The organism is Massilia sp. YIM B02763 (assembly GCF_030412015.1).
Lineage (GTDB): Bacteria > Pseudomonadota > Gammaproteobacteria > Burkholderiales > Burkholderiaceae_D > Telluria.
In genome coordinates this window covers 400,757-458,427 of record NZ_JASNRD010000001.1, presented here as the reverse complement: position 1 = coordinate 458,427, position 57,671 = coordinate 400,757, and the positions used below count along the sequence as shown (strand labels likewise).

Here is a 57,671-nt window from a genome sequence, read left to right as displayed (position 1 = left end):
AGCTGCCATGACCAAGCCTCTCATCGCATGCGCCGTGCTGGCAGCGTTGCTGTCCGCCTGCGCGAACCGGCCGCAGGCGCCGGCCTGGCAACAGGACGCCCGCGGCGCGCTGGACGGGTTCACGGACGACTGGCTGCGCGGCGACACCGGCGCGGCGGAAGCGGAGTTCGCGCGCGCCCGGCGCGAGACGGCGGGCACCGGCCGCTTCGACCTGGTGGCCCAGGCCGAGCTGGTGCGCTGCGGCGTGCAGGCCGCCTCCCTCGTCTACGAGTGCCCCGGCTTCGCGGCCCTCGCGGCCGATGCGACGCCGGCCCAGCGTGCCTATGCCGCCTACCTGGACGGGCGCTGGCAGGGGCTGGATGCCGCGCTGCTGCCCGAGCAGCACCGCGCCGTCGTGGCGAGCGGCCGGATCGGCGCCACCGCCGATCCGCTCGCCCGCCTGGTGGCGGCGGGGGCGCTGCTGAAGGCCGGCCGCATCGTGCCTGACGATATCGGCAGCGCCGTCGAGACGGCGTCCGGACAGGGCTGGCGCCGGCCGCTGCTGGCCTGGCTCGGCGTGCAGGAACGGCGTGCGCTTGCCGCCGGCGACGCGGGGGCCGCCGGGCGCATCCGGCGCCGCATTGCCCTGGTGACGGATGGTGGCCAGGCGGCGCCCTGAAACGCTTGTTTCGAAGAGGAAATTCGTCGTCAAATCGCCGACGCGGCGGGAACCGGTACCCGGGGCCGGTCGTCAAATTCCTTGATTGTTCCTGGCACCCCGAAGGATTGTAAAATTTATCTCGGAACCGCCGGGCGAAGGCATCCATTTTCGTCGGCGTTCGTTTAGACTCGCGCATTCCGAACCGCCTTACAGGAGCGATGCACGACATGCCCGACACCCCTGCCGCCGACTCTCCCGCTGCCGTACCGCACCTGTCCTTTCCCGTCGTCGGCATCGGCGCGTCCGCCGGCGGCCTGTCCGCGTTGCTGCGCCTGTTCGAGAACATGCCTGCGGCCAGCGGCATGGCGTTCGTCGTCATCCTGCACCTTTCACCCAAGCACGAAAGCAATGCGGACAGCATCCTGCAACGGGTTACCCGCATGCCGGTGCTGCAGGTCGTGGACCGGGTCAAGATCGAACCCGACCATGTCTATGTGATCGCGCCCAGCATGCAGCTGGCGATGACTGACGGTTCGCTCGTGGTCACGGACATGCAGCGTCCGCGCGGCCAGCACATCGCCATCGACGCCTTCTTCCGCACGCTGGCGGAATCGCAGTTCGAGCGCGCGATCGCGCTGGTGCTGTCCGGAACGGGCGCCGACGGCGCCGTCGGCATCGGCCGCGTCAAGGAGAAGGGCGGGGTGATCGTCGTGCAGCATCCGGGAGATGCCGAGCACGATGGCATGCCGCTGGCGGCGATCGCCACGGGCCAGGTCGATTTCATCCTGCCCGTGGCGGAGATGGCGCAGAAGCTGCTGGACCTGTGGCAAAACGCCAGTACCATCGAGTTGCCGCCGATGGGCGTCGAGGCGCTCGACCATGCGCACCCCGTCGATATCGACGACAGCGCGAACGGCGAGCAGGCGCTGCAGCGTATCCTGGGTCTGCTGCGGGTGCATACGGGGCACGACTTCCGCCAGTACAAGCGGGCGACCGTGCTGCGCCGGCTGGAGCGGCGCATGCAGGTGCGCGCGATGCATTCGCTGCCGGACTACGTGCGCCTGCTGGAGGCGGACGCGAGCGAGTACAAGCTGCTGCTGAACGACCTGCTGATCGGCGTGACCAACTTCTTCCGCGACCGCGAGGCATTCGAGGTGATCGAGCGCGAGGTGCTGCCGGGGCTGTTCCGCGACCGCAAGCCCACCGACGAGGTGCGCGCCTGGAGCGCCGGCTGCGCCACCGGCGAGGAAGCGTACTCGATGGCGATGCTGCTGGCCGACCAGGCCGCGTTGATGCCCAGTCCGCCCAACTACCAGGTGTTCGCTTCCGACATCGACGAAGGCGCGATCGCGATCGCGCGCGCCGGCCTGTACCCGACCTCGATCGTCACCGACATCACGCCGGCCCGCCTGCGCCAGCACTTTACCCGCGAGGACGGGCGCTACCACATCCGCAAGGCGCTGCGCGACCGTATCCTGTTCGCCGTGCACAACCTGCTGCGCGACCCGCCGTTCTCGCGCATCGACATCATCAGCTGCCGCAACCTGCTGATCTACCTGAACCGCGACATCCAGCAGCGCGTGCTCGAGACCTTCCACTTCGCGCTGCGTCCTGGCGGCTACCTGTTCCTGGGCTCCTCCGAGTCGGCCGACTCCGTGGACGAGCTGTTCGTCCCGGTCGACAAGAAGAACCGCATCTACCGGGCAAGGGCCGCGGTGCGTGCTTTCGTCCAGCACCGCAGCAGCCAGGGTGCGCCGGCGGACCTGAACCTGCCCGAGCCACGCCACCCGGTCAGCAGCGGACGGCGCCAGGCGTCGCTGGCGGACGTGCACCAGCGCGCGTTGGCGCAGTTCGCGCCGCCCAGCGTGGTCGTCGATACCGAGCACAATATCGTCCACATGTCCGAGCGCGCCGCCCAGTTCATGCGCCTGGTCGGCGGCGAGCCGTCGCGCGACATCCTGGCGCTGGTCTTGCCCGAACTGCGCATCGACCTGCGCAGCGCGCTGTACCAGGTGCAGAACTCGGGCGTGAGCGTGGAGGGGCGGCACGTGTCGATGGCGCGTGGCGGCCGGCCCTGCATCGTCAGCATGACGGTGCGCCCGTTCCGCGACGAGGAAGCGGCGCAGGACTTCCTGCTGGTGACGTTCACCGAGACGGAGCGCAGCGTGGACCAGCCGACCGACGATGGCCGCGGGCCGGGCGACGACGTGGTGCTGTCCCAGCTCGAGGCGGAACTGCAGCGCAAGAAGCAGCAGCTGCAGGAGACGATCGAGCACGCCGAGGTGTCCAACGAAGAGCTGCGCGCCGCCAACGAGGAGCTGCAGGCGATCAACGAGGAGCTGCGCTCGGCCACCGAGGAGCTGGAAACCAGCAAGGAAGAGCTGCAGTCGGTGAACGAGGAACTCATCACCGTCAACTACGAGCTGAAGCTGAAGGTCGAGGAAACGGGCAAGGCGAACGACGACCTGAACAACCTGATCGCCTCGACCGACATCGCCACGATCTTCGTGGACAGCGCCATGCGCATCAAGCGCTTCACGCCGCGCGCCGCCGACATCTTCTCGATCATCCCGTCGGACGCGGGACGCTCGCTGCTGGACCTGACCCACCGGCTCGACTACAAGGAGCTGGCCGACGACGTGGCGCTGACCTTCAACTCGCTGCGCATGGTCGAGCGCGAGGTACGCAGCCACGAGGGCCGCTACTACATCGTGCGCCTGCTGCCCTACCGCACCATCGAAGACCGCATCGAGGGCGCCGTGATGACCTTCTTCGACATCACGGGCCGCCGCGAGGCCGAGGAGCAGCTGCGCGCGGGCGAGGCGCGCATGCGCCTGGTGGCGGAGAGCACGAAGGACTACGCGATCATCACGATGGACGCGGCGGGCTGCGTGACGAGCTGGAACCGCGGCGCCGCGCGCATGTTCGGCTGGCGCGAGGACGAGGTGCTGGGGATGAACCTCGGCTTCCTGTTCCTGCCGGAGGAGCGCGAGCGCGGCCTGCCGGCCGAGGAAATGCAGCGCGCGCGCCGCGACGGGCGGGCGATCAACGAGCGCTGGCATGTGCGCAAGGACGGCAGCCAGCTGTTCTGCAGCGGCGAGATCACCCAGATCCAGAACGGCGAATACGGCGGCTACGCGATGATCGCGCGCGACGACACCGAGCGGGTGCGCCATGACAACGAACGCGAACGGACGCTGTCCAGCGAGCAGCGCGGCCGCAACGATGCCGAGAACGCGTCGGCGCTGAAGGACGAGTTCCTGGCCGTCATGGCGCACGAGCTGCGCCATCCGCTGAACCTCATCCACATCAACGTCGAGCTGCTGTCGCGCCTGCCGGAGACCCGCCATTCTCCCGTCGTGGCCCGGTCGGCCGGCGTCATCCGCAATGCCGTGCTGAGCCAGGCCAAGCTGATCGACGACTTGCTGGACATGTCGCGCGTCCATACCGGCAAGCTCACCATGTCGATGGCGCGCATCGAGCTGGCGCCGCTGGTGCAGGGCGCCGTCGATGCCATGCGCGCCGACCCCGCCGCCGCGCGGCTGGCGCTCTCCCTCCAGGACGATCCTCCTTGCCTGCGCGTGATGGCCGACAGCGTGCGCATCGAGCAGGTGGTGATGAATTTGCTGAGCAACGCCGTCAAGTTCACGCCTCCGGGCGGTGCGGTCGCAGTGGCGCTGGCACGCGAGGACGGCAACGCGCGCATCGACGTCGTCGACACGGGGCAGGGCATCTCGGCGGGGTTCCTGCCCCAGGTATTCGACATGTTCGCCCAGCCCGGCTCGGTGACGACGCGCTCCAAGGGCGGCCTCGGCATCGGCCTGGCGCTGGTGCGCGAGATCGTCGCGCTGCACGGCGGCCGCGTCGAAGCCTTCTCGGAAGGCGTGGGCAAGGGCGCGCGCTTCACCGTCTGGCTGCCGCTGCTGGGCGAGGGGGGCGACCAGCCGCAAGCCGACGGCGGCCACGGCGCGCAGGACATCGCCGGCGTGCGCATCCTGCTGGTCGACGATGTCGAGGACGTCGTGTCGACCTGCCAGGCGCTGCTCGAGATGCATGGCGCCGTCGTGATCGGGGCGACCAGCGGCCAGCAGGCGCTGGAGATCCTGGCGCAGCAGGATGTCGACCTGCTGGTCTCGGATATCTCGATGCCCGGCATGGACGGCTATGCGCTGCTGAAGGCCGCGCGTCAGCTGCCGCGCCACGCGCGGCTGCCGGCGATCGCCGTGACGGGCATGGCGCGCGAGCGCGACATCGCCCAGGCGCGCGGGTCCGGCTTCGATGCCCACGTGGGCAAGCCGATGTCGGTCGAGCGCCTGACGGAGATCATCCGCGACCTGCTGCCGGAGCGGCGCCAGGCCTGAAGCGCTGGCCGTAGGGCAGGGGGCGGCGCCGGGCACGGCTGCTAGCATGGTTTGCTTGCGCCGCATCCGGCGGCGCCGACACTGCCAGGAGCCCTCCATGAATACCTACAACATCAAGAACATCACCCTGCTGGCTGCCGCCGCGCTGCCGCTCCTGTTCGGCGCCGGCCTGCCGGCCGCCGCCCACGCCGCCGACCAGGGCGGCGCCGCCAAGCCCACCGTCGTGCTGGTGCACGGCGCCTTCGCCGACTCGTCGAGCTGGGACGGCGTCACCGCCAAGCTGCAGGCCGACGGCTACCGCGTGATCGGCGCGGCCAATCCGCTGCGCAGCGTGAGGGGCGACGCCGAGTTCGTGGCCTCCGTGCTCAAGAGCGTGGCCGGCCCCGTCGTGCTGGTGGGGCACTCCTACGGCGGCTCCGTCATTACCGCCGCGGCCAACGGCCAGGCCAACGTCAAGGCGCTCGTCTACGTGTCGGCGTTCGCCCCGGACAAGGGCGAGAGCGCACTCGACCTGAGCAACAAGTTCCCGGGCAGCACGCTGGGGCCGGCGCTGGCCAAGCCGGTGCCGCTGGCGGGCGGAGGCGCGGACCTGTACATCGACCAGCAGAAATTCCCGGCCCAGTTCGCCGCCGACGTGCCCCACGCCAAGGCCGTGCTGATGGCCGCCGGCCAGCGCCCCGTGACCGATGCGGCGCTGAAGGAGGCATCGGGCGAGCCGGCGTGGAAGAAGATTCCGTCGTGGTCGATCTACGGCAAGCAGGACAAGAACATCCCGCCGGCGGCGATGGCCTTCATGGCCGAGCGCGCGAAGTCGCGCCACACCGTCACCGTCGACGGCGCCTCGCACGTGGTGATGGTGTCCCACCCGGCCGAGGTGGCGAAGCTGATCGAGGAAGCGGCGACGGCCAAGTAAGCATCAGGACGTGCGCCGGCCTTTCGCGCGATCCAGCAGCGCATCGATGGGAATGCCGGCATCGCGCGCGATCTCGGCGATGCGCGCCTGGGCGCCTTGCAGTTCCTGGCGCCGGCGCGCCTTGATGGCCTGCTCGACGTCGAACAGCAGGCCTTTCAGTTCGCCGAGGGTGTAATCGGAGAGGTCGATTGCCGCCATGGTGGTCCTTGTTGGTATCGGTGTCGGTATCGGGTCGATGACGGTGAGCTTACATCGTCGTGCCGGGCGAGGGCGGCCGCGTGGACGCCGTGCGCAATGCCGGCGGCAGGCGGTTGTGGATGTGGGTGGCGGCTCTTGCTGCCTGGCCCGTCGCGACGGCGATCTGGTTCAGGCCCACGGTGACGTCGCCGATCGCGTACAGGCCCGGCACCGAGGTGGCGCCGTGGACGTCGACCACGATTTCCTCGCACTGCGCCGTCTCCGCGCCCAGCTTCGCCGCCAGGCCGGAGCGGGCGTTTTCTCCCAGCATCGGGTAGAACACGTCGGCGCCGTGCTCCTGCCCGTCTTCCGTGTGCAGCACGGGCTTCATCGACGCGTCCAGCGTCACCGACAGCAGCGGCGAATCGACCAGGCGCACGCCGGCGGCCGCCAGGCGGCGGCGGTCGTCGTCCGTCAGCGCCGTGGGCGACATGCGCTCGAACAGCGTGACCTCGGCGCTGAATGTGCGCATGAACAGCGCATGGCCGACCGGATTCACTTCCGAGGTCGCCACGGCGATGTGCTTGTCCATCACGTCGAAGCCGTCGCACACGGGACACAGCCGGACGGAGCCGAAGGCGATCGCCTCGCGCCACATTTCGATGGGCAGTCCCGCGTCGGCCACGCCGGTGGCCAGCAGCACCGTGTGGGCGCGGATCTCGCGGCGCGCGTCGTCCGGGGCGCCCTCGGGCAGGCAGTCGGCGACGAACACGCCATCCTCGATGCGCAGGCCGAGGATCTCGCCGTGCGTCACCGTGCCGCCGTAGCGTTCCAGCTGGGCCGTGAGATTGCCCAGGAGCGTGGTGCCGGGCACGCCCTCGGGAAAGCCGGGGTAGTTGTGCGAGACCGGGATCAGGCGCAGGCGGCTGTTGCCCTTGTCGACGAGGGCGACGTCGCGGGTGAAGCGGCGCAGGTAGATCGCGGCGGTCAGGCCGCCGGGGCCGCCACCGACGACCAGCGTGTCGTGGACATGTGATTGGGGGGCATGTGGGTGCGTGGACATGCACCGATTATCCGCAGGCCGGATAAGGCCGGGCTATCGGCGCGCGTGCCGCGGCCGGGTCGGAGCGGGCTTACAGCGGCGCCGCCGGCACGGATCAGTGGTTGTGCGTCTCGGGCTGCAGCGTCACGTGGTCGATGCCATGCCTTTCGCGCAGCATGGCCTTGGCAGCTTCCAGCACCTCGGGCCAGGCGGCCAGGTCGGCCACCTGCACGTGGCCGATCAGGGCCGGCTCGCCCGGCGACATGTCCCAGACGTGCAGGTCGTGCACGGAAGACACGCCCGGCACGGCGGCCAGGTCGGTGCCGACCTGCACGTAGTCGATGTGGTGCGGCACGCCTTCCATCAGGAAGTGGTAGGACTCGCGCAGGATGCCCACGGTCGAGCGCAGGATCAGCAGCGAGACGAAGATCGACAGGATCGGGTCGATGCGCACCCAGCCCGTGAAGTGGATGATGGCGCCGGCGGCGATCGCGGCGGCCGAGCCGAGCAGGTCGCCCAGCACGTTGACGAGGGCGGCGCGGGTATTGATGCTCTGCTCGTCGCGCGACAGGACCCAGGCGACGAGGATATTGATGCAGCCGCCGATCGCCGCGACGACGAACACGACGCCGCCCTGCACGTGCTCGGGATGCACGAGGCGCTGCGCCGCCTCGTAGACGATCCAGGCGACCAGCAGGAGCATCGCCAGGCTGTTGACGAAGGCGGCCAGCGCCTCGGCGCGCACGAAGCCGAACGAATGGCGCGCCGACGGCGGCCGCTTGGCGATCAGCTGGGCCAGCAGCGCCAGGCCCAGGGCGGCCGCGTCGGTGACCATGTGGCCGGCGTCCGAGATCAGCGCCAGCGAATTCGACATGACGCCGGTAACGGCTTCGATCAGCGCGAACAGCAGCGTCAGGCCGAGCGCCAGCCCCATCGCCTTCTGGCTGCGGCCTTCGATGGTATGGCCGTGGCGGGCGTCGCCGTCGAGGTGGGCGTGCAGGTGGGCGGAGGCGGACTGGTCGGACATGGAAAACAATCGAAATGCGGAGCGCAGAGTATACCGTAGGGTGGACGGCTCCACCCCGCGGCTCGCGGTGACGCAGCATGTGCGCCGTCCACGCGTGACGCCTGCGTCATGTTGGCAGAGTCCACGCGTGACACCCGCGTCATGTTGGCAGAGTCCACGCGTGACGCCTGCGTCATGTTGGCAGAGTCCACGCCTGCCTCATGTTGTCCTGCAAAACGCATGACCTTGCGAAATCGCATGATTCTCCCTATAATAGCGGCATACGGGCGGTTAGTTCAGCTGGTTAGAATACTTGGTCGACATCCAAGGGGTCGCAGATTCGAATTCTGCACCGCCCACCAGAACACCAAAGACGAGCGCGGGGAACTTCGGTTTTCCGCTCTTGTCGTCAGTAAGAGCGAGAAAGGCGCAAACGGTTATGACACCGCGAACTACAACGCAGTTGTGGGGGAATCGCTAGACGCGGTAAGGTGTGCTTTTGTCTCGAGAAACACGACAACACTGAATGAAACGCGCCTGGTGCGCGTTTTTTTTCGTCCAAATTATTTTAGTTTCAATTCTTCTAATATCAACGGGCGCAACGGCGCCGACATGGAGCTCACAATGTTGAATGTACGTCTCCCCGACGGTTCCACCCGTCAATTCGAAGGCCCGGTGACCGTCGCCCAGGTGGCGTCCAGCATCGCCCCGAGCCTGGCCAAGGCCGCGCTGGCCGGCAAGGTCGACGGCAAGGTCGTCGATACCTCCTTCCTGATCGACCACGATGCCGACCTGGCCATCGTCACCGACAAGGATCCGGAAGGCCTGGACGTCATCCGCCACTCGACCGCCCACCTGCTGGCCTACGCCGTCAAGGAGCTGTTCCCGGAGGCGCAGGTCACCATCGGCCCCGTCATCGAGAACGGTTTCTACTACGACTTCTCGTACAAGCGCCCGTTCACCCCGGAAGACCTGCAGGCCATCGAGAAGAAAATGGTCGAGCTGGCCAAGAAGGACGAGCCGGTGACCCGCAAGGTGCTGCCGCGCGACGAAGCCGTCGCCTATTTCAAGTCGATCGGCGAGGACTACAAGGCCGAGATCATCGCCTCGATCCCGGCGAACGAGGACGTATCGCTGTATTCGGAAGGCAAGTTCACCGACCTGTGCCGCGGCCCGCACGTGCCGTCGACCGGCAAGCTGAAGGTGTTCAAGCTGATGAAGCTGGCCGGCGCCTACTGGCGCGGCGACTCGAAGAACGAGATGCTGCAGCGCGTCTACGGCACTGCCTGGACCAAAAAGGAAGACCAGGAGCAGTACCTGCACATGCTGGAAGAGGCGGAAAAGCGCGACCACAGGAAACTCGGAAAGCAATTGGACTTCTTCCACTTCCAGGACGAGGCCCCGGGCCTGATCTTCTGGCACCCGAAGGGCTGGGCGATCTGGCAGCAGGTCGAGCAGTACATGCGCAAGACCTACCAGGTGACCGGCTACGACGAAGTCAAGGCGCCGCAGATCATCGACGTGTCGCTGTGGAAGAAGACCGGCCACTGGGATAATTATCGTGAAAACATGTTCACGACCGAGTCGGAAAACCGCACCTATGCGCTGAAGCCCATGAACTGCCCGGGCCACGTGCAGATCTATAACGCCGGCCTGCGTTCCTACCGCGACCTGCCGCTGCGCTACGGCGAGTTCGGCCAGTGCCACCGCAACGAATCGTCGGGCGCGCTGCACGGCCTGATGCGCGTGCGCGGCTTTACCCAGGACGACGGCCACGTGTTCTGCACCGAAGAGCAGATCGCGGGCGAAGTGACCGCCTTCCACGCCCAGGCGATGAAGGTGTACGAGGATTTCGGTTTCGACAATATCGACGTCAAGATCGCGCTGCGTCCGGAAAACCGCATCGGCTCCGACGAAGTCTGGGACCAGGCCGAAGAGGCGCTGCGCTCGGCGCTGCGCGGCTGCGGCGTGACCTGGACCGAGCTGCCGGGCGAGGGCGCCTTCTACGGTCCGAAGATCGAGTACCACCTGAAGGACAGCCTGGGCCGTCCGTGGCAGGTCGGCACCATGCAGGTCGACTTCTCGATGCCGGGCCGCTTGGGCGCCGAATATGTTGCGGAAGACAATACCCGCAAGGTGCCCGTGATGCTGCACCGCGCGATCGTGGGTTCGATGGAGCGCTTCATCGGCATCCTGATCGAGAACTATGCGGGCGCGCTGCCCCTCTGGCTGGCGCCGGTCCAGGTCGCGGTCTTGAATATTTCGGATGCGCAAGCATCTTATGTGAAGGAGGTCGAAGCCAAGCTGAAAGCGGCCGGCCTCCGCGTTCACGCTGATTTGCGAAACGAGAAGATTACCTATAAAATCCGTGAACATTCCGTCCAAAAACTGCCGTACATTTTAGTTGTCGGCGATAAAGAACGGGATGCAAACACCGTGGCCGTTCGCGCACGCGGCAATGTCGATCTCGGCGTGATGTCGATCGATGCGCTGCTGGAACGCCTCCAGAGCGAGGTAGCATCCAAGGCGAAGTAAAGCACCATCCGCCTTGAGACGGCCCGATTACTCATACTTTCAAAGGAAACAACATAGCTACTGACAAGTCGCAAAATCGCATCAATGGCGAAATCACCCATCCGGAAATGCGCCTGAATGGTGTCGATAATGAGCCTCTGGGCATCGTGAGCCTGGCCGAAGCGTTTCGTCTGGCCGAAGAGAAAAACGTGGACCTGGTCGAGATCGCGCCGAACGCGGTCCCGCCGGTCTGCCGCCTGATGGATTACGGCAAGTTCAAGTATTCGGAACAGAAGAAAGCGCACGAAGCGAAGCTGAAGCAGAAGATCATCCAGGTCAAGGAGATCAAGTTCCGTCCTGGTACGGACGAAGGCGACTACAGCATCAAGCTGCGTAACCTGATCAAGTTCCTGGAAGAGGGCGACAAGACCAAGATCACCCTGCGCTTCCGCGGCCGCGAGATGGCCCACCAGGACATCGGCGCACGCATGCTGGAACGCCTGCGCGGCGACCTCGAGCCGTACGGCCAGGTCGAGCAGTTCCCGAAGCTGGAAGGCCGCCAGATGATCATGGTCGTTGCGCCGAAAAAGAAGAAATAGTTCTTCGCGTTGATATGTAGGGTGGACGGCTCGCCGTCCACGCGGTGATGGTTGGCGGCTCCGGTATCGTGTGCGGTATCGGAGCCCCTGCCTCTTACCGCGTGGACGTCGGAGTCGTCCACCCTGCGTCTTTTGAGATTTACCTATTCCGGCCAAACTTGTGCTAGAATCTGCGGTTCCCGTGTTTGCTGATGCGGGAAAGCAAGACTGTAGTGGACTCGCTTCTGCTGCAGAAACAAGTGAAAGCAGGCATCCAAGAGCAGCGTTGCTGCCACCTGCAATCCTGTTACATATGAGGCTGCCTGTAGAAGGGCAGAAGACTATGCCGAAAATGAAAACCAAAAGCTCCGCGAAGAAGCGTTTTCGCGTGCGCCCGGGTGGTACCGTGAAATCGGGTATGGCGTTCAAGCGTCACATCCTGACCAAGAAGACCACCAAGAACAAGCGCCAGCTGCGTGGCACCCGTAACATCAACGCGTCGGACGTCCAGAGCGTCTACCGCATGATGCCGTCTGCTGTTTAATCTCACATCTTAAGGAGCTACCATGCCTCGAGTAAAACGTGGGGTTACTGCACGTGCCCGTCACAAGAAGGTTCTTGAACTTGCCAAAGGCTATCGTGGCCGTCGCAGCAAGGTATTCCGTATTGCCAAGCAAGCAGTCATGCGCGCTGGCCAGTACGCCTACCGCGACCGTCGCAACAAGAAGCGCGTCTTCCGCGCACTGTGGATCACCCGTATCAACGCGGCTTCGCGTTCGCACGGCATGACCTACAGCGCCTTCATGAACGGCCTGAAGAAAGCCGCGATTGAACTGGACCGTAAAGTCCTGGCCGACATGGCTGTCAACGACAAGCCGGCTTTTGCCGCTATCGTGAACACCGTCAAGACCAAGCTGGCTGCCTGATACGCGTCAGCAACAAGCAATACAGCAGCGCGCTGCCGCAAGGCCGGCGCTGCGCAAAGGACGGGGCAAAGGTTGAACAGACCGATGCCCTGTTTTTGTTTCTGGCGCCTCCCGCCATCAAAACAGGAAAAGAATATCCATGAACTCGCTGGAAGAACTCGTCGTCTCGGCCCAATCCGATTTCAGTAGCGCCCAGGACGCTGCCGCGCTCGAAAACGCAAAAGCGAAATACCTGGGCAAGACCGGCCAGGTGACCGAACTGATGAAGGGCCTCGGCAAGCTCGACCCGGATCAGCGCAAGGCCCAGGGCGCCCTGATCAATGCTGCCAAAGAAAAAATCGAACAGGCATTGACCGCCCGCCGCGAGGACTTGGCCAACGCGCAATTGATGGCGCGACTGAACGCCGAATCGATCGACGTCACGCTGCCCGGCCGCGGCCGCTCGATGGGCGGCATCCACCCGGTGATGCGCACCTGGGAACGGGTCGAACAGATCTTCCGCTCGATCGGTTTCGACGTGGCCGACGGCCCCGAGATCGAAACCGACTGGACCAATTTCACCGCGCTGAACAGCCCGGAAAACCACCCGGCCCGTTCGATGCAGGACACTTTCTACATCGAAGGCCAGGACAGCACGGGCAAGCCGCTGCTGCTGCGCACCCACACGAGCCCCATGCAGGTGCGCTATGCCCGCACCCATACCCCGCCGATCAAGGTGATCGCGCCGGGCCGCACCTACCGCGTCGACAGCGACGCCACCCACTCGCCGATGTTCCACCAGGTCGAGGGCCTGTGGATCGGCGAGGACATCAGCTTCGCCGATTTGAAGGGCGTTTACCTCAATTTCGTCAAGGCCTTCTTCGAGACCGACGACCTGCAGGTTCGCTTCCGTCCGTCCTACTTCCCGTTCACCGAACCGTCGGCCGAGATCGACATCGCCTTCGGTTCCGGCCCCCTGAAAGGCCGCTGGCTGGAAGTGTCGGGCGCCGGCCAGGTGCACCCGACCGTCGTGCGCAACTTCGGCCTGGATCCTGAGAAATTCATCGGCTTCGCGTTCGGCTCCGGCCTCGAGCGCCTGACGATGCTGCGCTACGGCATCAACGACCTGCGACTGTTCTACGAGGGCGACCTGCGCTTCCTCAAACAGTTCAACTAAATGGCTTCATAAACCCACTGCGCGGGCACATTTTCGTCCTGCGATGCTCGTCGTACTCAAGTACGACTGCGCTTCTCGAACGAAACTGAGTCCGCTCGCTACGGTTTCTGAAGCCATTTGAAAAGCAAACTTAAGACCTCTAAAAGGCATTGATATGCAATTTTCTGAAAACTGGCTCCGTACCATGGTCGATCCGAAGATGAATTCGGACGAACTGGCCCACCTGCTCACGATGTCCGGCCTGGAGGTCGAGGAAGTCGAAGCCGTCGCGCCGCCGTTCTCGAACGTGGTCGTCGCCGAAGTCAAGGAAGTCGCCAAGCACCCGAACGCGGACCGCCTGAACGTGTGCCAGGTCGACGTCGGCACGGGTACGCTGCTGAACATCGTGTGCGGCGCCCCGAACGTGCGCGCCGGCATGAAGGCAATTTGCGCGATGGCCGGCGCCGTGCTGCCGCCGGGCGCGGACGGCAAGCCGTTCGAGATCAAGGTCGGCAAGCTGCGCGGCGTCGAGTCGCAGGGCATGATGTGCTCGGCCAAGGAACTGAAGATCTCGGAAGAGGGTAGCGGCCTGATGGAGCTGCCGGAAGATGCGCCGGTCGGCCAGAACATCCGCGACTACCTGCAGCTGAACGACCTGAAGTTCACCATCAAGCTGACCCCGAACAAGGCGGACTGCCTGTCCGTGCTGGGCGTGGCGCGCGAAGTGTCGGCCCTGACGGGCGAGCCCCTCACCGTGGCGCAATTCCGTCCGGTGCCCGTGTCGACCGACGAAGTGCTGCCGGTCAAGGTCTCCGCGCCCGAGCTGTGCGGCCGCTTCAGCGGTCGCGTGATCCGCGGCCTGAACGCCCGCGCCGCGACGCCGGAATGGATGAAGCGCCGCCTGGAACGCAGCGGCCAGCGCTCGGTGTCGGCCCTGGTCGACATCTCCAACTACGTGATGCTCGAAATGGGCCAGCCTTCGCACGTGTTCGACCTGGCCAAGATCCACGGCGGCATCGACGTGCGCTGGGGCAGGAAGGGCGAATCGCTGAAGCTCTTGAACGGCAACACCATCGAGGTCGACGAATGGGTCGGCGTGATCGCCGACGACAAGCAGCTCGAATCGCTGGCCGGGATCATGGGCGGCGACTCGACCGCCGTCACGCTGGACACGACCGACATCTACCTGGAAGCGGCGTTCTGGTGGCCCAGCGCCATCCAGGGCCGCGCGCGCCGCTACAACTTCTCGACCGATGCCGCCCACCGCTACGAGCGCGGCGTCGATTTCGCCGGCACCGTCGACAACATCGAGCGCCTGACCTCGCTGATCGTCGAGATCTGCGGCACGGCCGACACCAAGGTCGGCCCCGTCGACGACCAGGCCCCGAACCTGCCGCAGCGCAAGCCCGTGACGCTGCGCACGGCGCGCGCCGCCAAGGTCATCGGCGTGCCCGTCACCGACGACATGGTTGCCGACATCTTCACGCGCCTGCACCTGCCGTTCGAACGGGAAGAGGGTTTGTTCCGCGTCACCGCGCCGTCCTACCGCTTCGACATCGAGATCGAGGAAGACCTGATCGAGGAAGTGGCGCGCGTGTACGGCTTCGAGAACATCCCGACGCTGCCCCCGGTCGCGCCGAGCGCCATGCTGATCGAGCCGGAAAACACCCGCTCGCTGTTCGCCGTCCGCCGCCAGCTGGCCGACCTGGGCTACCAGGAAGTGGTGAACATGAGCTTCGTCGAGCAGCAGTGGGAAACGGACTTCGCCGACAACGCGAACCCGATCCGCCTGCAGAACCCCATCGCCAGCCAGATGAGCGTGATGCGCTCGACGCTGATCGGCAGCCTGGTCGCCAACGTGCGCTACAACCTGAACCGCAAGGCCGGCCGCGTGCGCGCGTTCGAGGTGGGTGCCGTGTACCTGCGCAACGCCGCCGCCCAGGACGGTCCGCTGTCCGTGGCCGGCTTCGACCAGCCCAAGCGCGTCGCCGCCATCGCCTACGGCCCGGCCGTGGACGAGCAGTGGGGCGCCGCGACCCGCGCCGTCGACTTCTTCGACGTCAAGGGCGACCTGGAAGCGCTGTTCTCGCCGCGCGCGGTGCGTTTCGCCAAGGCGGAACACCCGGCGCTGCACCCGGGGCGCTCCGCCTCGGTCGAGGTCGACGGCAAGGTCGTCGGCATCGTCGGCGAACTGCATCCGCGCTGGCTGCAGAAGTACGACCTGCCGCAGGCGCCCGTGCTGTTCGAGGTCGATGCGGACGCCTTGCGTGCCCGTGCCGTGCCCGTCTATGCCGAGATTTCCAAGTTCCCGGGCGCCACGCGCGACCTGGCGCTGGTCGTCAAGCAGGACGTGCCGGCCCAGGCGCTGATCGACGCGTTCCATGCCGAACTGGCATCGAACGCGCTCGGCAAGCTCGTGCAAGCCGTTGTTTTATTTGATGAATATCGCGGCAAGGGCCTGGAATCGGATGAAAAAAGCCTTGCTTTCCGCTTTGGCTTGCAAGATACTCAATCGACGCTGCAAGACGATGCGGTCGAGGCCATCATGGCCGCGCTCGCTACTGCGGCGCAACAACGGGGCGCGAAACTTCGCGCTTGATAAGGGCACGGGTCTGTAAGGGCACCGTGCCTGACCGGGGCAGCGGGCAACCGCCCGCGCCCCCACCAAAACACTGTCTGAGGCAGCAAAATTAACAACAACGACGTCGATACCGCCGTGTTCCAGGAAGCGCTGGCCGCCGATCTGCATCGTGCGATGCAGGTGGCCAAGGTGCGCAAGGAAGCGGAGCAGGCACTCCCGACCCTGACCAAGGCCGAGCTGGCCGAACTGCTGTTCGAGCAGGTCGGCCTGAACAAGCGCGAAGCCAAGGACATGGTCGAAACCTTCTTCGATGAAATCCGCAACGCGCTCGAGCGCGGCGAAGCGGTCAAGCTGTCCGGCTTCGGCAACTTCCAGTTGCGCGACAAGCCGCAACGGCCGGGCCGTAATCCGAAAACCGGGGAAGAGATCCCCATCACGGCGCGCCGCGTCGTGACGTTCCACGCCAGCCAGAAGCTGAAAGGCATGGTCGAGGAGGCGAATCCGGCCGGTTCCGGCAGCCCCTCGCTGGCGCGTGCAGCCTGATTGAGCCGAGATGACCCAGAACGACCGACCGACCAAGATGGAAGTGACCGTATTGCCGCCGATTCCAGCCAAGCGCTATTTCACGATAGGCGAGGTCAGCGATTTGTGCGGGGTCAAGCCGCATGTACTGCGTTACTGGGAACAGGAATTTACTCAGCTGAAGCCTGTCAAACGCCGAGGGAACCGCCGTTACTACCAGCATCACGAAGTGCTGCTGATCCGGCGCATCCGCGAGTTGTTGTACGAGCAGGGCTTCACGATCAGCGGCGCGCGCAACCGGCTCGACGGCCGCAGCCATCAGGAAGAGGCCGTCGAAGCGGCACCGGCCACAGCGCCGGTGCCGACCGTCGATCCGGTCCAATTGCGCGAGGAACTGCACGCCATCCTGGCACTGCTCAAGCAGGGCGCGACGGCGGCCTGAGGTCCGCGTCCATTCATCTGCGCCCATTCGCCAAGGCCGGTCCGGCTCAGGCGTGTGTGCCTGTTGTTCTGCACCTCGGAGGTGCTAGAATGTCATTTGCGAATGTCGCTGACTCGAACGCATGCCTGCAGGGGGGGATGCGGCGTCAGCTTCGGTTCTTTCCTGCCTCAGGAAAATTTAAGGGAAGACAATGATACGCGTTGCCATTTGTGACGATCACCAGATAGTTCGAGCAGGTTTCAAACAGATTTTTTCGTCCTCGGGCGAATTCGAAGTCGTCGCCGAAGGGGCGACCGGGCGCGAAGCCCTCGACATCGCACGCCGCGAGATTTGCGACGTGCTGCTGCTGGATATTGCCATGCCCGACCAGAGCGGCATCGATATCCTGCGTACCATCCGTCAGGGTCAACCGAACCTGCCGGTGCTGATCCTGTCCGGCTATCCGGCACAGCAATATGCGCTGAACCTGTTCAAGATGGGCGCCAACGGCTACCTGAACAAGGAATGCGACGCCGACGAGCTCAAGACCGCCGTGCGTACCGTCTACCAGGGCCGCCGCTACGTCAGCTCGCAGGTGGGCGAACTGCTGGCACAGAGTTTCGACCGCGATCCGAACACGGCCCTGCACACGGAGCTGTCGGACCGCGAATTCCAGGTGTTCCTGCGCCTGGCCAAGGGGGCAACCGTGTCGGATATCGGCAATGCGCTGTCGCTGTCGATCAAGACGGTGTCCACCTACCGTACCCGCATCATGGAAAAGATGGGTCTGCAATCGAACAGCGACCTGACCTATTACGCCATGAAGAACAATCTGCTCGACTGACCGGTTCCACCGGACGAGCGGCCGCGGGGGCGATGATGGGCACACCATCATCGCCCTTCGTTTATGTAAGCGCTAACAGCCGTTGTCGAGAAGAATTTTTCTTTGTGGAATTGTTACTTTCTAGTCGTCATTACGCCACAATTTTTTGTAAGAAAGGTGAATAGAGCTCCGAGGCAACTTTCCCCGGTCTATAATGATTTGCCCAGGCAATGCTGTGCGAAAGGAACGCTCGAGGATGTACTTCACTACCGACCCCAAGTTCAGGCCGGGCCGCAGCCTCCCGTTATACCAAACCCTGCTGTGTGTCGTGTGCGTCCTGATCCTGGTGCTCAACGCGTTCAGCCTGGCACGTAACCTGGATGGACTCAAGGCAGCGAATACCCGGCAGGCCCAGGCCGACCGCGTATCGGCCAAGCTCCAGTACGTCAACCTCCTCGTCACCGATGCGGATAGCGGCCTGCGCGGCTATTTCCTGTCCGGCTCCGACACCTATCTCGGCCCCCTGCGTACCGCCCAGCGCGAACTCGGCGGCCAGTTCAACATCCTCAAGGAACTGCTGGCCGATAACTCGTCCCAGCAAAAGAATCTCGCGCAACTGCAGACCCTCGTCACGCGCCGCATGGACTTGATGAACCAGGCGCTCGAGGTCTATCGCCATGGCGGCCTGGACGACATCATCGCCATCGCCCGTACCCAGGAAGACCGCGGCAATATGGACGAGATCCGCCTGCAGGTCGTGATCATGACGGGCGAGCAGAACGAATTGCTGGCCGCTCGCACCACAGCCTTCTACGACCAGTACCGCCGCGCCACGCTGCTGGGCCTGGGCATCAATTTCGCCGCGCTGTTCGTGCTGGTGCTGTTCTATAACCTGATCCGCGGCAGCTTCCGCGCGCGCCTGCAGGCCGAGCATGCGCTGCAGCAGACCAACGACCACCTGGAAGCCCTCGTGGCCGAGCGCACCGAGCAATTGTCCGTGCTGTCGCGCCACCTGATCAGCGTGTCGGAAGAGGAGAAGGCGCGCCTGGCGCGCGAGCTCCACGACGAGATGGGCGCCAACCTGACCGCCATCGGCATGCATCTCGCCAGCGTCGGCGACCACCTGAAGGACAGCCATCCGGAGCAAGCCGCCATGCTGGCCCACGCCCGCGGCACGCTGCTGGAGACGGTGGAGCTGAAGCGCCGCATCATCGAGGGTCTGCGCCCCAGCCTGCTGGACAATATGGGCTTGCAGGCGGCGCTGGAAAGCTATTGCGAGGATTACGGCCGCGTGACCGGCATCGACTGCGAAGCGCTGATCGAAGGCACCGTCGACGACGCCGGCCCGATGCAGGCGATCGCGCTGTTCCGCATTACCCAGGAATCCCTGAACAACGTGGCCAAGTACGCCAAGGCGAAGCACGTCGTCGTGCACCTGGCGCGGGAAGGGGAGGCGTACGTGCTGGAGGTCTCCGACGACGGCGTCGGCATCCCGCCGGACGCGATGCGCCGGCCGAAGTCGCATGGCCTGCTGGGCATGCGCGAACGGGCGGCGCTGCTGGGCGGTAGCCTGCGCGTGGAGCGGGGCGTGAACGGCATCGGGACCAGCGTGCATGCTGCCGTGCCGGTGGCGGCGCCGGGCGCCGAGCCTGGCGGAACCGCGTCTGGCGGTGTCCTCGTTGCATCGGCGCTGGCGGTGGGATCGGTCGAGCCGAAGGCGTCGGCCGAAGAGAAGCTACTGCGGGAACAACTGCTGGATGAACTGCATCAGGAACTGAATGAACAGCTGGCCATCGACCAGCGGGCCGCCCCGGCGCCGATCGCGGCCGGAGGCGGCGCGGCGCCACTCATGCGCGTGCAACGTCCATCAGCAGACGGTCATACTCGCTTTTAGCAACCTTGTAGCACTCACCGGCGTAGTCTTCCAGGCCCTGGCGGTTCAGCACCGTGATGTTGCCGCGGCGGTACTGGATCAGGCCTTCGTCCTGCAGCTTGCCGGCAGCGGCCGTGATGCTTTCGCGGCGCACGCCCAGCATGATCGAAATCAGTTCCTGGGTCACTTTCAGTTCGTTGCTGGCCGAGCGGTCCAGGCGGTCCAGCAGCCAGCGGCACAGTTTCTGCTCGATCGAGCTGTGGCGGCCGCCGACGGCGTTCTGGGCCATCTGGGCGAACAGCGCATTCGTGTAGCGCATCAGCAGCTGGGGCAGGGCGCCGCCCTTGTTGAAGGCGTCGCGCAGGAATTGCGTCTTGAGGCGGTAGCCGTAGCCGGCGCTCTGGACGACGGCGCTGCAGGTAGCGCGCTCGCCCATGAACAGCGACACGCCGACGGCGCCTTCATGGCCGACCACGGCGATCTCGGTCGTCGCGCCGTCTTCCATGACGTAGAGCAGGGACACGATGGCGGTCGTCGGGAAGTACACGTATTCGAGCTTGCTGCCGAACTCGAACAGTTCCTTGCCGAAAGGCAGCGGAACCAGTTCCAGGTGTTCGAACAGGGCTTCCAGGTCGGGACGCGGCAGGGCCGCGAGCAATTCGTTCTGTTGGGTACCGCTGTAGCTCACCACCGGGCGGGATGCCAGCTTGATGTCTTCGCTGGTCGAAGGGATCTGGTTCGATTGTGCTTGCTTTTGGACGGCCACACCGAGTTGAGCGTTATTCATTTTGTTCCTCGTTATCTCTGACTACTTCACTGGGGCGATTGCTTGGATGGGTTTCCTCATCGCGATGTGTGTACATTAATGCCATAGTGTTCTGCCGAACATAAGACTAGTCGTCGCCCCCATGTAGGTTCGACGTAGGATGTTTTGTCAGCCCAGTCCTACTAGAGAGGAATACCGAAAATTCGGTAGTTCTTGCGGGGGAGAAATGGCAGAAAGAAATTAAATCGTTTTCCTGCTCATTAATTCGCGTGATTCCGGCAGAACCGAGGGTTCTGGATGGTGATTGCAGGCACATTATTGGTGCCGAATCGTGGCGCGGGGCGGGTATCGATATCAGTCGACTCCGAATCATCCTACAGCGCATTCCTACTCCCGGTCGGTGAAATCCTTCACACAAGGGGCAAGAGACTCGGTAAAATCGACCGTTTTGCAATGCGCCTCCAGGGCGAGACCATGTCCAACGAAACCGCAGCATTCCCCCCCGACGACGACGCGGCCACCGAGGCCGCCGTACCGGCTTCCAAGCCGGCCGCCGTCATCGCGCGCGAAGTCGCGCGCCGCCGCACCTTCGGCATCATTTCCCACCCCGACGCCGGCAAGACGACGCTGACCGAAAAGCTCCTGCTGTTCTCGGGCGCGATCCAGCTGGCCGGCACCGTCAAGGGCCGCAAGAGCGGCCGCCACGCGACCTCGGACTGGATGGACATCGAGAAGCAGCGCGGCATCTCGGTCGCCTCCTCGGTGATGCAGTTCGAATTCCGCGACCACGTGATCAACCTGCTGGACACCCCGGGCCACCAGGACTTTTCCGAAGACACCTACCGCGTGCTCACCGCCGTCGACTCGGCGCTGATGGTGATTGACGCGGCCAAGGGCGTGGAATCGCAGACCATCAAGCTGCTCGACGTCTGCCGCATGCGCGATACGCCGATCGTCACCTTCATGAACAAGCTCGACCGCGAAACCCGCGACCCGCTCGAGCTGCTCGACGAAGTGGAATCGGTGCTCAAGATCGAGTGCGCGCCCGTGACCTGGCCGATCGGCATGGGCAAGAACTTCCGCGGCGTGTACCACCTGCTGAACGACGAAGTCATGCTGTTCAAGGCGGGCGAGGAAAAGGCCGACGGCGCCTACGAGATCATCAAGGGCATCGACAATCCGAAGCTGCACGAGATGTTCCCCCTCGAGATGGAACAGCTCAAGATGGAAGTGGAGCTGGTGCACGGCGCCTCGCACCCGTTCGACCTGGAGCGCTTCCTGTCCGGCGTGCAGACCCCCGTGTTCTTCGGCTCCGCGATCAACAACTTCGGCGTGCGCGAGATCCTGTCGGCGCTGATCGAATGGGCGCCGGCGCCGCGCGAGCGCGACGCCACGGTGCGCGCCGTCAAGCCGGAAGAGCAGCCGTTCTCGGGCTTCGTCTTCAAGATCCAGGCGAACATGGACCCGGCCCACCGCGACCGCATCGCCTTCCTGCGCGTGTGCTCGGGACGCTTCGAGAAGGGCATGAAGGTCAAGCACCTGCGGCTTGGCAGGGAGGTGAAATTGTCGTCCGTCGTGACCTTCATGGCCTCGTCGCGCGAACAGGTCGAGGAAGCCTACGCGGGCGACATCATCGGCCTGCCGAACCACGGCAATATGCAGATCGGCGACAGCTTCTCGGAAGGCGAAGTGCTGACCTTCACGGGCATCCCGTACTTCGCGCCGGACCTGTTCCGCACCGTGCGCATCCGCAATCCGCTCAAGACCAAGCAGCTCCACAAAGGCCTGCAGCAGCTGGGCGAGGAGGGTGCCGTGCAGGTGTTCAAGCCCGTCATGGGCAGCGACCTGATCCTGGGCGCCGTCGGCGTGCTGCAGTTCGAGGTCGTGGCGAGCCGCCTGCTCAACGAGTACGGCGTCGACGCCGTGTTCGAGGGCAGCAGTATCAGCAGCGCGCGCTGGGTGTCCAGCGACGACAAGAAGTCGCTGGCCGACTTCGAGCAGGCGCTGGCCCACAACGTCGCCTACGACGCGGCCGGCAACCTGGCCTACCTGGCCACGTCGGGCGTGAACCTGCGCCTGACCCAGGAGCGCTGGCCGAAGCTGCAGTTCCACGCGACGCGCGAGCACGCGGCGAAGCTGGACTGATCCTGGCTGCGGCGCCGGCGTAGGGTGGACGGCTGTGCCGTCCACGCGTCCGGCACGCGCTGGCTGAACGCGTGGACGGGGAACCCGTCCACCCTACCGCAGTCCTGTTCCTTTCACCGAAACGAATCCTCCCCCCGCGCAATGCGGCAATGGGAGCGACCCCACGCGGGCCGGCCCGGTCAACGCTCGCGCACGAGCAGGGCTTCGACGATGCCGCCGATCCAGCAGGCGGCGAAGACGATGCCGGCGACGGTTTCCGGCAGCGGCGTGGGGGCCGCCTCGAGGCGCGCCGCCATGGCCGCCGGGTCCAGCGGCACGCTGCCGGCCAGCACCTGGTCGGCCAGCGCCGTGGCCTGGTCGACGGCGAAATCGGCGTACACGATGGCGGCGCCGGCGGCGAGCAGCAGCAACAGCCAGCCGCGGCCGCGCCGGTGCAGGTAGAACTGGCCCGTGCCCGGAAAGACCAGGGCCGACAGCAGCGCGCCAATGACGTTTCGTTTCATCTGCTTCCTTTGTGTATAGCCGGATTTGCGCTAGCCCAAAGGGGCCGGCACTCATCCGCGTAAATTGCCTCAATGCACGTCTGAAACATTGCCTTGCGCCATCCCGACGACAGGCTGCACGCTGTTACGACCCGCTTCGAGGAGATCGCCGATGACGAACGCAGCAATCCCCGCCCACTCCTGCCCGGCCGCGCTGCCGGGCGCGGCGCGCTAGCATGCTGGCGCGCCTGCGCATCGGTCCCAAGCTGCTGCTCGCGCCCGGCGCCGTGCTGGTGCCGCTGGTGCTGCTGTCGAGCGGCGCCTACTACGCGATGGTACGCCAGAACGAATCGCTCGACACGATCGTCGGGCAGCGCGCCGTCCACATGCGCGCCGCCACGGAGCTCGTCGTCTCGAGCCAGCGCGCCCACGCCCAGGCCTACCAGGCGCTGACCTGGACCGGCGGCAGCTTTTCGCGCGCGCGCATCGAGCCGCTCGTTGCCGACCTGCGCGCCCAGCACGCCGCCATCGACCGCGGCTTCGCGTCCCTGCAGCAGATGACGGCCCACAGCCCGGACGAGCGGCGCAGCGTCGAGGGGGCGCGCGCCGCCTGGGGCCTGTACGTGGCCGCCGTGCGCGACGTGCTCGAGATCGTCCCCATCGACCAGTCGATCGGCGCCAACGCCATGTCCAAGGCCGAGCGCGCGTTCGCCATCGTGGCGCAGCGCCTGACCGAACTCGCCCAGCGCGAGCAGGACTTGTCCGAGCAGGCTTCGGCCCGGGCCCAGGCCGACTTCCGCCTGATGTCGATGCTGATGCCCCTCGTGGTCGGGCTGGCGGTCGCGGCCTCGCTGGCCATCACGGTCGCCGTGCGCCGTTCGCTGCTGGCGGAGGTCGGGGCGATCGAGGCCGTGGTGCGGGGCCTGGCCGGCGGCGACCTGACGATCAGGCCGCGCCTGGACGGGCAGGACGAGATCGCCGCCACCTCGCGCGCGCTCGACGCCAGCATCCGCAACCTGAACGGCACGCTGCGCACGATCCTGGAATCGGCGCGCTCGATCGGCTCGGCCTCGCGCGAGATCGTGCTGGGCCGGGGCAGCCTGCCGCCGCGCGCGGGCGTGCGCGATTCGCTAGAGCGCACGGCCGGGGCAATGCGCGAGCTGGCCGCGGCCATGCACGACAATGCCAACAGCGCCCACGCGGCCACGCGCCTCGCGGAAAACGCCTCGCTCGCGGCCCAGCACGGCGGCGGCACCGTGCACCGGCTGGTGGCGACGATGGAAGCCGTGCGCCGCACGGCGCTGCGCCTGGAGACGATCGGCGCGGGCATCGAGGCGGCGCTGGGACACGCCAGCCTCGCAGGCAGCGCCCCGGCGCTGAACGAAGCCAGGCGTGCGGCACGCGAGGTCGGCGAACTCGCGCGCAGCGCCGTCGGCGCCATCGAGGACGGCACCGCGCGTGCCCTGGACGCCGGTTCCAGCATGGCCGACCTGGCCAGTTCCGTGCAAGAGGTGGGGGACATCGTCGACAGGATCGGCAGCGCGAGCAGCGAGCGCGCGCGCGACCTGCTCGGCGTCAACCAGGCCATCGTGCGCATGGACGAGATGACGCGCCAGGGCTCGCGCCTGGTGGAAGAGGCGGCGCTGGCGGCGCGCGGCCTGCAGCAGCAGGCGCTGGCGCTGTCGCGCGCCGTGGCCACGTTCCGCCTGGACGAGGCGGTGCAGCCGGTATCCGAAAAGGAAACGGCCCCGCCGGGAACGCCCGAGGATGACGGGCGTCCCGGCAGGGCCGGGCATCCCTACCTGCGGCTGGCGAGCAGCCGCGGGCAGGGCAGCGCGGGCGACGCGGATTACTCGTAGTCGCTGATCGGCGCGCAACCGCAGAACAGGTTGCGGTCGCCGTAGGCGTTGTCGGCGCGGCCGACCGGCGGCCAGTACTTCTTCTTGCGCAGCGACGGCACCGGGAAGGCGGCGACTTCACGCGTGTAGGTGTGCTGCCAGTCGTCGGCGGTGACCACCTCCGCCGTGTGCGGCGCGCCTTTCAGCGGGTTGTCCATGCGGTCGTACTCGCCGCGCTCGACCTTCACGATCTCGGCGTGGATGGTGATCATCGCCTCGATGAAGCGGTCCAGCTCCGCCTTCGATTCCGACTCGGTCGGCTCGATCATCAGCGTGCCCGGCACCGGGAAGCTCATGGTCGGGGCGTGGAAGCCGAAGTCCATCAGGCGCTTGGCCACGTCCTCGTTGCTGATGCCGGTCTTGTCCTGCAGCGGGCGCAGGTCGATGATGCACTCGTGCGCCACCAGGCCGTCGTGGCCCGTGTACAGCACCGGGTAGTGCGGCGCCAGGCGGCGTGCGATGTAGTTGGCGTTCAGGATCGCCATCTCGGTCGCCATCGTCAGGCCTTCGGCGCCCATCATCGCGATGTACATCCACGAGATCGGCAGGATCGAGGCGGAGCCGTAGGCGGCCGAGCTGACGGCGCCGATGCCTTCTTCACCGCGCGAGTAGCCGGTCGACGCCTGGTTCGGCAGGAAGGGCACGAGGTGCGCCGCCACCGCCACCGGACCGACGCCCGGGCCGCCGCCGCCGTGCGGGATGCAGAAGGTCTTATGCAGATTCAGGTGGCTGACGTCGCCGCCGAACAGGCCCGGACCGGCCACGCCGACCAGCGCGTTCATGTTGGCGCCGTCCACGTACACCTGGCCGCCGTGCGCGTGCACGATCTCGCACAGTTCCTTGATGCCTTCCTCGAACACGCCGTGGGTCGACGGATAGGTGACCATCACGCAGGCCAGGTTGGCGCCGTGCTGCTCGGCCTTCTTCTTCAGGTCTTCCAGGTCGACGTTGCCGTTCTCGTCACAGGCGGTGACGACGACCTGCATGCCGACCATGTTCGCCGATGCCGGGTTGGTGCCGTGCGCCGACGACGGGATCAGGCAGATGTTGCGGTGGCCTTCGCCGCGCGACTCATGGTACTTCTTGATGATCAGCAGGCCAGCGTATTCGCCCTGCGAACCGGCGTTCGGCTGCAGCGACACGCCGGCATAGCCGGTCACGGCGCACAGCATGGCTTCCAGCTGGCCGATCATCTCGCGGTAGCCGACGGTCTGGTCTTCCGGTGCGAACGGGTGGATGCTGGAGAACTCGGGCCAGGTGACCGGGATCATTTCCGAGGTCGAGTTCAGCTTCATCGTGCACGAACCCAGCGGGATCATGGTGCGGTCCAGCGCCAGGTCCTTGTCGGCCAGGGCGCGCAGGTAGCGCAGCATCTCGTGCTCGGCGTGGTAGCGGTGGAAGGTCGGGTGGGTCAGGTAGGCGCTGGTGCGCGACAGGGCGGCCGGGAAGGCATCGGCGGCGTCCTTGTCCATGGCGTCGATGTCGAAGGCCGCGTCCTTGCCCGCGGCTTTCGCGAAGACGGCCAGCACGGCGGCGACGTCGTCGCGCGTGGTGGTCTCGTCCAGCGACAGGCCCACGTTGCCGCCGTCGATGCGGCGCAGGTTGATGCCGTGCTCGTTCGCGATGCGGTGGATCTCGTCGGCGTTCGACGCGGCCACGGTCAGCGTGTCGAAGTACGTCTGGTTGGCCAGCTGGTAGCCCAGTTGCTGCAGCGCGCCGGCGACGATGCCGGTGTAGCGGTGCACGCGGCGGGCGATCTGCTCCAGGCCTTTCGGGCCGTGGTAGATCGCGTACATCGAGGCCATCACGGCCAGCAGCACCTGCGCGGTGCAGATGTTCGAGGTCGCCTTTTCGCGGCGGATGTGCTGTTCGCGGGTCTGCAGCGCCAGGCGGAAGGCCTTGTTGCCCTGGGCGTCGATGGTGACGCCGGCCAGGCGGCCGGCCATGCTGCGCTTGAATTCGTCGCGGGTGGCCAGGTAGCCGGCGTGCGGGCCGCCGAAGCCGAGCGGCACGCCGAATCGCTGGCTGTTGCCGACGACGACGTCGGCGCCCCATTCGCCCGGCGGGGTCAGCACGGTCAGCGCCAGCAGGTCGGCGGCGACGACGATCATGGCGCCGGCCGCATGCAGCTTCTCGCAGGCCGCGCGGTAGTCGCGCACGTCGCCGTTCACGCCTGGGTACTGCAGCAGCACGCCGAAGCAGGTTTCGGTGAGGTTCTCGATCTCGCCCGCGGCGATGGTGCGCACTTCGACGCCGATCGGCTTGGCGCGGGTCTGCACCACTTCCAGCGTCTGCGGCAGCACGTCGTCGGCCACGTAGAACACCTTCGAGGCCGACTTGCCGACGCGCTGGATCAGCGTCATGGCTTCGGCGGCGGCGGTGCCTTCGTCCAGCATCGAAGCGTTGGCGATGCCCATGCCGGTCAGGTCGGTGATGACCTGCTGGAAGTTCAGGATCGCTTCCAGGCGGCCCTGCGAGATTTCCGGCTGGTACGGGGTGTAGGCGGTGTACCAGGCCGGGTTCTCGAAGATGTTGCGCAGGATGACGGGCGGCGTGTGGGTGCCGTAGTAGCCCTGGCCGATCATCGACTTCATGACCTTGTTCTGCGCGGCGATCGCCTTCAGCTTGGCCAGCGCGGCCTGCTCGGGCAGCGGATCGAAGAACTGGCCCAGATCCAGCTTGTCCTTGCGGCGGATGTTGGCGGGGACGACGGCGTCGATCAGCGCGGCGCGCGTATCGTAGCCGAGGGCGGACAGCATGGCTGCCTGTTCGGAATCGGACGGGCCGATGTGGCGCGGGATGAAGCCGTCGCGTGCTTCGAGTTGGGTCAGGCTGGTGCGGGTCATGGTGGCAACAGAAAAAGAGAAGTCGGAGGCGCGGGAAAAAAAACCGTCGCCCCTGCGCAGGCAGGGGCCCAAGTTCGGTATGTGGGTCCGCTCAATAATTGGGTCCCTGCCTGCGCAGGGACGACGTAACACTATTCGGGGATACAAACGACAAGCGCGCCCGCAGGCGCGCTCGCTGACAACGATCAGCCTTCGGTGGTCTTGCCGTAGGCGGCGGCGTCCAGCAGGCTGTCGATCGCGGCCGGGTCCGACGGCTGCAGCTTGAACAGCCAGGCGCTGTAGGCATCGGCGTTGATCGAGTCCGGCGCGTCGGCGGTCGGCTGGTTCACGGCAACGACGGTGCCGGAGACCGGCGCGTAGATGTCGCTGGCGGCTTTCACCGATTCCACGACGGCGGCGTCGTCGCCGGCGGTGAAGGTCTTGCCGACTTGCGGCAGCTCGACGAACACGATGTCGCCCAGCGCGTCCTGCGCGTATTCGGTGATGCCGACGGTCAGGGTGCCGTCGGCTTCTTGACGGACCCACTCGTGGGATTCGGTGTACTTCAGGTCGGCCGGGATGTTCATGCGTAAACTCCTAATGAGGGGATGGTGCGGTAAGTATAGTTTGTTCTTTTCGGGCCGGAATGCTTCAAACGGCCAGGACCTTGCCGTTACGCACGAACGGCAGCTTGACCACCGAAGCGGCCAGTTTCTTGTCGCGGATCTCGACGTGCACGGTGTCGCCCACCTGGACGTCCATCGGCACGCGCGCCAGCGCGATCGCCTGCTGCATCGAGGGGCTGAAGGTGCCGCTGGTGATCTCGCCGGCATTGCCGGAGGCGGCCACCACCTTCTGGTGGGCGCGCAGGATGCCGCCTTTCTCGCGGAGGATCAGGCCGACGAATTGCTGCTGCTGACCGCGCTGCAGGGCGCTCTTGCCGACGAAGTCGCGCTCCGACACCAGGTCGACGGTCCAGGCCAGGCCCGCGTCCAGCGGCGACACGGTATCGTCCATGTCCTGGCCGTACAGGTTCATGCCCGCTTCCAGGCGCAGCGTGTCGCGCGCGCCCAGGCCGGCCGGCTTGACGCCGGCGGCGGCCAGCGCATTCCACAGCGCCTCGACCTGGGTCGCGGCGACGCCGATCTCGAAGCCGTCCTCGCCCGTATAGCCGGTGCGCGCGACCATCAGTTCGCCGAACGGCGTGTCTTTCACGATGACGGCGTTGAACGGCTTCAGGCCCTCCGACGCTTCGCGGGTCGCCGGGACGACGTCCCAGAACCTGGCGCGCGCGTTCGGGCCCTGCACGGCGACCAGGGCGATGCCGTCGTCCGACAGGTCGCTCATCAGATCATTTCTGCGCGGCGTGATTTCCAGGCCCGAGCGAGAGGTCTCGTTGCGCTCGCGGATCCAGGCGATGTCCTTCTCGGCGGTGCCGGCGTTGACGACCAGGCGGAACCAGGTCTCGTCGAAGAAGTAGACGATCAGGTCGTCGATGACGCCGCCCTGCGGGTTCAGCATGCACGAGTACAGCGCCTTGCCCGGCGCCTGCAGCTTGTCGACGTTGTTGGCGAGCAGGTGGCGCAGGAAGGCACGCACGTTGTGGCCCTTGACGTCGACGACGCACATGTGCGAGACATCGAACATGCCCGCGTCGGTGCGCACGGCGTCGTGTTCCTGGATCTGCGAACCGTAGTTGACGGGCATGTCCCAGCCGCCGAAGTCGACCATCTTGGCGCCAGCGTTGCGGTGAGCGGAATTGAGCGGGGTCGCCTTGAGCGTCATGGGAAATCCTCAAACAGTGAATAGGGGTCGTGCATGCGGCCGGCCGCATGCTGTTCGCACCCCTCTGTCCTCGGTACCTGAGAGATAGCGGCTGTGCGCCGCCTGCCCCTTCGGTGGGCCGCAAGGCCGCTCTCCAGAGTTGGTCCGCCGCGGCATTCGCGCGGCGCCCCTTGACCGGTCCGGTTTGCCTGAGAGTTTTCGGGTGATGCCCCTTCGGCGGCAGCGGTGCGCTGCGCTCTCCCGGTCAAGACTGCGAAGCATATGTCAGCGGCCCCGGGAAGTCAATCTGGAAGGGGCCTGGCAGGCCGATTTCCGGGTGTCGGGCCGGGTCATGATTTCCAGCGGGCAGCGCTCGCACTATTGCAGTGCGTCAGCATCGGCAAAAGGGCGTGTTTTGTTAAACTTGCCCCATGACCCTTGCTATATAAGAGATCCCACGATGAGCGAAGATCAAGCAAACGAAAAGGAAGCGTGGTTCACCCTGTCGGGCGACGTCAACAGCGACATGGTGCACCGCGTCTTCGAGGCGGTGGCCCACATGACGGAAGACGGCATCGAGACGGCCCACGTGCTGGTGCAATCGAACGGCGGCTATGTCAGCGATGGCCTGTGCCTCTACAACTTCATGGCGGCATCGCCGATCGACTTCGTCATGTACAACGGCGGGGCGGTGGCGTCGATCGCCGTGATCCTGTACCTGTCCGGCACGCGCCGCTATGCGAGCGACACGGCGCGCTTCATGATCCATAAATCCCACGCGACGGCCTCGCCCGGATCGCGGCCCGATGCGCTCAACATCATCGTCGAAGGCTTGCGCGCCGACGATGCGCGCACCGAATCGATCCTGCGCAAGCACGTGGAGCTCACGCCCGAGCAGTGGGGCATCCACCAGTACGGGGACCTGCACCTGACGGCGCGCGATGCCAAGGCCGCCGGCCTGGTCGACGACGTGCGCGACTTTTCGCCGCCCAAGGGCGCGAGCCTGCGCAATATTTGATACGAACGCCGGCACCGCCGGGTGCCGGCCTGCCGGCGCGCTGCCTGCGCTTCGCGGGCGCGTGCATCCTTCGATTCACGGGGCACGAAAGCATGAAGCCCGCCGCAGCCTGGGCTGCGCGGGCTTCATGCCTGTTCCGAGTGCCGTCCGGTGGTGCAGTCGCTCCGCCGGACGAACGCGGCGCGCTATCGTCAGCGCGAGTTCTTGTGGCTCTGGCGGCCGGCAGCGGCGTGCTGCTCCGGGGTGCCGCCGCGGGTGCCGCTCGACTGCGAGCTGGAACCGGCCGAGCCCGATTGCTGGCTGCCCGAATTCTTGTGGCTTTGCTGGCCCGCCTTGACGTGCTGCTCGTGGGTACCGCCCTGGACGCCGCCCGAGCGCGAACCCGAACCGGACGAGGCCGACTGCTGGCTGCCGGAATTCTTGTGGCTTTGCTGACCTGCCTTCACGTGTTGCTCGTGGGTGCCGCCTTGGTTGCCGGGACGCGAATTTTGATTCGAAGCCATGATCTTTCCTTTCAATATGATTGGTAAAGTGTCCTGCTCTGGTTCTGCTCTTGTCCTGCTTCCGAATGCTGCCGGGCGTCGATGCCTGCAGCGTTTTCCGGTGAAGCAATGATGCAAGCCCGGCAGTAGAACGGGTATCGGAGCGGTCCTTGCACCGTTGTAGGACTAGGTGCATTTCCTCGGAAACGTTTTTTCTACGTAAGTTCGATAATTGATTTGCATATTTCGCGGCGCACCTTGTTTGCACCGGTCGGGTGCGGTATTTGCTGTCGGGTTACCTCATCCGTAGAATGATCGTTCCCGCGCTGCTCCCGCGCGGGAGGCGGCTGTCCGAAGCGTGCGCGGCTTGGGCGCGGGCCGGGCCTGCGGTATAGTCGAGCGGCTTTCGTCCCTGTCGAATCCCATGCTCCTGTGGTCCAATCTTTCCGCGTTGGGCGGCCTGAACGTCACCGCGCTGCTGGCGATCGCCGTCGCCGCCTGGCTCGTGGCCGCGCGCTGCTGGCGCCTGGCGCTGGCGTGGTGCCTGCTGTTCGGCGCCGCGCTCGTGGTGGCCGCGGCCAGCCAGGCCGCCTTCATCGGCTGGGGCATCGGCATCCGTTCGCTCGCCTTCACCGGCTTTTCCGGCCACGCGACGCGGGCGGCGGCCGTATTTCCCGTCGCGCTGTTCCTGCTGCTGGAACGGGAAGGCGGCCGCCTGCGCCGCCTTGCCGTCGCGGCCGGCGCGGTGCTGGGCGTGCTGGTGGCGCTGGGCCGCGTCAAGATCGGCGCCCACTCGGCCAGCGAGGCGCTGGCCGGCTGCCTGCTGGGCCTGGCCACGGCCGCGCTGTTCATCCGCCACGCGCAGAAGGCGCGCGACTGTTCGCCCCGTCCGCTGTTGCTGGGCCTGCTAGCGGCCACATTGCTGCTGCCCCTCGCCGACCCCATCAACTCGCACCAGTGGCTGACCGCGGCCACGCTGAAATTGTCCGGCCGCGACCGGGTCTACCTGCGCAGCGACTGGCAACCGGCGCGCGGCCCCTACGTACCGCCGTGCACGCCGGACCGCATCCGCTTCGACTACCTGTGCACCTGAAATTCGGGGTCATGAAATTCGGGGTCAGAGCGCATTTCCCGCGAAATTCGGGGTCGGAGCACTTTTTTAGCCAATGGCGCGTGGGCATCGACTTGAAAGATGCCGTCGCTTTCCCGTGCCGATTCGACCAGGAATTGCGTCGAACAGGTCCTTCTGGATGATGGACGGTGGATGCGTATATCGGCGGGAATTTCCTTGAAAAGTGCTCTGACCCCGAATTTGGCGCTAAATGTGCTCTGACCCCGAATGAGGCGGTGCAGGTTGTAGCCAAATGGCAAGAGGCAAATGGTATGATGCGGCTTTCCTGTCTTATGCCTGCTTGAGCGAACGTGCGTCTTTCCTCCATCAAATTGTCGGGATTTAAGTCTTTCGTCGATCCCACCAATTTCCAGGTGCCGGGACAGCTCGTCGGCGTCGTCGGGCCGAACGGCTGCGGCAAGTCGAACATCATCGACGCCGTGCGCTGGGTACTGGGCGAATCGAAGGCCTCGGAGCTGCGCGGCGAGTCGATGCAGGACGTGATCTTCAACGGCTCCACGCACCGGAAACCCGCTGGCCGCGCGTCCGTCGAGCTGGTATTCGACAACAGCGCCGGCAAGGCGGCCGGGCAGTGGGGCCAGTACGCCGAGATCGCCGTCAAGCGCACCCTCACGCGCGACGGCACGTCGACCTACTACATCAACGGCCAGCCGGTGCGCCGGCGCGACATCCAGGACATCTTCCTCGGCACGGGCCTGGGGCCGCGCGCCTACGCGATCATCGGCCAGGGCATGATCGCGCGCATCATCGAATCGCGCCCGGAAGAGCTGCGCGTGTTCCTCGAGGAGGCGGCCGGCGTCTCCAAGTACAAGGAGCGCCGCCGCGAGACGGAAAACCGCCTGGCCGACACGCGCGAGAACCTGACGCGCGTCGAGGACATCCTGCGCGAACTGAACGCCAACCTGGAAAAGCTGGAAGCGCAGGCCGCCGTGGCGAACCGCTTCCGCGAGCTGCAGGCCGACCAGGAAGAGAAGCAGAAATTGCTGTGGCTCCTGCGCCGCAACGAGGCGAAGGCCGAGCAGGCGCGCTGGTTCCTGGAGATGGAACAGGCGCAGACGGGACTGGAAGCGCAGAACGCCAAGCTGCGCCACCTGGAGCTGGAACTGGAGCGCATGCGCCAGGCCCATTTCGCCACCGGCGACCGCCTGCACGGCGCGCAGGGCGCCCTGTACCAGACCAATGCGGAAATCGGCAGCCTGGAAGCGCAGATCAAGTTCGTCGTCGAATCGCGCACGCGACTACAGAACCAGATCGGCACCCTCACGGCCCAGCGCGAGCAGTGGCACAACCAGGCCATGGAGACCCAGGAGCAGATCGAGGAAGCGGAGATGCGCCTGGAGGAGCTGGCGGCACGCGTCGAAGGCGCGCAGATCGCGGTCGAGGCGCACAACGAGCGCCTGCCCGACCTCGACGCCGCCTGGCGCGCCGCCCAGGAGCGGGCGACCGAGTCGCGCGCGCGCATCATGCAGGTCCAGCAGCGCATCGAGCTGGCGTCCGCGCACCAGCGCAACGCCGCCTCGATCCTGTCCAACCTGGCCACGCGGCGCGAGCGCCTGCAGCAGGAAAGGGCAGGCCTGAACCTGCCGGATGCCGGCCACCTGGACAACCTGCGCATGCAGCTCGAGGAAAAGCAGCTGATGCTGGAAGAGCAGACGCTGATGCTGGAAGAGGCCGCGACCCGCCAGCAGGCCGTCGAGCAGGAACGGCGCGACGCCCAGGCCCAGGTCACGCAGGAGAATGCCGCCAATGCCAAGCTGGAAGCGCGCCTGTCGGCGCTGCGCCAGCTGCAGGAGCGCGTGCAGACGCAGGGCAAGGTACAGCCCTGGCTGCAGAAGCACGAGCTGGATAAACTGCCGCGCCTGTGGCAGAAGCTCGACGTCGAGGCGGGCTGGGAGACGGCGCTGGAATCCGTGCTGCGCGAACGCACGGGCGCGCTCGAGATCTCGAACCTGGACTGGGCGCGCGGCTTCTTCGGCGATGCCCCGCCGGCACGCATGGCGGTGTACACGCCGGCCAGCGGCGCCGGCACGCCGCCGGACCACCACGGCCTGAAGCCCTTCGCCACGCTGCTCAAGCTGAACGACCCCGGCCTGCGCGGCCTGCTCGACGACTGGCTGCACGGCGTGTATGCCACGGACGATCCGGGCACGGCGCTGGCGCAGCGCGAGCGCCTGCCCGAGGGCGGTGCCTTCGTCACGCCGAACGGCCACATGATCACCCGTTCGAGCGTGCGTTTCTATGCCGCCGATGCGGAGCAGGACGGCGTGCTGGCGCGCCAGCACGAGATCGACAATATCGGGAAGCAGCTGCGCGCCCAGGCCCTGCTGGCCGACGAGGCCCGCACCCGCGCGACGCGCGCGGAAGCCGCCGTGACGGAGCTGCAGCGCCGCCTGCAGGAAGGGCGCCAGCGCGTCGCCACGCTGCAGCGCGAAGTGCACGCGCTGCAGATCGACGTGGTCAAGCAGGCCGAGGTCGAGGCCCGCTTCAACCAGCGCAGCGGCCAGATCGGCGCCGACCTCGACGAGATCGCCGCCCAGGAAGCCGAGCAGCGCCAGGCCCAGGCGGAAGCGGAGGCCCAGTTCGAGGAGCTGGACCTGGAACTGGCCGAGCTGCAGGGCGCGCACGAGGACGGCCAGGTCGCGTTCCAGGAACAGGAAAGGGTGCTCGCCGAGGCGCGCGACCGCCTGCGCGCGCTCGAGCGCGCGGCCCAGGAAGCCGTGTTCGCGGAAAAGACGCAGCGCACGCGCATCGAGGAACTGCGCCGCACGGCCGCCACCGCGGGCCAGCAGGCGGCCCAGGTGCTGGAATCGGTCGGGGCCGCGAAGCTGGAGCTGGAAGCGCTGGAATCGGGCACGGCCGCCGAGGGCCTGCAGGACCTGCTGGCGCGCCGCGCCGAACAGGAACAGGCATTGGCCGACGCGCGCCACGAACTGGACCAGCTCACGCAGCAGCTGCGCGAGGCGGAGGAGGCGCGCATGGGCGCCGAGCGCAGCCTGCAGCCGCAGCGCGAGCGCATCACCGAGATGCAGCTGAAGGAGCAGGCGGCGCGCCTGAACCAGGAGCAGTTTGCCGAGGCGCTGAAGTCGACCGAGGCCGACGAGGCGGCGCTGTCGGAAAAGCTCAACCCGGACATGAAGCCGTCCTGGCTGCAGGGCGAGGTCACGCGCCTGACCAATGCCATCAACCTGCTGGGCGCCGTCAACCTGGCCGCCGTCGAGGAACTGGCCCAGGCCACGGAGCGCAAGCGCTTCCTGGACGCGCAGAACAACGACCTGATCGAAGCCATCACCACGCTGGAAGGCGCGATCGGCAAGATCGATCGCGAATCGCGCGACCTGCTGCAGGACACGTTCGACCGCGTCAACGAACACTTCTCCGAACTGTTCCCGATCCTGTTCGGCGGCGGCACCGCGCGGCTGGTGATGACGGGCGAGGAAATCCTCGATTCCGGCGTGCAGGTCATGGCCCAGCCCCCCGGCAAGAAGAACGCCACCATCCACCTGTTGTCCGGCGGCGAGAAGGCGCTGACGGCGACGGCCCTCGTGTTCTCCATGTTCCGCCTGAACCCGGCGCCGTTCTGCCTGCTGGACGAGGTCGACGCGCCGCTCGACGACGCCAACACGGAGCGCTTCTGCCGCATGGTCAAGCGCATGTCGGACCATACGCAATTCCTCTTCATCTCCCACAACAAGATCGCGATGGAAATGGCCAGCCAGCTGATCGGCGTCACGATGCAGGAGCAGGGCGTCTCGCGCATCGTGGCCGTCGACATGGAAACGGCTGCCGATCTGGCCGCGGCGTGAACGGACGTTTTGGTATCATTGCGCCAATATTCGCCTGAATCGCGTCCGTCCGGTCACGACAGATAACAAGCAAAACGCATACTTCGAGGCACAAGCAGCATGACAGATTTCCAAATGAGCCTGATCGCCGCCGGCGGCATCTTCGTCGTCGGCGTCATTAGTTACAACAAGTGGCAGGAGTACAAGGCCAGGAAGAGCGTCGAGCGCGCCTTCTCGACCGACCACGACGACGTGCTGATGAAGGGCGGCGCCGCGCCGGCGGCCCGCTTCGACGCCGACATCGAGCGCCACGAACCGGTGCTGGACGGCGTTCCCGCCGAGCCTCTGGTGCCGGGCCCGGACCTGCTGGCCGAACCGGTCGTGCACGAACCCCACGCCGCGCCCGCGCCGGCCGCCGCTCCGGCAGCTGCCGCATCCGCCCCGGCCGCCGCGCGCGACCCGGCGCTGGACGCCGCCGCCGCGCTGCCCGGCGCCAAGCCGGACACGCCGCCGGCCCAGCTGGCCGAAAACCTCGTCGATCCGCTGATCGACTGCATCATTCCCCTCAACGTCGAAGGCGCGCTGCGCGGCGACCGCGCGCTGCCGGCCCTGCTGAAGCTGCGCCGCGTCGGCAACAAGCCCGTGCACTACGTGGGCCTGGCCGTCAACGGCGACTGGGAACCCGTCGTGCACGGCGGCGTGTACACCAAGCTGCAGGCCGGCGTGCAGCTGGCCACCCGCACCACCGCCTTGAACGAGCTGGAATACTCGGAACTGGTCACGCGCCTGCGCGCCGTCGGCGACGAGATCGGCGCCGAGCCGGAAGTGCCGGACATGATCGAGGTGATGAGCGAGGCGAAGACGCTGCACCGCTTCGTCGCGGGCCACGACGCCCAGCTGGGCGTGAACCTCGCATCGAAGGGCGCGCCGTGGCCGATGTCGACGCTGGTCGGCGCCCTCGAAGCGGCCGGCTTCGACGTGCGCCCGGACGGCAAGTTCGCCATGCCGGACGCCGAAGGCCACGTCAACCATCCGCTGTTCACGCTGTCGACCAACGTCACCATGGGCGCCGACACGACGCCGCGCCTGACGCTGCTGCTGGACGTGCCCTGCGTGGCGCCGGCCAAGGACGGCTTCGGCCGCATGGTCGCCTGCGCGCGCGACCTCGTGCAGCGCCTGGACGCGGCCATCGTCGACGACTTCGACCAGCCGCTGTCCGACGAGACGCTGGACGAGATCGCCGGCCAGGTGCGCGAGTTCTACCAGGAGATGGACGCGGCCGACATCCCGGCGGGTTCGACCCGCGCGCTGCGCCTGTTCGGCTGAGGTGGCGATGAGCGAGGCAAACAAGCCGCCCCGGGACGACCTCGGGCGCATGGCGTGGCTGGTCGAGGAACTGAACCGCCACATCTACAACTACCACGTGCTCGACGCGCCGACCATTCCGGACGCCGAGTACGACAAGCTGTTCCGCGAGCTGCAGGCGCTGGAAGAACGCTACCCGCAGGCCGTGTCGGTCGATTCGCCGACCTCGCGCGTGGGCGCCGCGCCCATCCCCGAATTCAAGCAGGTGACGCATGCGGTGCCGATGCTGTCGCTGAACAACGGCTTTTCCGACGAGGACATCGACAACTTCGACCGCCGCGTGCGCGACGGCCTCGATACGCCGGGCCAGGTCGCCTATGCCGCCGAGCTGAAGTTCGACGGCCTCGCCATGAGCCTGCGCTACGAGAAGGGCGTGCTGATGCAGGCCGCGACCCGCGGCGACGGATTCACCGGCGAGGACGTTACGGCCAATATCAAGACCGTGCGCGTGATCCCGCTGCGCCTGCATGGGTCGGACATCCCCGACGTGCTGGAAGTGCGCGGCGAGGTGCTGATGTTCAAGCAGGAATTCGAGCGCCTGAACCAGCGCCAGCGCGACGCCGGCCAGAAGGAATTCGCCAATCCCCGCAACGCGGCCGCCGGCAGCCTGCGCCAGCTCGACGCGCGCATCACCGCGCAGCGCAAGCTGCGCTTCTTTGCCTACGGCATCGGCGTGCTGGAAGGCGCGCCGCTGCCCGAATCGCATTCGGCCGTGCTGGACTGGTTCGAGCGCCTGGGCCTGCCCGTGTCGAAGGAGCGCGCCGTGGTGCAGGGCTGCCCGGGCATGCTGGGCTACTTCCGCGACATCGGCGAGCGCCGCAAGTCGCTGCCCTACGAGATCGACGGCGTCGTCTACAAGGTCGACCGCGTGGCCGACCAGCGCCAGCTCGGCTTCGTGTCGCGCGCGCCGCGCTTCGCGCTGGCGCATAAATTCCCGGCCGAGGAGGCGCTCACCGAGGTCTCCGCCATCGACGTGCAGGTGGGCCGCACGGGCGCCATCACGCCCGTCGCGCGCCTCGTGCCCGTGTCGGTGGGCGGCGTCACCGTCACCAACGCGACGCTGCACAACGAGGACGAGGTCAGGCGCAAGGACGTGCGCGTGGGCGACACGGTCGTCGTGCGCCGCGCCGGCGACGTGATCCCGGAAGTGCTGTCGGTGGTGCTGGAGCGCCGCCCGCAGCCGGAACCGCCCGTGTACCAGCTGCCCGCCACCTGCCCGGTGTGCGGCTCGCACGTGGTGCGTGAAGAGGGCGAGGCGGTGGCCCGCTGCTCCGGCGGCCTGACCTGCGCGGCCCAGCGCAAGGAGGCGATCCGCCACTTCGCGGGCCGCCGCATGATGGACATCGAGGGCCTGGGCGACCGCTACATCGACAGCCTGGTCGAGGCGAACCTGATCCACGGCGTGGCCGACCTGTACAAGCTGACGCTGGACGACCTCTTGACGATGAAGCGCCTCGCGGACGAACGCGACGGCACGACGCCCGAATCTGCCAAACCCGCCGTCAAGCAGGGCAAGGTCGCCACCAAGTGGGCCGACAACCTGCTGGCGGCGATCGCCGCCAGCAAGTCGCCGCCGCTCGAACGGCTGCTGTTCGCGCTGGGCATCCGCCACGTGGGCGAGTCGACGGCGAAGACGCTGGCCGACTGGCTGGGCAGCCTGGCGCTGGTCCGCCGCGCGCCGGTCGCGCTGCTGCGCGTGCTGCCCGATATCGGCGGCACGGTGGCCGAGGCCATCGCCGACTTCTTCGCGGAAGAAAAGAACCAGCAGGCGCTCGATGCGTTGCTGGCCGCCGGCGTGGCGCCGCAGGGCGAGCATGCGCCGCGACCCCAGCTGCGCGAGAAGCTGGACGACGTGCAGCTGCTGGCCGCGCTCGCGATCCCGAAACTGACGGAGCCGCGCGCGCGCCAGCTGCTGGACGGCCGCACGCTCGACGACCTCGTGCACCTGAAGGTTTTCGGCGTGTTCGGCCTGCCCGAGACCGTGGTGGCGTCGCTGGAAGCGTGGATGGGCGACGCGGGCAACCGCGCCATGCTGGCGCAACTGGCCGCGCTGCGCACGGAACTGCTGGCCCAGCTGCCGCTCGAGGCGGCGCCGCCGCAGGGCGCGCTGACGGGCAAGACCTTCGTCCTCACCGGCACGCTGCCGACGATGAGCCGCGACCAGGCCGGTGCGCTGATCGAGGCGGCCGGCGGCAAGGTGTCCGGCTCCGTGTCGAAGAAGACGTCGTACGTCGTCGCCGGGGCCGAGGCGGGCAGCAAGCTGGAAAAGGCCGAGGCGCTGGGCGTCACGGTGCTCGACGAGGCGGGGCTGCTGGCCCTGCTGGAACAGTCCACTTAACCATACGAGGGATGTACGAGAATGACCGCAATTAAGAAAGCCGTTTTCCCCGTCGCGGGTCTCGGCAGCCGCTTCCTGCCCGCCACCAAGGCGCAGCCGAAGGAGATGCTGCCGGTCGTCGACAAGCCGCTGATCCAGTACGCGGTCGAGGAAGCGGTGGCCGCCGGCATCAACGAGCTGGTGTTCATCACGGGCCGCAACAAGCGCGCCATCGAGGACCATTTCGACAAGGCCTACGAGCTCGAGTCCGAGCTGGAAGCGGCCGGCAAGGAAGAGCTGCTGAAGCTGGTGCGCCAGGTGATCCCGAAGAACGTCAGCTGCATCTACATCCGCCAGTCCGAGCCGCTGGGCCTGGGCCACGCGGTGCTGTGCGCCCGGCCCGTGATCGGCAGCGACCCGTTCGCCGTGCTGCTGGCCGACGACTTCATGGACACGGCCGAGGGCCACAAGCCCGTGCTGGCCCAGATGACGGACCTGTACGCCTACGAGAAATGCAGCGTGCTGGCCGTGCAGGACGTGCCGCGCGCGCACACGCGCCAGTACGGCATCGTCAGCGCCAGTCCCTACCGCCCGGACCTGGAGCTCGTCTCCGGCATCGTCGAGAAGCCGCAGCCCGAGGACGCGCCGTCGACGCTGGCCGTCGTGGGCCGCTACGTGCTGTCCGGCGCCATCTTCGACCACCTGGCGACGCTGGGTACCGGTGCCGGCGGCGAGATCCAGCTGACCGACGGTATCGCCGCCCTGATGGCGCGCGAGCGCGTGCTGGCCTACCGCTATGCGGGCCAGCGCTACGACTGCGGCTCCAAGCTGGGCTACCTGAAGGCGACGGCGGCGATCGGCATGAAGCATCCCGAGACGGCCGCCGGCTACCGCGAATTCCTGCAACAACTGTGCAAGGAGAACCCGTAATGGCCATCCGCGAGATCCTCAGGATGGGCGACCCGCGCCTGTTGCGCGTCGCCGAGAAGGTGACGGAGTTCGACACGCCCGAGCTGCACGCGCTGGTGGCGGACATGTTCGAGACCATGCACAGCGTGGACGGCGCCGGCCTGGCCGCGCCGCAGATCGGCGTCAACCTGCAGCTCGTGATCTTCGGCTTCGGCAAGAACCAGCGCTATCCGGACGCGCCCGCCGTGCCGGAGACGGTGCTGCTCAATCCCGTGCTCACGCCGCTGTCCGACGAGATGGAAGAGGGCTTCGAGGGCTGCCTGTCGGTGCCGGGCCTGCGCGGCAGCGTGCCGCGCTACACGAAGCTGCGCTACGAAGGCGTCGACCAGTACGGCAAGCCGATCGCGCGCGAGGTGGACGGCTTCCACGCGCGCGTCGTGCAGCACGAGGTCGACCACCTGCTGGGCATCCTGTACCCCATGCGCATCAAGGATTTTTCCCGCTTCGGCTTTACCGAAGTGATGTTCCCCCACCTCGACCCGAAGGCCGACGATTGAACGCTTCCCGCATCCTGCAGGCCCTGGCCGTGGCCGGCCTGCTGACCGGCACCGCCGCCCACGCCCAGGAACAGACCCAGGAACAGGCCTCCTCCACCTGGTACACCTGGATCGATCCGGCGCCGAAAAGCGAGCTGTGGGTCGACACGGGCTTCGCCACCTGGCACTTCGACCGCGACAAGGACCTGAACGGCGCCAACAAGGGCCTGGGCGCCGAGTACCGCTTCTCCGGCACGATGGCGGCCGCCGTCGGACGCTTCTACAACAGCGACCGCGAATGGTCGAACTACGCGGGCGTGATCTGGCAGCCGTGGGCCGTCGGTCCGGTCCGCGTGGGCGCCGCGCTGGCGGCCTTCGACGGCTACCCGCGCATGCGCGACGGCGGCTGGTTCCCGGCGGCGATTCCCACGCTGACCTACGAATACCAGCGCGTGGGCGTGAATGTGGGGATCATCCCGAGCTACAAGGATCGGCTGTACGGGGGAATCTCGGTGCAGCTCAAGCTGAAGCTGTTCTGAAGCTGATGGTGGGCATGTGATGCCCACCCTACGTCCACGGTCGATCGAATCCGTATGAACGGTTCATCGAATTCGTAGGGTGGGCACCCCGTGCCCACCATGCACACCCGGAAATTATTTCGACGCCGGATACGGCGACTTGCCCCCATCGGCAATGAACGCATCGATGCGCGCCTTCAGCACCGGCAGCGGCACCGACCCCAGTTGCAGCACCGTGTCGTGGAACGCGCGGATGTCGAACTTCTCTCCCAGCGCCGCCTGCGCCTTGGCGCGCGCTTCCATGATCGCCATCTGGCCCAGGTAGTAGGACAGCGCCTGGCCCGGCCAGGAGATGTAGCGGTCGACTTCCGTCTCGATCTCGTGGTCCGACAGCGCCGTGTTGTCGTGCATATAGGCCTGCGCCTGTTCGCGGGTCCAGCCCATCGCGTGGATGCCCGTGTCGACGACGAGGCGGGCGGCGCGCCAGGCCTGGTAGCTCAGCATGCCGAAGGTCTCGTAGGGCGTCTCGTAGATGCCCATCTCGCTGCCCAGGCGTTCGCAGTACAGCGCCCAGCCTTCGCCATAGGCCGAGATGTAGGCGCGGCGGAACGGCGGCACACCCTGCTGTTCCAACGCCACCGGCATCTGGAAGGCGTGGCCCGGGGCCGATTCGTGCAGCGTCAGCGCGGGCAGGCTGTACAGCGCGCGCGCGGGCAGGTTGTAGGTGTTCACCAGGTAGATGCCGGGACCGCCGCGGGCCGACGTGTAGTAGGGCGCCTGGTCGGGCGGCACGGGCACGATGGCGAAGCGGCGGCGCGGCAGGTAGCCGAAGTACTGGTCGGCCTTGCCGTCGAACTTCTTGGCGATCCAGGCCGCGCGCATCAAGAGTTCTTCCGGCGTCTTCGCATAGAACTGCGGGTCGCTGCGCAGGAAGGCCAGAAAGGCCGGCAGGTCGCCCTTGAAGCCCGCCTTGTCCATCGTCTGTTGCATCTCGGCGCGGATCCTGGCCATCTCCGCCAGGCCGACCTGGTGGATCTGCTGCGCCGTCATGTCGGTCGTCGTGAACTCGACGATCTTCGACTGGTAATAGGCCTTGCCGTCCGGGAGGCTGTCGGCGGCGAGCGTCGTGCGCGCCCTGGGGAAGTATTCGGCCTGCACGAACCGCAGGACCGCGGCATAGGCGGGCTGCACCCGCTCGGCGATCAGCCGGGTTCCCTGCGCGCGCAGCTCGTCCTGCACGGCGGCCGGAATCGTCGCCGGCATCTCCTTGAACGGCGTGTAGAACACGGTGTCCTGCGGCGTCTTCGCGTTGGCGATGTTGACGAGCGGCGCCTCGCGGCCCGCTAGCGTCACCTTCGGCGGCGTGAAGCCGCGCGTCAGGCCCGCGCGCATGTTCTCCGTCTCCTCGCCGAAGTAGCGCGGCAGGTCGGCCAGCTGCTTCAGGTAAGCGCGGTATTCGGCCTCCGTCTTGAAGGGCTTCCTGGCGATGTAGGTGATGTCGCTCCAGAACGCGCTGTCGGCATTCACGGGCTGCTCGTATTCGCGGAAGCGCTGGGCCTCGACGAAGGCGGCGATCTGGGCGCGGTAGACGGCGTAGTCGATCTTGCGCGGCGCCGACAGCTGTTCGGGACGAATCGTGTCGAGGCGGCGCAGCACGTCCTGCCAGTACGCGAGGCGCGCCGCCTGGGTGCGCGCATCGACGCGCGCCAGTTCGCCGCGCAGCGCGCGCGGGCTGTCCTCGTCCCAGGCCAGGCCCTGGTCGAGCCGCCACTTCCATTCCGCCTGCCAGATCGCGTCGAAGCGCTGGTCCGCGGCGTTTGCCGTCGCCGCCGCCCTGGGCGCCGCTTGCGCGGGCGCAGCGGACAGGAGGGCGGTCGAGAGGGCCAGGGAAAGTGCGGTGGCGAGCAGGGTCTGCTTCATGGTCTTCCTGTTGAGTAGTGGAGGAGCGATCTTACCCGCGATCGATACGCCGGCGCCAGCCGCTCAGCGCTTGACCTTGCCGTACGCTTCCCCGTCCCTCCAGCGCGGCAGCGCCGGCGCGTTCGCGACCGCGTAGCCGAGGTTCAGCGTGAATTGCGCCTGCTGCACCATGCCCGACAGGTCCCACGACGGATCGTACTGGTCGCTTACCTGGTGATAGTCCTTGGTGAAGGCGCGCATGCGGTCGGCGCTGCCGTGATCGTGCTCGAAGGTGAACTTGCCGTCGCCCGAGAACACGGCCGAGCCCACGTTGAACGCCGGTACGCCCGCCTTGGCGAAGTTGAAGTGGTCGGCGCGGAAGTAGGCGCCGCCGAGGTCCGGCGTCGGCGGGGCCAGCGTCAGGCCCATGGCCTTCGCCACCTGGCCGGCCGTGTCGACGAGGGTGCTGCGCTCGGCGCCGGCGACGCCGATGTCGCGCGTGCGGCCGACGAAGTTCATGCTGTCCAGGTTCAGGTCCGCGGCCGTCTTCGCCAGCGGCCACAGGGGCGCGCGCACGTAGGCCAGGCTGCCCAGCAGGCCTTGCTCCTCGGCGCAGGGCCACAGGAAGATCTGGGTGCGCCTGGCCGGATGGGCGACGGCGGCCTGCGCCATCGCCAGCAGGGCCGCGCTGCCGGAGGCATTGTCGATGGCGCCGTTCCAGATGTGGTCCGGCTTGCCGTTTTCGACGTCGATGCCCAGGTGGTCCCAGTGCGCCGAATAGATCACGGCTTCCGATTTCAGCGTCGGGTCGGCGCCGGGCACGATGCCCGCCACGTTGTACTCGACGACCTGGCGCACGGCGCTCTTCACTTCGGCCCGGGCGGTGGCGTCCAGCGCGACCGGCGTGAATCCCTTCACTTCGGCGCGGGCGCGCAGGGCGTCCAGGTCCTGGCCGGCCTGCTTGAACAGCGTGCGCGCGAAGTCCTCGCTGATCCAGCCCTGCAGCGCGTTGCCGGCGCCGGCCAGGTGGAACTGCTCGTGCGAGAAGCTGTTGACGGGCACGGTCCACGGGTAGGAGGCGGATTCCGTCGTGTGCACCAGCAGGATGCCGGCGGCGCCCTGGCGCAGCGCTTCCTCGAACTTGTAGACCCAGCGGCCGTACCAGGTCAGCGACTTGCCGGCGAAGCGGTTCGGCTCCGCCGCGGTCGGGCGCGGATCGTTGACCATCGCCACGATCAGCTTGCCTTTCACGTCGGCGCCGCGGAAATCGTTCCAGCCTTCGTCCGGCGCGTCGATGCCGTAGCCGACGAAGACGACGGGCGCCGACAGTGCCGTCTCGGCCTGGCCGTTCGCATTGCCGAACACGACGTCCTGGCCGAACCGGGCGTCGAGCGTCCTGCCGCCGGCCGTGAACTGCACGCGGCTGCCGGGCAGGGTCTTCTGGCCGACCATCTCGACCTTCTGGCGGTAGCCGCCGTCCTTCAGGGGCGCGAGGCCGATGGCGGCGGCCTGGGTCTCGAGGTAGCGCACGGCCAGGGCGCCGCCGCGCTGGCCCGTGCCGCGGCCCTCGAACAGGTCGTCGGCCAGCAGCGACAGGTGGGCGCGCAGCGGCGCTTCCTGCACGGCGGGCGGGGCGGCCGCCGGGGCGGCCGGCTGGGCGGCGGCGAGGGAGGAAACGAGGGAGGAAACGGCGAGGGCGGAAACGAGGACGGGAGCGCGGAGATCGAAGCGGCGGTGGCGTGGGGACATGGGCATCGCGTGGGTGGGTTGCAAACGGCCATGGTAGCAGCTCGGCGCCCACGCTGAACAGGGGTGGTCAAAATGGCAAGATAGTCACAAGATTACATTTGCTGGGTTGACATTGCAGCTATAATGGCCGTGGATGCCTGGACCGCAATGGCGGATTGCCAAGGATAATAATTTCGCGAAGCCTGATGGAAAGAGATGATAACCAGCGCCGACCCGACAGGACCGCGCCTGTGCCGCCTATGGCCGGCCCGAGAACGCGCCTGCTGCAGCCGTGGCGCCGCATCACCGGCCAGCTCGCCGGACTGATCGGCGAAAGCGGCGTGTGCGCGCTGTTCGGCCGCGCCGTGCGCATGCTGGCCCCGCGCCACGGCTGGCTGAGCGTCGGCGGCGAGCGGTCCTCGATCGAGGCGCTGCTGGCGACGCTGGAACGGGACCTGGCGGGCGTGAATGCGGAGCAGGCCGCCGCGGCCAACGAGGAACTGCTAGCGACGTTCACCAGATTGCTCTCGGCGTTGATCGGGGAAGGGCTGACGGCGCGGCTGCTGGCCGACGCGGGGAAGGAACCGGATGGCCAGGATGGGCCGCAAGAAGCACAGGAGCAAAAGTAAATGACCGACAAAGTACGCTTGGGGATGCTCAGCACGGGGGTGCCGGGACTCGACATTCTCCTGGGCGGCGGCCTGACCGAGTTTTCCTTCACGCTGATCGCGGGAGCGCCCGGCAGCGGCAAGACCACGCTGGCGCACCAGATCATGTTTGCACTGGCCAATCCCCAGCGGCGCGCCCTGTTCTTCACCGTGCTGGGCGAGCCGCCGCTGAAGATGCTGCGCTACCAGCAGCAGTTCCCGTTCTTCGACACGGACAAGGTCGGCCCCGTGGTCCGCTACGTGAACCTGGCCGACGACCTGCGCGCCGGCCACTTCGACGGCGTGCTGGAACGGATCATGCACGAGGTCGAGGATTTCGGGCCGGGCCTCGTGTTCGTCGATTCGTTCCGCTCCGTCGTGCAGACCGCGCGCGGCGGCAACGAGGGCCTGACCCACCTGCAGCACTTCATCCAGGAGCTGGGCTCGCGCATGGCGACCTGGCAGGCCACCACCTTCCTGATCGGCGAATACACGCACGCCGACGTCGAGGCCAATCCGATCATCACGGTCGCCGACGGCATGCTGGCGCTGGCCCAGGCCAGCGACGACAACTCGATGCTGCGCAAGATCCGCGTGCTCAAGATGCGCGGCCAGGCGCACATGACGGGCGCGCACACGATGCGCATCACGGACGACGGCATCCGCGTGTATCCGCGCGAGCTGCCGCCGCTCGCGGACGACCGCCTGCCGGGCACCCAGGTCGACGTCAAGCCGCGCCGTATCCCGACAGGGGTGCCGGGCCTGGACAAGCTGATGCTGGGCGGCGTGCCGCAGGGCCACGCGCTGCTGGTGACGGGCCCGACCGGCATCGGCAAGACCGTGCTCGGCACGCGCTTCCTCGAGGCCGGCGCCGCGCTGGGCGAGAAGGGCGTGGCCGTGTTCTTCGAGAAGGGCACCGCGCGCCTGCGCAACGCGGCGCTGGCGCGGATGGCGCAGGAAGGCAGCGTGACCGTGGTCGAGACCCGCTCGCTGTCGCTCAGCGTCGAGGAACTGCTGGACGAGATGCTCAGCGCGATCGACCGCACCGGCGCGACCCGCGTCGTGATCGATTCGCTGTCCGAATTCGACCTGTACCTGGCCCCGGAGGCGCGCGCCGACCTGCGCCAGACCGTGTTCCGCACCCTCAGCGCGCTGGCCAAGCGCGGCGTGACGGTGCTGGTGACGGCGGGCATGGACGACCCCCGGCCGAGCCTGCGCACCAGTCCGCACGAGCTGGCCTTCCTGGCCGACGCCGTGGTCGCGATGCGTTTCGCCGAAGTGGGCGGCGCGCTGCGCAAGTTCCTCATGGTGGTCAAGGTCCGCGGCGTCGACCACAGCAGCGAACTGCGCGAATACAGCATCACCGGTAGCGGCATCGAGGTCGACGAACGGCCGGTGCCCTACGAGGGCGTGTTGACCGGCTGGCCACGCAGCTGACACGGGAGGCGGCATGAGCGACGCGGCGGTGACGGGCATGGACGACAGCAGGGCGCAGGACGGCGCCTCCTTGCAGGAACGGCTGGGCGCACTGGAAGCCGAGGTTGCCGCCCTGCGCGCCGCCGCGCGTGAGCACGGCGAGCTGCAGGCCCTGGTCGCCCAGCTGCGCGAAGCCAACGAGCACCTGGTGCTGGCCACGGTCAACGCCCAGCACCTGCGCGACGACGCCGAGGCGGCCAACCGCCGCCAGAACGAGTTCCTGGCCATGCTGGCGCACGAGCTGAGGAACCCCCTGTCGCCGATCGCCATGGCCGCCTCGCTGCTGGAACGCGGCGCCGCGCCCGAGCAGGCCAGGCTGGCGCGCGTGGTGGGGCGCCAGGTCGAGCACATGGCGCGCCTGCTCGACGATCTGCTCGACGCCGCGCGCATCAGCAGCGGCAAGATCACGCTGGCGCCCGAGCCGCTGGCGCTGGCCGAGGTGCTGCGCCACGCCGTCGAGACGGTGCAGCCGCGCATCGCCGAACGGGGCCAGTCCCTCGACCTGGCGCTGCCGCCCGAGGACGTGACGGTCGAGGGCGACCGCGTGCGCCTGGCCCAGGTATTCACCAACCTGCTGGCCAACGCGTCCAAGTACACGGGCGACGGCGGGCGCCTGCGCCTGGCCGTGCAGGCGGCCGACGGCACGGCCACGGTGCACGTGGAGGACGACGGCATCGGCATCGCGCCCGACGTCCTGCCCTATATCTTCGACCTCTTCACGCAGGGACCGCGCTCGCTGGCGCGATCCGAGGGCGGCCTCGGCGTGGGGCTGAACGTGGTGCGCAACCTGGTCGGCATGCACGGCGGGACGGTCGACGCCAGCAGCGCCGGCAGTGGCCAGGGCAGCCGCTTCGTCGTGCGCCTGCCGCGGACGGCCGCGCAGGCGGCACCCGCCGCCTTGCAGCCGCCCGCCGCCGCCGCCGCGCAGGGCGGTCCGCGCCGCGTGCTGCTGGTGGAAGACAATGTCGACGCCTGCCTGACCATGGCCGGCTGCCTGGCCGCCGACGGCCACGACGTCGCCGTCGCCCACGACGGCCCCGGCGGGCTGGCGCTGGCGCAGTCCCGGTCCTGGGACGTGATCGTGTGCGATATCGGCCTGCCCGGCCTGGACGGTTTGGGCCTGATGCAGGCGCTGCGCACCGGGTCCGGCGGCGCCATGCCCTACGCCATCGCGCTGAGCGGCTACGGCCAGCCGGGCGACCGCGAGCGCGGCCTGCAGGCCGGCTTCGACCGCTACCTGGTCAAGCCGGTGACGGCCGACGTGCTGTGCGAACTGGTGGCCGGCGCCCTGCGCGAAGCATGAAGTCTCTCTCCAGGCCCGACCACGTCGCGCCGGGGCGACGGTGCTTGCTCCGCCAGGACGTCAGCGCCCCAGCAGCCGCCCGATGCGCCCCACCGCTTCCCCGATCCGCTCGATCTTCGTCGCGTAGGAAAAGCGCACGTGCCGCTCGGGCGCGGCGAAGCCGAAATCCCCGCCCGGCACGATCGCCACGTGGGCGTCGCGCAGCACGGCCATGCCGAAGGCGGCGCTGTCGGCCGCATCCGGATGGTCCAGGCCGGCGATGTCCGCGTACACGTAGAAGGCGCCGTCGGGCATCACGGGAATGGCAAAACCGAGCTCGCGCAGCGCCGGCACCAGGAAGTCGCGGCGGCGCTGGAATTCCAGGCGGCGCTCCTCGAAGATGGCGATCGCTTCCGGTTCGAAGCAGGCCAGCGCCGCGCGCTGGGCCACCGTGGGGGCGCAGATGAACAGGTTCTGCGCCAGCTTTTCCACGGCCGGCACCAGCGCCTCCGGCAGCACCAGCCAGCCCAGGCGCCAGCCCGTCATGCTGAAGTATTTCGAGAAGCTGTTGACGGTGATGACGTCGTCGCCGAAGGACAGGGCGCTCACCGGCTTGTCGCCATACGACAGGCCCTGGTAGATCTCGTCGACGATGGCGAAGCCGCCGCGCGCGCGTACCGCCGCCACCAGCTCGCGGGTCTGCTGCGGCGTCATCGACGTGCCGGTCGGGTTGGACGGAGAAGCGACGATCACGCCGCGCGTGCGCGCGTTCCAGCGCGCGTCGACCTGGGCGGCCGTGAGCTGGTAGCGCTCGGCCGCGCCGGACGGCACCAGCACGGGCTTGCCGCCGAAGGCGCTGACGAAATGCCGGTTGCACGGATAGCAGGGGTCGGGCATCAGCACCTCGTCGCCGTCGGCCACCAGCGCCGCGCAGGCCAGCAGCAGGGCGGCCGAGGCGCCGGCCGTGATCACGATGCGGCGCGGGTCCACGTCCAGGCCGTGGCTGGCCGCGTACCAGGCGGCGATCGCCTCGCGCAGCGCGGGCAGGCCCAGCGATTCCGTGTACTGGGTGGCGCCGGACTGGATCGCGGCCACGGCGGCACGGGCGACGACGTCGGGCGCCGTGAAGTCGGGCTCGCCGACACTCATGCTGACGACGTCGATGCCGGCGCGGGTCATGGCGCCCGCGGCCTTCACCATTTCCATCACGCGGAACGGTTCGATGGCCTCGACGCGGGCGGCGAGCTGCAGGGCGCGCGCGGCGCCGTCAAGTGAAGCGGTATTGGAGGACATGCTGGAAGGAGGAGAATCGTCGATCCCGCCATTCTACCGCCGAAGCGGCAAGGCGTCAGATCGCCGCCTCGCTCGCCAGCAGCGCCCCGCAGGCGTCGGCCGGCAGCGGACGGCTGACGTAGTAGCCCTGGATCTCGTCGCAGTCGTAGCGTTCCAGTTCGCGGATCTGCTCGATGGTTTCCACGCCCTCGGCCACCACCTTCAGGTTCAGGCTGTGCGCCAGGCGGATCACGGCCTTGGTGATGGCGGCGTCGTCCGGGTCGTCGGCCAGGTCGCGCACGAAGGTGCGGTCGATCTTGAGCGCGTCCAGCGGGAAGCGCTTCAGGTAGGCCAGGCTCGAATAGCCGGTGCCGAAGTCGTCGACCGACAGGCGCATGCCCAGCGCCTTGATGCGCGAGAGGATCGCCACGGCGGCCTCCGGGTCCGTCATCAGCATCGACTCGGTCAGCTCGAATTCCAGCAGCGCGGGGGCCACGCCGGCCGCGCCCACGATGCGCTCGATGGCGCCGGGCAGGTCGCCCTGCTGCAGCTGGCGCGCCGACAGGTTGATGGCGATCGGCGGCGGCGCCATGTGCTGCGCTTCCCATTCCTTGAGCTGGCGGCACACTTCGCCGATCACCCATTCGCCGACCGGCAGGATCAGGCCCGTGTCTTCCAGGATGGGGATGAATTCCAGGGGCGCGACCAGGCCCCGTTCCGGATGGTTCCAGCGCAGCAGCGCCTCGAAGCCGCTGACGGTGCCCGCGGCCAGGTCCAGCTTGGGCTGGTAGTGCAGCAGGAACTCGCCCCGTTCGAGCGCCTGGCGCAGCTGGGTCTCGGTCTGCACGCGCCGCGCCGTGTTCTCGTGCATCTGGGCCTGGAAGAAGCGGTAGTTGTTCCTGCCGCCGTTCTTGGCGCCGTACATCGCCGTGTCGGCGTTCTTGAGCAGCAGTTCGGCATTGCCGCCGTCGTCCGGGTAGCTGGCGATGCCCACGCTGGCCGACACGAACAGTTGCTGGCCCTGCAGGTGGAAGGGACGCGCGAGCGCCTCAATGATGCGGCGCGCGACGAGGGCGGCATCGGCGTTGCCCGACAGTTCCGGCAGCACCAGCGCGAACTCGTCGCCGCCCAGGCGCGCCACGACGTCGCCGGGGCGGGCGCAGGCGCGCAGGCGCTGGGCGGCCTGCACCAGCAGGCGGTCGCCGACGCCGTGGCCGAGCATGTCGTTGACGTTCTTGAAGCGGTCCAGGTCGATGAACATCACGGCCGCGCGGCCGCCGTGGCGCGCCGCTTCCGAAATCGCCTCTTCCAGCGAGTGGGCCAGGTGGCGCCGGTTGGGCAGCTCCGTCAGGGCGTCGTACTGGGCCAGGTAGGTCAGGCGGCTGCGGGCGTCGTGGCGCTCGACGGCGGTGGCCAGGATGTTCGCGATGCCGCGCAGGAAATTGGCGTCGTCGTCGGTGAAGCGGCGCTCCTCGGCGTCGTAGGCGGCCAGCACGCCGAAGCTGCGGTCGGCGCAGACGATGGCTTCTTCCAGGCCGGGCACGCCGTCGACGAGGCCGTCGGCCGCGCGCAGTATGGGCGCGGCGCCGGCGGGCGTCTCGAGCAGGGCGGCGCCGGCCGCGTCCAGGCCGCGCGCGGCGGCGATGGCGGCGTCCAGGAACAGTTCCTCGAGGTCGTTGGCCGCGAGGGCCTTGCGGCCCAGTTCCGCCGCCAGTGTCTGGCGCCGGGCGTTTTCCACGATGGTGCGCTCGAATTCCTTGCGCTCGCTGATGTCGATGTCGATGCAGATGTAGCGCTCGACCGCGCCGGCGGCGTCGAGCATCGGCACCACGGTGCGGTACCACTGGCGCGTGCCGTGGCGTCCGGAAATCGCCACCTCGCCGTTCCATACCTGGTCCGACGGCCGCCACGGGGCGCTGGCACCGGCCGCCTGCCCGACGTCGGCCAGGGGGCGGCCGATCACGGCCGCGCGCGCGAAGCCGCTGCTGGTGACGAACAGGTCGTTCACTGCCGTGATCAGGCCGTGCGCGTCGACCTCGGACACGATCGCCGCCCGGTCCATCGCGCTCTTGTGCTGCATGAGGGAATTCATCAGCGAGTCGATGCGCTGGCCGAACTGCACGCGCAGGCTGGCGGCGCCGCGGTTGACGGCCTCGATCGCTTCCTGGATCTCGGTCGGGGCATCGTCCAGCAGGGCCGCCTCGGCCGTGACGCGGCCGGCCGCCACGTCGTTCTCGAACTTGCGCAGGCGGCCCAGGCTGTCGAGCCAGCGGCGCAGCAGCGTGCGCATCAGCGCCAGGCTGCAGGCGAAGACGATGCCGGCCAGCAGCGCCGTCTCCAGCACGATGTTCCACAGCTGTGCCGCGAGCTTGTGTTCGTCGAAGGACAGGCGCACCACGCCGTAGTCCTTGCCGCCCACGTTGGCGATGCGGTTGACGTCGTACAGCTTGGAGGCGATCAGCGCCACCAGCCAGTGCGGGGCCTGCGCCCGCGTCGTCCGCGGGCCATCGACGCGGATCGTGCCGCCGGCCACGTCGATGAACTCGGCGCGCTTGAACGGCGACTGGAACAGCATCTTGCCCAGCGTGCGCTTGACCGTGTCGTAGTCGCCGATCACGGCGCTGTCCTCGATGGTCTGGGTCGCCACTTCCACCAGCGTCATGGCCGTGTCCTGGGTTTCCTCGATGTGCTGCAGGAACTGGTAGCGGTAGAACAGGCCCAGGCCCGTGCACAGGCACAGCAGCAGGGTCAGCGAGAACACCGCGAACACGCGTCCCACCAGGGAGCGGGGCAGCAGGGACCAGCGCGGCGGGAACAGGATCAGTGGGCGCGAGAGGAGCATGGGAGCCGGTGAGGGTAGCCGATGATGGATGCCGATGATGGATGCAGATGAGAAGCGGTGGGCGGAGGTTCAGCGCAGGTCCGCCGGCGCGTCCGTGTAGAAGGCGCGGTAGGCGGCGTAGTCGTCATCCGTCGCCGCCACGAAGGACAGCGGCACGGGCGCATGCACCAGTTCCGAGGCCGCGTCGAGGATCTTGCGCCCCTCCGGATCCTGGCGCATGCCGAGGAAGGCGCGCGCCACGGCGCGCACCTGCTCGGGCGGCACGCGCGGCGAGGCCATCAGCGCCAGGTCGTTGAACGGCGCGGAACTCCACAGCACGCGGAATTTCCTGCCTTCGCGGCCGGTATAGTTCTGCACCAGCTGGGAGTTGGCTCCCACGGCCTTGACCTTGCCGGCGAACAGCTGGGTGAAGGCGGCATCCTGGTTGCCGGCGAAGACCACGTCGACGGGAACGTCGCGGCGCAGCAGCTGGGCATACGGGACCTTGTAGGCGATCAGCGCCTCCGGCCCGGGGAAGGCGACGGCTCCGCCGGCCAGCTCGCGCACGTCGCGCACAGGAGAGTCGAGCGGCACCACGATCTGCCCCTGGACGGGCGGCGCGGCGCGGCGCCCGAACACGGTCCAGCCCATTTTTTCGCGGTCCGGGCTGAACAGGTGGTTGGTGAACGCGAAATCCACTTCGCGCGCAAGGACGAAGCTGGTGGTGTCGGCCGACGTGCGGCCCAGTTTGAGGTTGAGGCGCACGCCGCTCTTCTGCGACACGTAGCGCATGATCGGATTCCAGAAGCTGGCCGATACCTGCAGGTTGTATTGATTGACGGGCGAAAAATGATAGACCGGCGGCTCGGCGGCCGCGGCGCCGGGGGCGCCGCAGGTGAACGTTGCGGCGGCCAGCAAGGCGGCCAGCCGCGGGAAACGGACGGAAATATGACGGAACATGGTGCGCAATACGGTAGATGGGCGCAGCGGGCGAGCGCCATGCGCCGCGGCTCCTGCGCGAACGCTCAAATATATCATATTTCCGAATGGAAATAGGTGGAAGCGATTTGCTAACTGTGCGCGGGGGCTCCTGCGCCGTGCGCCGCGTCCCAGTCGCGCCGCTCCAGCACGTGGACGGGCACTTCCTCGCCGTTCCAGACCTGCATGCCCGTGTAGCGCATGCCCAGCTTGTCCATCACGCGGCGCGAGGCCTCGTTGCCCGGATGGCGGATCGCGCACAGGCGCGGCGCGCCCAGCGCGTCGAAGCCGTGGCGCGCGAGCGTGAACGCCGCTTCGGTGGCCAGGCCCCGGCCCCAGCTGGCGCGGCGCAGGCGCCAGCCCAGTTCATGGGGATTGGCGGGGTCGAAGCCGAGGTGCTGGATGCCGCCCGCGCCGACCATCTCGCCGCTGGCCGCGTCCAGCAGCGCCCACCAGGAATAGCCCCATGCGGCCCGGCGCGCGCGCACCCGGACTATCATGGCGCGCGTTTCCTCCATCGACACGGTGCCGTGCAGCCAGCGCATGACGTCGGGGTCGCTGTTCATCGCATGCAGGCCGTCGGCATGGATGTCGTCCAGGGGTTCGAAACGCAGGCGCGCGCTGGTCAGGATCGTCATGGGGCTCCGGAATGGACGACGGCGCGCCGGAAGCCGGCGCGCCGTCGTGATGATACCTTGGCGGGCAGGTCAGTTGTGCGACGCGTGCGTGGCGCTCAGGCGGCGCATCAGCGGCAGCACGAGCAGCGCGATCACGGTGCAGGCCACGGCGCCCAGGCCCAGCTTGTTGAACAGGCTCGTGTAGATCGGCAGCGTCTGGACCGGATCGGTGATGTTGCTCGGCACGCTGGCCAGGTTGGCGACGACGCCGCCCAGGTATTGCGAGATGCCGGTGGCGACGAAGTAGGCGCCCATCATGAAGCCCGTCATGCGGGCCGGCACGTAGCGCGCCACCATCGCCAGGCCCAGGCCGGACACGAGCAGCTCGCCCAGCGAGTAGAAGCCGTAGCCGGCGATCATCACCCAGGACGAGGTCAGGCCGTTCACGGCGAACGCGCCCGCCACGCCGTAGGCGAAGAAGCCGACGGCGACGGCGCCGAAGCCGAGCGCGAACTTGCCGGCGATCGACAGGTCCTTGCCGCCCTTGCCGGCAGCCGTATAGACCCAGGCCAGCACGGGGCTCAGCACCATGATCCAGATCGCGTTCAGCGCCTGGAACTGCGCCGGCGACCAGGTCCACAGGTGGGCGCCGAACACACTGAAGTCGAGGTCGACGTTGCGCAGGGCGAACAGCGACAGCGAGGTCGACATCTGCTGGTAGAAGATGAAGAAGAACACGGTCTGCAGCGTCAGCACGAGGGCCGCGGTCAGGCCGGCGCGCTCGCTCGGCACGCTGGTGCGGATCAGGTGGATGAAGATGCCCAGTACGACGAAGCCGGCGACGTAGACGAACAGGCGCGCCAGGGCCTGGTATTCCAGGATCACGGCGGACAGCCCGACGGTCAGCACGCTGCCCACGAGCACCATGACCAGCTTGGCGACGTCGAGCGGGCGCTCGTCCGGCGGCGAACCGACGTGGGCGATGGTGGCGCGCATCGCCAGCACGTTCAAGAGGCCCAGCACGAGGCCGACGCTGCACACGGCGAAGGCGGCATGCCAGCCGAGCTCGTTGCCATAGGTGGCGTTGACGTAGTCCTTGATCCACGGGGTGGCCAGCATCGACACGGTCGAGCCGACGTTGACGGCCATGTAGTACAGCGTGAAGGCGGAGTCGATCTTGGAGTCGTCGCCTTCGTAGATCTTGCGCACGAGATTGGCGGTATTCGGCTTGAACAGGCCGTTGCCGACGACGATGACGCCGAGGGCGAAGAACATGAACCAGGTGTTTTCGGACGGCACCGACATCAGCGCGTAGCCGAGGGTCAGCACGATGGTGCCGAGGTACATCGAACGCTTGGTGCCGAGCACCTTGTCGCCGATCCAGCCGCCGATGGCCGGCGAGACGTAGATCAGGGCGGCGGCGGCGCTCCAGACCAGGTTGGCGCGGCTGTCGTCGAAGCCGAGGCGCTGGACCATGAAGTACACGATCAGCGCCTGCATGCCGTAGTAGCCGAAGCGTTCCCAGAGTTCGATCAGGGCGACGGTGAGGAAGGAGCGGGTTTGCGAGGTTTGCGCGGTGAGAGGGGGTGTTTCGTTTTTCATGGGACTCCAGGATCTTGGCCGGTCGCCTCGTGGGCACGGCAAGCCGTGGATGCTACGACAGAGGGAGCATCGATGCAAGAAGGGAAAACGCCGTACTTACGGGGCAACGCAACGCCGGCGCCTTCCGGACAGCCGAGCGGCCCGGTCGCCGCTCATCATCATTGCGATCGGAATGAATAGGTGCCGAGCTGCCTCATGTATGGAATTCCGCCGTGAAATTAAAAATGGCGAGTACGATTGAAATCCGTTGGCAATGATCGAAATGTCAAGTAATCTGTAGTTTCAGTCGTTAGATAACCGACAATGAAATCATGGCCGATTCGCCCCCAGGCGTGACCGGCGCCGCAGAGGGCGCCTACCGCGACGATGCCGTCGTGGCGGCCTTGTTGCGCGAGCGCGGTCCCGGACCCGGCGACGACGCGGCCGTCGGGCAGGCGTTCGCGGCGCTGGCCCAGCAGCTGGCCGACGACCCGCAGTCGCTGTTGCAGCGCGTGGCCGAGCTGGCGCGCGAGCTGTGCGGGGCGAACTCCGTCGTGGTGGCCGTGTGCGAACCCGGGCCGGGCGGCGGCGCGGGCGATGGCAGCGTGCGCTGGCATGCCGTGGCCGGTGGGCTGGCGCCGCAGGCGGGAGCGCGCTGGAGCATCGGTGCGTGCGCGTGCGGGGCCCCCGTGCTGGCCGACGGCAGCACGCTGTTCGAACACCCCGCCAGCCATTTCCCCTCGGCGCGCGGCGTCGGGCTGGACCTGGGCGAAACGTTGGGCGTTCCTTGGCGCGTGAACGGACGCGCGCTCGGTTCCCTGAACGCCATGCGCCTCGAGGGCGACGGCGGCTTCGACGCCGGCCACCTGCGCCGCCTGCATGCCTGCGCCGCCTTCGCGGCCGCCGGCTGGCAGGCCAGCAGCCACGACGCGGCCCCCTCGGGAACGAACGGCGAGGCCGATGGCGGCGAGCTGGAGCGGCGCGTCGAGGAGCGCATCCGCCCCGTGCTGGAACGCGAGGAGCACCTGCAGCGCGAGGTCGAGGAGAGCCGCGCCGCCGCGCGCGCGCTGCGCGAACACAAGGCGCTGATCGACGCCACCCTCAGCATCGGCACCGTGGGCGTGCTGTATTTCGACCTCGACGGCACGGTGCGCGACGTGAATCCCGCGTTCGAGCGCATGACGGGCTACACCTGCCAGGAATTGCGCACGCTCGACCACTGGCGCGACCTGACCCCGCCGGAATTCTGGGACGTGACGGAAAACGCCTTGCGCGACCTGGCGGCGGCCGGCAGCACGGCGCCTTACACGAAGCAGATGGTGCGCAAGGACGGTAGCCGCTGGTGGGGCCTGTTCGCGCCGGCGCGGATCGCGGGAGAAGGGGAGTATGGCCGCTGCGTGTTGTTCGTGATCGACGTCGGCGCCAACAAGGAAACGGAGGCGCGCCTGGCCGAGAGCGAGGAGCGTTTCCGCGCCATGGTCCAGGGCTTCGCCCAGGCCGTGTGGGAGACGGATGCCCACGGCCGCATCGTCGAGGGCTCGGCCAGCTGGACCCAGTACACGGGCCAGCGCGCGGAAGCCTCGCTGGGCCTGGGCTGGCTCGACGCCGTGCATCCCGAAGACCGCGCCGCCGTGCTGCGCCAATGGCGCGCTGCGGTCGGCATGCGGCGTACGCTGAACGTCGAGTTCCGCGTGCAGGTGGCGGCCGGGGGATGGCGCTGGACCAATGCGCGCGCCGCGCCCCTGTTCAACGACGACGGGTCGGTGCGCAAGTGGGTGGGCATGTACATCGACGTCGACGAGCGCCGCCGCACGCAGGCGGCGCTGGGTGAGAGCGAGCGGCGTTTCCGCATGTTGTTCGAATCGATGGACGAGGGCTTCCTGCTGGCCGCCGTCGAGTTCGACGAGGCCGGCCGCGCC

44 protein-coding genes, 1 tRNA gene and 2 riboswitches (2 of these 47 running past the window's edge) are annotated in these 57,671 nt (G+C 67.5%); of the genes, 29 read left to right on the top strand and 16 right to left on the bottom strand.

Features of this window, described 5'->3' with window-relative positions; translation table 11 throughout:
• The 4 genes from QPK32_RS01940 to QPK32_RS01925 form a co-directional block, all read left to right on the top strand.
• Positions 1–11: the end of an MlaD family protein gene (locus QPK32_RS01940; RefSeq protein WP_290411089.1), read on the top strand. The gene continues 919 nt to the left of window position 1, outside the view; the window shows 11 of its 930 coding nt (coding positions 920–930); its start codon lies beyond the left edge, outside the window; its stop codon occupies positions 9–11.
• Positions 8–658, top strand: a complete 651-nt coding sequence (locus QPK32_RS01935) for a hypothetical protein (RefSeq protein WP_290411088.1) — start codon at positions 8–10, stop codon at positions 656–658. Before QPK32_RS01940 ends, QPK32_RS01935 begins: the two co-directional genes overlap by 4 nt.
• 209 nt (positions 659–867) lie before the next feature.
• The gene (locus tag QPK32_RS01930) at positions 868–5,001 is read left to right on the top strand and encodes a CheR family methyltransferase (protein ID WP_290411087.1); all 4,134 of its coding nucleotides are present in this window, start codon (positions 868–870) and stop codon (positions 4,999–5,001) included.
• Positions 5,002–5,098: 97 nt separating this feature from the next.
• A complete protein-coding gene (locus tag QPK32_RS01925) occupies positions 5,099–5,914 on the top strand; it encodes an alpha/beta fold hydrolase (protein ID WP_290411086.1) in 816 nt (271 codons plus the stop codon).
• Between the two features lie 3 nt (positions 5,915–5,917).
• On the opposite strand, the gene QPK32_RS01920 is transcribed toward QPK32_RS01925, so the two are convergent.
• The 3 genes from QPK32_RS01920 to QPK32_RS01910 all read right to left on the bottom strand — a co-directional run bounded on the left by QPK32_RS01920 (position 5,918) and on the right by QPK32_RS01910 (position 8,160).
• Positions 5,918–6,112, bottom strand: a complete 195-nt coding sequence (locus QPK32_RS01920) for a hypothetical protein (protein ID WP_290411085.1) — start codon at positions 6,110–6,112, stop codon at positions 5,918–5,920.
• A gap of 49 nt (positions 6,113–6,161) precedes the next feature.
• Entirely contained in the window at positions 6,162–7,154 is a 993-nt protein-coding gene (locus QPK32_RS01915) for an NAD(P)/FAD-dependent oxidoreductase (RefSeq protein ID WP_290411084.1), read from the bottom strand.
• A gap of 94 nt (positions 7,155–7,248) precedes the next feature.
• A complete protein-coding gene (locus QPK32_RS01910) occupies positions 7,249–8,160 on the bottom strand; it encodes a cation diffusion facilitator family transporter (RefSeq protein ID WP_290411083.1) in 912 nt (303 codons plus the stop codon).
• A gap of 264 nt (positions 8,161–8,424) precedes the next feature.
• On the opposite strand from QPK32_RS01910, the gene QPK32_RS01905 reads away from it, so the two are divergent.
• The 11 genes from QPK32_RS01905 to QPK32_RS01855 all read left to right on the top strand — a co-directional run bounded on the left by QPK32_RS01905 (position 8,425) and on the right by QPK32_RS01855 (position 19,533).
• A tRNA-Val gene (locus QPK32_RS01905) sits at positions 8,425–8,501 on the top strand.
• Positions 8,502–8,763: 262 nt separating this feature from the next.
• Positions 8,764–10,674, top strand: coding sequence for a threonine--tRNA ligase (gene thrS / locus QPK32_RS01900; RefSeq protein WP_290411082.1), 1,911 nt, complete (start codon positions 8,764–8,766; stop codon positions 10,672–10,674).
• 26 nt (positions 10,675–10,700) lie between these two features.
• The gene (gene infC / locus QPK32_RS01895) at positions 10,701–11,252 is read left to right on the top strand and encodes a translation initiation factor IF-3 (protein ID WP_290411388.1); all 552 of its coding nucleotides are present in this window, start codon (positions 10,701–10,703) and stop codon (positions 11,250–11,252) included.
• Positions 11,253–11,574: 322 nt separating this feature from the next.
• On the top strand, positions 11,575–11,775 hold the full coding sequence (gene rpmI, locus QPK32_RS01890) for a 50S ribosomal protein L35 (protein WP_036228503.1): 201 nt from the start codon (positions 11,575–11,577) through the stop codon (positions 11,773–11,775).
• Positions 11,776–11,797: 22 nt separating this feature from the next.
• Complete coding sequence (gene rplT, locus QPK32_RS01885; protein ID WP_047826396.1) at positions 11,798–12,157, top strand: 50S ribosomal protein L20; 360 nt, start codon at positions 11,798–11,800, stop codon at positions 12,155–12,157.
• Between the two features lie 139 nt (positions 12,158–12,296).
• Positions 12,297–13,313 carry a phenylalanine--tRNA ligase subunit alpha gene (pheS, locus tag QPK32_RS01880; protein ID WP_290411081.1) on the top strand — a complete coding sequence of 339 codons (1,017 nt, stop codon included), beginning with the start codon at positions 12,297–12,299 and terminating at the stop codon, positions 13,311–13,313.
• 154 nt (positions 13,314–13,467) lie between these two features.
• A complete protein-coding gene (pheT, locus tag QPK32_RS01875; protein ID WP_290411080.1) occupies positions 13,468–15,891 on the top strand; it encodes a phenylalanine--tRNA ligase subunit beta in 2,424 nt (807 codons plus the stop codon).
• 156 nt (positions 15,892–16,047) lie between these two features.
• Positions 16,048–16,416 (top strand): integration host factor subunit alpha, encoded by a 369-nt coding sequence (locus tag QPK32_RS01870; RefSeq protein WP_290411387.1) that lies wholly within the window; start codon positions 16,048–16,050, stop codon positions 16,414–16,416.
• Positions 16,417–16,426: 10 nt separating this feature from the next.
• A complete protein-coding gene (locus QPK32_RS01865) occupies positions 16,427–16,837 on the top strand; it encodes a MerR family transcriptional regulator (protein WP_290411079.1) in 411 nt (136 codons plus the stop codon).
• Between the two features lie 190 nt (positions 16,838–17,027).
• Positions 17,028–17,660, top strand: a complete 633-nt coding sequence (locus QPK32_RS01860; RefSeq protein WP_036228513.1) for a response regulator transcription factor — start codon at positions 17,028–17,030, stop codon at positions 17,658–17,660.
• Between the two features lie 307 nt (positions 17,661–17,967).
• The gene (locus tag QPK32_RS01855; RefSeq protein WP_290411078.1) at positions 17,968–19,533 is read left to right on the top strand and encodes a CHASE3 domain-containing protein; all 1,566 of its coding nucleotides are present in this window, start codon (positions 17,968–17,970) and stop codon (positions 19,531–19,533) included.
• Here QPK32_RS01855 and QPK32_RS01850 read toward each other — a convergent pair.
• Positions 19,487–20,299: a Crp/Fnr family transcriptional regulator gene (locus QPK32_RS01850; protein WP_290411077.1), complete on the bottom strand. Its 813-nt coding sequence runs from the start codon at positions 20,297–20,299 to the stop codon at positions 19,487–19,489. The genes QPK32_RS01855 and QPK32_RS01850 overlap by 47 nt on opposite strands.
• Before the next feature lie 453 nt (positions 20,300–20,752).
• On the opposite strand from QPK32_RS01850, the gene QPK32_RS01845 reads away from it, so the two are divergent.
• Positions 20,753–22,423 carry a peptide chain release factor 3 gene (locus QPK32_RS01845; protein ID WP_290411076.1) on the top strand — a complete coding sequence of 557 codons (1,671 nt, stop codon included), beginning with the start codon at positions 20,753–20,755 and terminating at the stop codon, positions 22,421–22,423.
• A gap of 179 nt (positions 22,424–22,602) precedes the next feature.
• On the opposite strand, the gene QPK32_RS01840 is transcribed toward QPK32_RS01845, so the two are convergent.
• Complete coding sequence (locus tag QPK32_RS01840; protein ID WP_290411075.1) at positions 22,603–22,926, bottom strand: hypothetical protein; 324 nt, start codon at positions 22,924–22,926, stop codon at positions 22,603–22,605.
• Positions 22,927–23,141: 215 nt separating this feature from the next.
• Between QPK32_RS01840 and QPK32_RS01835 the strand changes: the two genes are divergently transcribed.
• Entirely contained in the window at positions 23,142–24,764 is a 1,623-nt protein-coding gene (locus tag QPK32_RS01835) for a methyl-accepting chemotaxis protein (protein ID WP_290411074.1), read from the top strand.
• Here QPK32_RS01835 and gcvP read toward each other — a convergent pair.
• From gcvP to gcvT, 3 genes are all read right to left on the bottom strand, one after another.
• Entirely contained in the window at positions 24,755–27,649 is a 2,895-nt protein-coding gene (gene gcvP, locus QPK32_RS01830; protein WP_290411073.1) for an aminomethyl-transferring glycine dehydrogenase, read from the bottom strand. The genes QPK32_RS01835 and gcvP overlap by 10 nt on opposite strands.
• 185 nt (positions 27,650–27,834) lie before the next feature.
• Positions 27,835–28,215 (bottom strand): glycine cleavage system protein GcvH, encoded by a 381-nt coding sequence (gcvH, locus tag QPK32_RS01825; protein WP_290411072.1) that lies wholly within the window; start codon positions 28,213–28,215, stop codon positions 27,835–27,837.
• A 64-nt stretch (positions 28,216–28,279) separates the two neighbouring features.
• Complete coding sequence (gene gcvT, locus QPK32_RS01820; RefSeq protein WP_290411071.1) at positions 28,280–29,413, bottom strand: glycine cleavage system aminomethyltransferase GcvT; 1,134 nt, start codon at positions 29,411–29,413, stop codon at positions 28,280–28,282.
• 54 nt (positions 29,414–29,467) lie between these two features.
• A riboswitch (glycine riboswitch) is annotated at positions 29,468–29,560 on the bottom strand.
• 18 nt (positions 29,561–29,578) lie between these two features.
• A riboswitch (glycine riboswitch) is annotated at positions 29,579–29,666 on the bottom strand.
• A 186-nt stretch (positions 29,667–29,852) separates the two neighbouring features.
• Here gcvT and QPK32_RS01815 point away from each other — a divergent pair.
• Entirely contained in the window at positions 29,853–30,410 is a 558-nt protein-coding gene (locus tag QPK32_RS01815; protein WP_290411070.1) for a ClpP family protease, read from the top strand.
• A gap of 191 nt (positions 30,411–30,601) precedes the next feature.
• Here QPK32_RS01815 and QPK32_RS01810 read toward each other — a convergent pair whose 3' ends face one another.
• Positions 30,602–30,913 (bottom strand): hypothetical protein, encoded by a 312-nt coding sequence (locus tag QPK32_RS01810; RefSeq protein ID WP_290411069.1) that lies wholly within the window; start codon positions 30,911–30,913, stop codon positions 30,602–30,604.
• Positions 30,914–31,316: 403 nt separating this feature from the next.
• Between QPK32_RS01810 and QPK32_RS01805 the strand changes: the two genes are divergently transcribed.
• The 7 genes from QPK32_RS01805 to QPK32_RS01775 all read left to right on the top strand — a co-directional run bounded on the left by QPK32_RS01805 (position 31,317) and on the right by QPK32_RS01775 (position 41,472).
• Positions 31,317–31,985, top strand: a complete 669-nt coding sequence (locus QPK32_RS01805; RefSeq protein WP_290411068.1) for a phosphatase PAP2 family protein — start codon at positions 31,317–31,319, stop codon at positions 31,983–31,985.
• A gap of 329 nt (positions 31,986–32,314) precedes the next feature.
• Positions 32,315–35,827, top strand: a complete 3,513-nt coding sequence (smc, locus tag QPK32_RS01800; protein WP_290411067.1) for a chromosome segregation protein SMC — start codon at positions 32,315–32,317, stop codon at positions 35,825–35,827.
• 99 nt (positions 35,828–35,926) lie between these two features.
• On the top strand, positions 35,927–37,132 hold the full coding sequence (locus tag QPK32_RS01795; RefSeq protein ID WP_290411066.1) for a cell division protein ZipA C-terminal FtsZ-binding domain-containing protein: 1,206 nt from the start codon (positions 35,927–35,929) through the stop codon (positions 37,130–37,132).
• A gap of 7 nt (positions 37,133–37,139) precedes the next feature.
• Positions 37,140–39,509 carry an NAD-dependent DNA ligase LigA gene (gene ligA / locus QPK32_RS01790; RefSeq protein ID WP_290411065.1) on the top strand — a complete coding sequence of 790 codons (2,370 nt, stop codon included), beginning with the start codon at positions 37,140–37,142 and terminating at the stop codon, positions 39,507–39,509.
• A 21-nt stretch (positions 39,510–39,530) separates the two neighbouring features.
• The gene (gene galU, locus QPK32_RS01785; protein ID WP_290411064.1) at positions 39,531–40,418 is read left to right on the top strand and encodes a UTP--glucose-1-phosphate uridylyltransferase GalU; all 888 of its coding nucleotides are present in this window, start codon (positions 39,531–39,533) and stop codon (positions 40,416–40,418) included.
• Entirely contained in the window at positions 40,418–40,954 is a 537-nt protein-coding gene (gene def, locus QPK32_RS01780; RefSeq protein WP_290411063.1) for a peptide deformylase, read from the top strand. Before galU ends, def begins: the two co-directional genes overlap by 1 nt.
• Positions 40,951–41,472 (top strand): hypothetical protein, encoded by a 522-nt coding sequence (locus QPK32_RS01775; RefSeq protein ID WP_308632411.1) that lies wholly within the window; start codon positions 40,951–40,953, stop codon positions 41,470–41,472. Before def ends, QPK32_RS01775 begins: the two co-directional genes overlap by 4 nt.
• A gap of 114 nt (positions 41,473–41,586) precedes the next feature.
• Here QPK32_RS01775 and QPK32_RS01770 read toward each other — a convergent pair whose 3' ends face one another.
• Both QPK32_RS01770 and QPK32_RS01765 read right to left on the bottom strand, forming a co-directional pair.
• On the bottom strand, positions 41,587–43,371 hold the full coding sequence (locus QPK32_RS01770; RefSeq protein WP_290411062.1) for a DUF885 family protein: 1,785 nt from the start codon (positions 43,369–43,371) through the stop codon (positions 41,587–41,589).
• Positions 43,372–43,434: 63 nt separating this feature from the next.
• A complete protein-coding gene (locus tag QPK32_RS01765) occupies positions 43,435–45,099 on the bottom strand; it encodes a M28 family peptidase (protein ID WP_290411061.1) in 1,665 nt (554 codons plus the stop codon).
• Between the two features lie 239 nt (positions 45,100–45,338).
• Between QPK32_RS01765 and QPK32_RS01760 the strand changes: the two genes are divergently transcribed.
• From QPK32_RS01760 to QPK32_RS01750, 3 genes are read left to right on the top strand one after another with little or no spacing between them, the layout of a single operon-like run.
• Positions 45,339–45,707 carry a hypothetical protein gene (locus QPK32_RS01760; RefSeq protein WP_290411060.1) on the top strand — a complete coding sequence of 123 codons (369 nt, stop codon included), beginning with the start codon at positions 45,339–45,341 and terminating at the stop codon, positions 45,705–45,707.
• Positions 45,708–47,162, top strand: a complete 1,455-nt coding sequence (locus QPK32_RS01755; RefSeq protein ID WP_290411059.1) for an ATPase domain-containing protein — start codon at positions 45,708–45,710, stop codon at positions 47,160–47,162. It abuts the gene before it with no gap.
• Positions 47,163–47,175: 13 nt separating this feature from the next.
• A complete protein-coding gene (locus tag QPK32_RS01750; protein ID WP_290411058.1) occupies positions 47,176–48,504 on the top strand; it encodes a hybrid sensor histidine kinase/response regulator in 1,329 nt (442 codons plus the stop codon).
• Positions 48,505–48,564: 60 nt separating this feature from the next.
• Here QPK32_RS01750 and QPK32_RS01745 read toward each other — a convergent pair whose 3' ends face one another.
• The 5 genes from QPK32_RS01745 to QPK32_RS01725 form a co-directional block, all read right to left on the bottom strand.
• Positions 48,565–49,776, bottom strand: a complete 1,212-nt coding sequence (locus QPK32_RS01745; RefSeq protein WP_290411057.1) for a pyridoxal phosphate-dependent aminotransferase — start codon at positions 49,774–49,776, stop codon at positions 48,565–48,567.
• Positions 49,777–49,831: 55 nt separating this feature from the next.
• Positions 49,832–52,597 carry a bifunctional diguanylate cyclase/phosphodiesterase gene (locus QPK32_RS01740; RefSeq protein WP_290411056.1) on the bottom strand — a complete coding sequence of 922 codons (2,766 nt, stop codon included), beginning with the start codon at positions 52,595–52,597 and terminating at the stop codon, positions 49,832–49,834.
• A 69-nt stretch (positions 52,598–52,666) separates the two neighbouring features.
• Positions 52,667–53,536 carry a phosphate/phosphite/phosphonate ABC transporter substrate-binding protein gene (locus QPK32_RS01735; RefSeq protein WP_290411055.1) on the bottom strand — a complete coding sequence of 290 codons (870 nt, stop codon included), beginning with the start codon at positions 53,534–53,536 and terminating at the stop codon, positions 52,667–52,669.
• A 110-nt stretch (positions 53,537–53,646) separates the two neighbouring features.
• On the bottom strand, positions 53,647–54,192 hold the full coding sequence (locus tag QPK32_RS01730; protein WP_290411054.1) for a GNAT family N-acetyltransferase: 546 nt from the start codon (positions 54,190–54,192) through the stop codon (positions 53,647–53,649).
• A gap of 69 nt (positions 54,193–54,261) precedes the next feature.
• Positions 54,262–55,773: a peptide MFS transporter gene (locus QPK32_RS01725; protein WP_290411053.1), complete on the bottom strand. Its 1,512-nt coding sequence runs from the start codon at positions 55,771–55,773 to the stop codon at positions 54,262–54,264.
• Between the two features lie 311 nt (positions 55,774–56,084).
• On the opposite strand from QPK32_RS01725, the gene QPK32_RS01720 reads away from it, so the two are divergent.
• Positions 56,085–57,671, top strand: the start of a protein-coding gene (locus QPK32_RS01720; protein WP_290411052.1) for a PAS domain S-box protein. The gene runs 1,791 nt beyond the window's last position; only the first 1,587 of its 3,378 coding nucleotides appear in the window; its start codon is at positions 56,085–56,087; the stop codon falls past the right edge of the window.

What these genes read in the sequence shown, in the direction of transcription:
- QPK32_RS01935 (WP_290411088.1), top strand. Translation starts at nt 8, where the DNA reads ATGACCAAGCCTCTCATCGCATGCGCCGTGCTGGCAGCGTTGCTGTCC.
- QPK32_RS01930 (WP_290411087.1), top strand. Translation starts at nt 868, where the DNA reads ATGCCCGACACCCCTGCCGCCGACTCTCCCGCTGCCGTACCGCACCTG.
- QPK32_RS01925 (WP_290411086.1), top strand. Translation starts at nt 5,099, where the DNA reads ATGAATACCTACAACATCAAGAACATCACCCTGCTGGCTGCCGCCGCG.
- QPK32_RS01920 (WP_290411085.1), bottom strand. Translation starts at nt 6,112, where the DNA reads ATGGCGGCAATCGACCTCTCCGATTACACCCTCGGCGAACTGAAAGGC.
- QPK32_RS01915 (WP_290411084.1), bottom strand. Translation starts at nt 7,154, where the DNA reads ATGTCCACGCACCCACATGCCCCCCAATCACATGTCCACGACACGCTG.
- QPK32_RS01910 (WP_290411083.1), bottom strand. Translation starts at nt 8,160, where the DNA reads ATGTCCGACCAGTCCGCCTCCGCCCACCTGCACGCCCACCTCGACGGC.
- thrS (WP_290411082.1), top strand. Translation starts at nt 8,764, where the DNA reads ATGTTGAATGTACGTCTCCCCGACGGTTCCACCCGTCAATTCGAAGGC.
- rpmI (WP_036228503.1), top strand. Translation starts at nt 11,575, where the DNA reads ATGCCGAAAATGAAAACCAAAAGCTCCGCGAAGAAGCGTTTTCGCGTG.
- rplT (WP_047826396.1), top strand. Translation starts at nt 11,798, where the DNA reads ATGCCTCGAGTAAAACGTGGGGTTACTGCACGTGCCCGTCACAAGAAG.
- pheS (WP_290411081.1), top strand. Translation starts at nt 12,297, where the DNA reads ATGAACTCGCTGGAAGAACTCGTCGTCTCGGCCCAATCCGATTTCAGT.
- pheT (WP_290411080.1), top strand. Translation starts at nt 13,468, where the DNA reads ATGCAATTTTCTGAAAACTGGCTCCGTACCATGGTCGATCCGAAGATG.
- QPK32_RS01870 (WP_290411387.1), top strand. Translation starts at nt 16,048, where the DNA reads ATGCAGGTGGCCAAGGTGCGCAAGGAAGCGGAGCAGGCACTCCCGACC.
- QPK32_RS01865 (WP_290411079.1), top strand. Translation starts at nt 16,427, where the DNA reads ATGACCCAGAACGACCGACCGACCAAGATGGAAGTGACCGTATTGCCG.
- QPK32_RS01860 (WP_036228513.1), top strand. Translation starts at nt 17,028, where the DNA reads ATGATACGCGTTGCCATTTGTGACGATCACCAGATAGTTCGAGCAGGT.
- QPK32_RS01850 (WP_290411077.1), bottom strand. Translation starts at nt 20,299, where the DNA reads ATGAATAACGCTCAACTCGGTGTGGCCGTCCAAAAGCAAGCACAATCG.
- QPK32_RS01845 (WP_290411076.1), top strand. Translation starts at nt 20,753, where the DNA reads ATGTCCAACGAAACCGCAGCATTCCCCCCCGACGACGACGCGGCCACC.
- QPK32_RS01840 (WP_290411075.1), bottom strand. Translation starts at nt 22,926, where the DNA reads ATGAAACGAAACGTCATTGGCGCGCTGCTGTCGGCCCTGGTCTTTCCG.
- QPK32_RS01835 (WP_290411074.1), top strand. Translation starts at nt 23,142, where the DNA reads ATGCTGGCGCGCCTGCGCATCGGTCCCAAGCTGCTGCTCGCGCCCGGC.
- gcvP (WP_290411073.1), bottom strand. Translation starts at nt 27,649, where the DNA reads ATGACCCGCACCAGCCTGACCCAACTCGAAGCACGCGACGGCTTCATC.
- gcvH (WP_290411072.1), bottom strand. Translation starts at nt 28,215, where the DNA reads ATGAACATCCCGGCCGACCTGAAGTACACCGAATCCCACGAGTGGGTC.
- gcvT (WP_290411071.1), bottom strand. Translation starts at nt 29,413, where the DNA reads ATGACGCTCAAGGCGACCCCGCTCAATTCCGCTCACCGCAACGCTGGC.
- QPK32_RS01815 (WP_290411070.1), top strand. Translation starts at nt 29,853, where the DNA reads ATGAGCGAAGATCAAGCAAACGAAAAGGAAGCGTGGTTCACCCTGTCG.
- QPK32_RS01810 (WP_290411069.1), bottom strand. Translation starts at nt 30,913, where the DNA reads ATGGCTTCGAATCAAAATTCGCGTCCCGGCAACCAAGGCGGCACCCAC.
- QPK32_RS01805 (WP_290411068.1), top strand. Translation starts at nt 31,317, where the DNA reads ATGCTCCTGTGGTCCAATCTTTCCGCGTTGGGCGGCCTGAACGTCACC.
- QPK32_RS01795 (WP_290411066.1), top strand. Translation starts at nt 35,927, where the DNA reads ATGACAGATTTCCAAATGAGCCTGATCGCCGCCGGCGGCATCTTCGTC.
- ligA (WP_290411065.1), top strand. Translation starts at nt 37,140, where the DNA reads ATGAGCGAGGCAAACAAGCCGCCCCGGGACGACCTCGGGCGCATGGCG.
- galU (WP_290411064.1), top strand. Translation starts at nt 39,531, where the DNA reads ATGACCGCAATTAAGAAAGCCGTTTTCCCCGTCGCGGGTCTCGGCAGC.
- def (WP_290411063.1), top strand. Translation starts at nt 40,418, where the DNA reads ATGGCCATCCGCGAGATCCTCAGGATGGGCGACCCGCGCCTGTTGCGC.
- QPK32_RS01770 (WP_290411062.1), bottom strand. Translation starts at nt 43,371, where the DNA reads ATGAAGCAGACCCTGCTCGCCACCGCACTTTCCCTGGCCCTCTCGACC.
- QPK32_RS01765 (WP_290411061.1), bottom strand. Translation starts at nt 45,099, where the DNA reads ATGTCCCCACGCCACCGCCGCTTCGATCTCCGCGCTCCCGTCCTCGTT.
- QPK32_RS01760 (WP_290411060.1), top strand. Translation starts at nt 45,339, where the DNA reads ATGGCCGGCCCGAGAACGCGCCTGCTGCAGCCGTGGCGCCGCATCACC.
- QPK32_RS01755 (WP_290411059.1), top strand. Translation starts at nt 45,708, where the DNA reads ATGACCGACAAAGTACGCTTGGGGATGCTCAGCACGGGGGTGCCGGGA.
- QPK32_RS01750 (WP_290411058.1), top strand. Translation starts at nt 47,176, where the DNA reads ATGAGCGACGCGGCGGTGACGGGCATGGACGACAGCAGGGCGCAGGAC.
- QPK32_RS01745 (WP_290411057.1), bottom strand. Translation starts at nt 49,776, where the DNA reads ATGTCCTCCAATACCGCTTCACTTGACGGCGCCGCGCGCGCCCTGCAG.
- QPK32_RS01740 (WP_290411056.1), bottom strand. Translation starts at nt 52,597, where the DNA reads ATGCTCCTCTCGCGCCCACTGATCCTGTTCCCGCCGCGCTGGTCCCTG.
- QPK32_RS01735 (WP_290411055.1), bottom strand. Translation starts at nt 53,536, where the DNA reads ATGTTCCGTCATATTTCCGTCCGTTTCCCGCGGCTGGCCGCCTTGCTG.
- QPK32_RS01730 (WP_290411054.1), bottom strand. Translation starts at nt 54,192, where the DNA reads ATGACGATCCTGACCAGCGCGCGCCTGCGTTTCGAACCCCTGGACGAC.
- QPK32_RS01725 (WP_290411053.1), bottom strand. Translation starts at nt 55,773, where the DNA reads ATGAAAAACGAAACACCCCCTCTCACCGCGCAAACCTCGCAAACCCGC.